A 56294-nucleotide genomic window follows, 5' to 3' on the forward strand; every position below is an offset into this window, starting at 1 on the left:
CCGTCAGCGCGCGCCAGAGGGATCCGACGGCAGGATCGGGATCGCGGGAGGACATCACGTCATCCTGCCGTGGACCGCCGACGTGCTGCTCAGGAGGCGCGGGCGATGCGCGCGAGGACGCCGTGGATGAACGCGCCGGACTCGTCTGTCGAGAATTCCTTGGCCAGCTCCACCGCTTCGTCGATCGCCACCCCTGTGGGGACCTCGTCGTTGTACAGGATCTCCCACGCGCCGATGCGCAGCAGGGCGCGATCCACGGCCGGCATGCGCGCGAGGGTCCAGTCCTTCGAGAACGTCGTGATCTGCTCGTCGATCTCGTCGCGGTTGTCGCTGATCCCGTCGACGATCTCGCGCGCGTAAAGCCATGACGCCTCGCGCGCGGGCTCACCGGCTGCACGTCGGGCCTCGGCGGCGATGATGGTCGTCAGCTCTTCACCGCGCACGTCGCTCTGGAAGAGGATGTCGAGGGCGCGCTTGCGCGCTTTCGTGCGTGCGCTCATCGATCAGTTGACGCGGCCGAGGTAGTCACCCGTGCGGGTGTCGACCTTGACCTTCGTGCCGGTCTCGAGGAACAGCGGCACCTGGATCTCGTAGCCGGTCTCGACGGTCGCCGCCTTGGTGCCCGCCGACGAGCGGTCGCCCTGGAGACCCGGCTCGGTGTACGTGATCTCGAGCACGACCGAAGCCGGCAGATCGATGTAGAGGGGGTTGCCGTTGTTGAGCGCGATGGTGACCTGCTGGTTCTCGAGCAGGAAGTTGGCCGCATCGCCGACGGTGGCAGCGGGCACGTTGATCTGGTCGTAGTCGGCGGTGTCCATGAAGACGAAGCTCTCGCCGTCGTTGTAGAGGTAGGTGAAGTCGCGGCGGTCGACGTTCTCGATCTCGATCTTCGCGCCCGCGTTGTACGTGCGGTCGACCACCTTGCCGCTGACCACGTTCTTCAGCTTCGTGCGGACGAAGGCACCGCCCTTGCCCGGCTTGACGTGCTGGAACTCGACCACGCTCCAGAGCTGCCCGTCGATGTTCAGGACGACGCCGTTCTTGATGTCTGCGGTGGATGCCATGTCGCGTGGGATTCCTTCGTAATGGGTTCTGGCTCGCGCGCGCGCACGGCCGACGGTCGATTCTACGGGATGTGCCCGGTGCGGCCCGGAATCAGCCCTCCGCCTGGCCGGTGACGACGTCCAGCAGCAGACGCGTGGCGGTGGCGTAGCCGGCGACGCCCTCGCCGATCACGTGCACGACGGCCACATCGGCCACGTACGAGTGATGACGGAACTCCTCGCGTCGGTACACATCCGAGATGTGCACTTCGGCCACCGGCAGGGCCACCCCCGCGAGGGCGTCGCGGAGCACCACGGAGGTGTGGGTCAGGCCGCCGGGATTGATCACGATCCCGGCGCAGTCCTCCCGCGCGGCGTGGATGGCGTCGATGAGGACGCCCTCGTGATTGCTCTGGACGGCGCGCACATCGAAACCGCGGAGGGCGGCGGTCCGCGCCACCAGCTGCTCGACGTCCCGCAGCGTGTCGGCGCCGTAGATCTCGGGCTCGCGGGTGCCGAGGAGGTTCAGGTTCGGCCCGTTGACCAGCAGCAGGCGGCGACGGCTCTCGTCGTCGCGGATCGGGTGGCCGCTCACGACCCGACCTCCTGGTAGGCGGCGAACAGCAGCGATTCGTCGGGAGCCTGCAGCACCGTGGGCTTGGCGATGTCGTCCAGCACGATGAAGCGCAGCATGCCGCCGCGGCTCTTCTTGTCCCGCTGCATGGTGGCCAGCAGCTGGGGCCACGCGCCCGGACGATACGAGGTCGGAAGTCCGAGCGACGTCAGGATGTCGCGGTGACGCTGCGCCGCGGCATCCGGCAGCCGGCCTGCAAGGCGCGACAGCTCGGCGGCGAACACCATGCCCACCGAGACCGCCGCGCCGTGCCGCCAGCGGTACCGCTCGGCGTGCTCGATCGCGTGCCCGAGGGTGTGCCCGTAGTTGAGGATCTCGCGAAGGCCGGCCTCGCGGAGGTCCTCGCTCACCACGCGCGCCTTCATCTCGATGGCCAGCTCGATCGTGCGCCGGAACGCGTCGGATGCCGGATCGGTGGCTGCGGCGGGGTCGGCCTCCACGAGGTCGAGGATCTCGGGAGCCCAGATGAACCCCGCTTTGACGACCTCGGCATACCCCGCGACCCGCTCGTTGTCCGAAAGGGAGTCGAGGAGGTCGAGATCGCACAGCACGGCGTGGGGAGGCCAGAACGCGCCGACCAGGTTCTTGCCTTCGGCCGTGTTGACCCCGGTCTTGCCCCCGACGGCGGCGTCGACCATGGCGAGCACGGTCGTGGGCACCTGGACCACGGCGACGCCTCGCAGCCATGTCGCGGCGACGAAGCCGGCGAGGTCGGTGACTGCTCCGCCCCCGAATCCGACCACGACGTCCGTGCGGGTGAAGTCGGCTTTGCCCATGACCTGCCAGCAGAACGCGGCGACCTCGATGCGCTTGCCCGCCTCGGCGTCGGGGATCTCGGCGAGCAGGACTTCGCGGTCGCCCACCAGGCGTGCTCGCAGCGCCTCGGCCTGCGCGGCGAGTGTCGGCGGGTGCACGATGAGCACCTTGCGCGCGGACGGCGGAAGCGCCTCGGCGAGGCCCGCCAGAAGGCCTCGGCCCACCGTGATCGCGTACGAGGCATCGCCCGACACCGTGATCGTCGTCGTCCCGCTCATCGTTCTCCCTCGTCGTCGTGCTGCGCCCACGCCAGGATGTCATCGACCACGCCCTGCAGGGGGCCCCGCGACGTGTCGAACGCGACGTGGGCGAGCTGCTCGTACAGCGGCCGACGTGCGGCGTAGATCTCCGCCCACCGCGCGAGCGGGTCCTCGTCCTGCAGGAGCGGTCTTGCGCTCTGCCGGATGCGGCCCGCGACGACAGCGGGTTCCACCGTCAGCAGCACCACGCGGTGCGCGGTCAGCGCGCGCCGCGTGGCCTCGTCCAGGACCGCCCCGCCGCCGAGCGACACGACGCCGCCCCGTTCGAGCGCCTCGCCCACCGCGTCCCGCTCCAGGGCGCGGAAGTGCGCCTCCCCCCGGGTCGTGAAGATGTCGGCGATCGGCCCGTGCTCCCGCACGATGCTCGCATCGGTGTCGGTGAACGGAACCCCGAGCCCTTTCGCGACGCGTCGGCCGATGCTCGTCTTGCCCGCCCCCATCGGACCGATCAGGACGATCGCGCGCTCCGCCGGCGTCATGCTCCGAGGGCGTCGTCGCTGGCCGCGGTGCTGCGGAGCGTGTCGGGGATGGCTTCGAGATATCCCTGCAGATTCCGACGGGTCTCGGCCACGCTGTCGCCGCCGAACTTCTCGAGCACCGCCTCGGCCAGCACCACCGCGGTCATAGCCTCGGCGACGACACCCGCGGCGGGCACCGCGCACACGTCCGATCGCTGGTGATGCGCAGCGGCGGTGTCGCCGGTGGCCACATCGACGGTGCGCAGCGCGTGCGGCACGGTGGCGATGGGCTTCATCCCCGCGCGCACACGCAGGACGGTGCCGGTCGACATCCCGCCCTCGGTGCCACCGGCGCGGTCGCTCGCGCGGGAGATGCCGGCGTCGGTGGCGAAGAGCTCGTCGTGGGCCTGGGATCCACGGCGCGTGGTGGTGAGGAACCCGTCGCCCACCTCGACGCCCTTGATGGCCTGGATGCTCATGAGCGCCTGGGCGAGCCGGCCGTCCAGTCTGCGATCCCAGTGCACATGCGACCCGAGGCCCGGAGGCAGTCCGTACGCGAGGACCTCGACGACGCCGCCCAGCGTGTCACCGTCCTTCTTCGCCGCATCCACCTCGGCGACCATCGCCCCGGAGGTCGCCGCGTGGAAGCACCGCAGCGGATCGGCGTCGAGGGAGTCGACGTCGTCGGGAGAGGGCAGGGGGGCATCCTCGGGCACGCGGACGGGACCGATCGACAGGGTGTGGCTCACCAGCCGGATGCCGAGCTCGGACAGGAAGCTGCGTGCCAGAGCACCCAGCGCGACCCGCGCCGCGGTCTCGCGCGCGCTGGCGCGTTCGAGGATCGGACGCGACTCGTCGAAGCCGTATTTCTGCATGCCCACCAGGTCGGCGTGTCCGGGGCGCGGTCGCGTGAGCGCTGCGCCGCGACCGCGCGAGCGCTCGGTGAGTTCGACCGGCTCGGGATTCATCACCTCGACCCACTTGGGCCATTCGGTGTTGCCGATGCGCAGGGCGATGGGGCTGCCGAGCGTGAGCCCGTGGCGCACGCCGCCCGAGATGCTCAGCTCGTCCTCTTCGAACTTCATGCGCGAGCCGCGGCCGTAGCCGAGCTTGCGGCGCGCGAGATCGGCCTGGATGGCGGCACGGGAGACGGGCACGCCCGCGGGCAGGCCCTCCATGATGGCGACGAGTTCGGGGCCGTGCGATTCACCGGCAGTCAGCACGCGGAGCATTCGTCTAGTCTTCCACGAGCGCGGAGCGCATCGCGGCGACGACGTCCGGCTCGTCACGCAGCGGAACATCCGGATCCCCGGCAGTGAAGATGCGCACCTGCCGGACGGCCTGGTGCAGCAGCATCCCCCGTCCCGATGACGCCGGAGCCCCCACCTCGCCCCACGCCGCCGACAGCGTCGTCGGCCAGTGGCCGTAGACGACGTCGAGAAGACGCCCGCCGGTGCGCGCGAGGCCGCGCGCGACCCGCGGGGCGAGGGAGGCGTCACCGGGGAGCGTCGCGATCGTCAGCGGCGCGGAGGTGACGGGGTCGTCCTCGAAGGGCGCGGCGATGACCGCCACGCCGAGGACGCCGCCCAGCCGCGCGAGTTCCGTGACGGCCTCAGCCCGTCGTGCGACGACCTCGACCCGCTGCGCGCCGAGTTCGGCCAGCGCCACCAGCGCCGAGGTGGCCGTGGCGCCGGCGCCGATGATGCGGGCGGTCGGCGCCGCCTGGACGCCGTCATCGGCCAGGGCGGCGACGATGCCGCCGACGTCGGTGTTGAAGCCGGCCGGGCCGTCCGGGCCGAGCAGGAGCGTGTTCACCGCACCCGTCAGCTCCGCGCGACGGTCCCGCCGGACCGCGGCGCGGTGCGCCGCGGTCTTCAGCGGCATCGTCAGCGAGAGCCCGCGCCAGGTGCGGTCGAGGCCCGCCAGCTCACCGGCGAAGGATGCCTCGTCCACCCGCCGCCGCCCGTATGTCCAGTCCAGCCCGAGGACGCGGTAGGCCGCGGCGTGGAGCGCAGGCGATCGGCTGTGGTCGATCGGATCGCCCCAGACCTCCAGTCGCCGTGCGCCCTCGGTCAGCACCCCGAATCCGGGTTGTCGGCGCACCAGGCCTGCCATTGCGCGACCCCGCGATTGTGGTCGGCGAGATTCGAGGTGAACAGCGTCTCGCCGGTGTCGAGGTTCACCGTGACGAAGTACAGCCAGTCGCCGTCGGCCGGGTTCATCGCCGCGTCGATCGCGGTGTCGCCCGGGTTGGAGATCGGACCGATGGGGAGCCCGGGGTGCACGTAGGTGTTCCACGGGTTGTCGTCGTACTGCGCTTCGGCAGACGTGCTCGTGCTCCCCGCGTTCATCTCGCCGTAGCCGTACTGCGCCGTGGAGTCCATCTGGAGCATCCCGAAGGTCTCCTGATTGTCCGGGTCCATCCGGTTCTCGATGACCCGGGCGACCTTGTAGAAGTCCTCTTCGAAACGCGCCTCGCGCTGGATGATCGAAGCGATCGTCAGCACGCGCTGGCGATCGGCCTCGGGCACGCCGGCGTCGTCGAGCGAGCGGGCGGTGCGGTCCACCATGCGCTGGATCACGTCCGAGGGCGTGAGACCCGGATCGAAGGTGTACATCGCGGGGAACAGCCAGCCTTCGAGGCTGTCGGCGTCCACCCCGTAGGCGGCGGGGTCCGCCGCGGCGGCCTCGAACTCCTCCAGCGGCATGCCCAGGCCCTCGGCGAGGATGGGAAGGGTCTGGGCGACGGTGAGTCCCTCACGCACCAGTGCCGAGTTCTCCAGCTTGCGGCTGGGATCCTGCAGCGCCTCGAGCGCCGCGGCGGCGGTCATCCGCTGCTGCAGCTGGTAGACGCCCGGATAGAACGTCGGGTTCTCGCCGGTGTCGATCAGCATCTCGTAGAAGGCTTCGGGTGTCTTGGTGACGCCGGCGTCGTACAGGGAGCGCGAGATCGTGGACGGCACGTCTCCCGAGCTGATCGTCAGCAGGGCCTCCCCGCTGGCGAGGCCCTCCTCGTAGTCCTTGGGCTCCTCCCAGCCCATGACCTCACGGATCTGGTTCTCGTAGGTGTTCCAGACCCACAGGCCGCCGGCGGCGATGCCGCCGACCATCAGCAGGACGATGGCCAGCGCGATCCACGCGCCGATCCGGCGACGTCCCCGGTCGGGCTCGGGGGGCAGCGCGCCCAGTTCGTCGGTGCTGCTCTCGCCCGCGAACAGGTCCTCCAGCGTCGAGGGCCGTGTGGCGGTGGCCGTACCGCCGCCCGCGCTCGCCGCGCGTCCATACGCTGCGGACGTCGAGGGCGCGGTGTCGGCATCGGCGAACGGCCACGCCTCGTCGGACCGTTCGGCACCGGCGCGGGGTGCGGCGGGGCGAGCGGGTGGGGCGGGGCGTGGGGGTGCGGCGGGTCGCTCACTCGCGGAGCGAGGCGCGGACTCCGCGGAACCGCCGGGTGCGGCATCCTCTGCCGGCGACGATGTCCCGCGTGATGCCGCGTCCCGGGCGGCGGCTTCGCGCGCAGCCCGCCGCGACACCGGCGCCGCGCCGGTGGGCGTGTCGTGTGGCTCTTCAGGAGCGGCGCGGTGCCCGTTGCCGCTCACGCGGGGGTCGGGCAGCTTGCCGTAGAGATCCGCGAACGGATCGTCGAACGAGTCATGGGGCATGTCAGGCGAACTCCTGGGGGACGGTCGTTCCGGCGGGGCGTCCCGTGCGCTTCTCGACATCGATGGCCTGCTGAAGGAGCACGACCGCCGCAACCTGGTCAACAATGCTACGAGATTTCCGCTGTGATCGGCCCGCATCCCGCAAAGCCGCGTGCGCGGAGACCGTGCTGAGCCGTTCGTCGACGAGTCGCACGGGTGCGGAACCGCCCGTGGACAGCGCGTCGGCGAACTCGCGGGCATCGACCGTCGATGCGGTGTCCTCGCCCCGCATGTTGAGCGGAAGACCCACGAGGATCTCCATCGCCCCCCACTCGGCGGCGAGCTCGAGCACACGCGCAACCGAGGCGTCGGTGCGAGGCACGGTCTCGACCGGCACGGCCAGCATGCCGTCGGGGTCGCAGCGGCTGACGCCGACGCGGGCTCGTCCCACGTCGACTCCGAGACGCACGCCCCGACGGAAGCCGCTCACGCCGCCAGCGCCTCGCCGACGGCAGCCAGCGCGCGCGGCAGCGCCGAGACGTCCGCACCGCCGCCCTGCGCGACGTCGTCGCGGCCTCCGCCGCCCCCGCCGAGCACCGCGGCGGCAGCCTTGGCGAGAGGCCCGGCCTTCGCCCCTGCGGCCCGCGCGGCTTCGTTGACCGCGACGATCACGACCGGCCTGCCGGCGACCTCGCCGCCGAGGGCCACCACCCCCGCGCCGGAACCCAGACGCTCGCGCACCTGGAGCGCCAGGGAGCGCACATCGTCGGCGGAGCCCGCGGCCCCGACGGACTCGGCGACCACACGGAAGCCGCCCACCGGCGACGCCGACGCCGCCAGTGCGGGCACCCGGTCGCCGAGCGCCTTGGCCTCGTACGCGGCGATCTTCTTCTCCGCGGCCTTCAGGCTCGCGGTCAGCTCCGCGATGCGCGAGGGAAGCTGTTCCCGGGGCGTCTTCAGCGTGGAGGTCAGCTGCGACACGAGCGCGCGTTCGGCCGCCAGCGAGCGGAAGGCATCCAGACCGACGAGCGCCTCCACGCGTCGGTTCGAGGCTCCGACGCTCGACTCCCCCACCAGGTTGATGAGGCCGATCTCGGCGCTCGTCGACACGTGGGTGCCCGCGCAGAGCTCGCGCGACCACGGACCCCCGATATCGACCATGCGCACGGTGTCGCCGTACTTCTCGCCGAACAGCGCCATGGCCCCGAGCGCCTTGGCCTCGTCCAGGGCGAGTACGCGCGTGGTCACCTCGAGGTTGTCGCGGACGGCGTTGTTGGCGATCTCTTCGATCTCGCTCCTGGTGGCTTCCGACAGTGCCTGGCTCCACGAGAAGTCGAAACGCATATAGCCGGCGCGGTTGAGGGAACCCGCCTGCGTGGCGGTGCGCCCGAGGGTGTCGCGCAGGGCCGCGTGCACCAGGTGGGTCGCGGAATGGGCCTGGCGCGCCGCACGCCGGTTGGCGGCATCCACCACCGTGGTGGCAGGCTGTCCGACGCCCACTTCGCCCGTCGTCACCTGCACCGTGTGGCTGATGAGACCCGCGACCGGCTTCTGGACGTCGAGGACTTCGAGCTCGAAGCCGGGCCCGACGATGACGCCCTTGTCGGCGACCTGGCCGCCCGACTCCGCGTAGAGCGCCGTCTCGGCGAGGATGACCTCGGCGATGTCGCCGACAACCGCCCGGTCGACCGAGACCCCGTCGACGAGGAGGCCCAGCACGGACGACTCGGTCTCGAGGTCGGTGTAGCCGGTGAAGACCGTCTCGCCCTTGGCCCGGAAGTCGCGGTACGCGCTCGTGTCGGCCAGTTGGCGCTTGCGCGCCTTGGCGTCCGCCTTCGCGCGGGAGCGCTGCTCCTGCATGAGGACGTCGAACGCGGCGCGATCGACGGTGAGTCCCGCCTCTTCCGCGATCTCCAGGGTCAGATCGATCGGGAAGCCGTACGTGTCGTGCAGCAGGAAGGCTTCGGCGCCGGCGAGGGCCGTGCCGCCCGATCGCTTGGTCTCGGCGACCGAATCGTCGAGGATGCTGGAGCCGGCGGCGAGCGTGCGCAGGAAGGTCTCCTCCTCGGCCAGCGCGTAGCGCGAGATGCGCGGGTAGTCCGCCTCGACCTCGGGGTAGGCCTCTTTCATCGCATCCCGGGATGCGGCGAAGAGCTCGGCGAACGTCGCCCCCTCGACGCCGAGCAGGCGCATCGAGCGGATGGCGCGGCGCATGAGGCGGCGGAGGATGTAGCCGCGGCCGTCGTTGGCGGGGGTGACGCCGTCGGCGAGCAGCATGAGCGACGAGCGGACGTGGTCGGCCACGACGCGGAACCGCACGTCATCCTCGGCGTTCGCGCCGTAGGTGCGACCCGAAAGCGCGACCGCGCGGTCGAGCACCGGGCGGACCTGGTCGGTTTCGTACATGTTGTCGACGCCCTGCTTGATGAAGGCGACGCGCTCGAGACCCATGCCCGTGTCGATGTTCTTCGCCGGCAGCTCGCCCACGATGTCGAAGTCGTACTTCGAGCGCACGTTCGTGATCTCGTACTGCATGAACACGAGGTTCCAGATCTCGACGTAGCGGTCGTCGTCGGTGGCGGGGCCGCCGTCGATGCCGTATTCGGGGCCGCGGTCGAAGAAGATCTCGGAGCACGGGCCGGCCGGTCCGGGGAGGCCGGTGCTCCAGTAGTTGGTGTCCTTGCCGAGCCGCTGGATGCGCTCCTCCGGCAGGTCGGTGAGCGAGCGCCACAAGCCGTGCGCCTCGTCATCCTCCTCGTAGACGGTGACCCACAGGTCCTTCGGGTCGAACCCGAGTCCGCCGGCGCTCTCGGGACTGGTCAGCAGCTCCCAGGCGAAGCGGATCGCGCCCTCTTTGAAGTAGTCGCCGAACGACCAGTTGCCGAGCATCTGGAAGAAGGTGCCGTGACGGGGGGTCTTACCGACCTCTTCGATGTCGTTCGTGCGGAGGCACTTCTGGACGTCCGCGGCACGGGCGTACGGCGCGGGGACATCACCGCTCAGGTACGGGATGAACGGGACCATCCCCGCCACTGTGAACAGCAGTGCGGGGTCGTCCGTGACCAGCGACGCCGAGGGGACGATGACGTGGTCGTTCTTCGCGAAATAGTCAAGATAGCGCTGGGCGATCTCCGCGGTCTTCATTCAGGTCCTCGCAGTAGGCGGTCTTCTCCCCCGTGACCGGGGGCGCGTCGGGTCAGTCGGTGGTCTTGCGCGCGGCGTCCGCGACGTCGTCGGCGGCGTCTGCGGCGGTGGCGCGCACCGGCTCGGCGGCGCCGGCAGCGGCATCCTTCACCTCGTCGACCAGTCCCGAGAACCGGGCCTCCTGCTCGCGATAGGCCTCGCCGATGCGATCGGTGAACTCGGTGATGCGGGCATCGACCTCTGCGAGGAGCTCGTGCCCCCGGGGGTCCTTGTTCATCATGTGGGCAACGACGAATCCCCCGGCGATACCCGCCAGGAACCACAGCACGTTCTTCATGTCACCACTCCTCGGCCGCCGGCACGGCATCGATCCATCGTAAGCGCAAACGCCGAAGGGCGCCGGGTTGCCCCGGCGCCCTTCGGTCGCGCGTGCGCGGGTTATCGCGCGGCGTAGTACTCGACGACGAGCTGGACGTCGCAGACGACGGGGACCTCGGCGCGCTTGGGGCGACGGACGAGGCGGGCCTGCAGCTTGTCGAGCTCGACCTCGAGGTAGCCCGGAACGGGGGGCAGCACGTCGGCGTGACCGCCGGCGGCGGCGACCTGGAACGGCTCGGTCCCCTCGCTCTTGGCCTTGACGTGGATGAGCTGACCCGGCTTCACGCGGAACGACGGGCGGTCGACCGTCTGGCCGTCGACCAGGATGTGACGGTGCACGACCAGCTGGCGCGCCTGCGCGGTGGTGCGAGCGAAGCCGGCACGCAGCACGAGGGCGTCCAGACGCATCTCGAGCAGCTCGACGAGGTTCTCACCCGTCAGGCCGTCCTTGCGGCGGGCCTCGTTGAACGTGTTGCGCATCTGCTTCTCGCGGATGCCGTACTGCTCGCGCAGACGCTGCTTCTCGCGCAGACGGACGGCGTAGTCGCTGTCCTGCTTGCGCTTGGTGCGGCCGTGCTCACCCGGAGCGTAGGGGCGCTTCTCGAGGTACTTCGCCGCCTTCGGGGTGAGGGCGACGCCGAGAGCGCGGGACAGGCGGACCTTGCGGCGGTCCTGGGACTTCGTAGGCACGAAGGATTCCTTCCATGACGTGGCCGCGGCTTTCGCGGCTCACGGACGTATCGCCCTACTCCGCCCGTCGATCCGCACGCCGGGGCGGCACCGAACGGTGGGTGAAGGAGAAGGGGGATGCCCGAAAACTCGGTTTCGAGCCGGTCAATCCTAACAGATCGCCCGATCGCGCCTGGAAATCCCTCCGTCCTGCCTGCGGTGGTCAGGATCCGGGGTCGAGGATGCGCCGGATCCGCTCGAGACGGGCGGAGATGTCGCGCTCGGCTCCGCGCTGCGTCGGCTGGTAGTAGCGGCGCTCGCGCAGCTCGTCGGGCAGGTACTGCTGGGCGACGACCCCGATCTCGCTGTCGTGCGGGTATCGGTAGCCCTTGCCGTGGCCCAGGCGTTTGGCACCCGGGTAGTGGGCGTCCCGCAGGTGGGGCGGCACGCGGCCGATCCCCCCCGCGCGGACATCCGCGATCGCCGCGTCGATGGCGACGTAGGCGGCGTTCGACTTCGCCGTGGTGGCCAGGTATGTGGTCGCCTCGGCGAGGGGGATGCGCCCCTCGGGCATCCCGATGAGCTGCACGGCGTCGGCGGCGGCCACCGCGATCGACAGCGCCTGCGGGTCGGCCAGGCCGATGTCCTCCGCGGCGGAGATGATCAGTCGCCGCGCGATGAAGCGCGGGTCCTCGCCGGCCTCGATCATCCGTGCCAGGTAGTGGATGGCGGCATCGGGATCGGATCCGCGGATGGACTTGATGAACGCGCTGATGACGTCGTAGTGCTCGTCGCCCTGGCGGTCGTAGCGCAGAAGCGCCCGGTCCACCGCCTGCGCGACGTGCTCGGAGTCGATCGCCCGCGTCCCACCAGCCTCGTCGGGCTCGGGCGCCAGCGATGCGGCCGCCTCCAGTGCCGTCAATGCGCGCCGCGCGTCGCCCGAGGCGAGCCGGATGAGCGCCTCGCGCGCCTCGGGCGTCAGGGAGACCGCCCCGGCGAGACCACGCGGGTCGGTGACCGCTCGGTCCACGAGCACACCGAGGTCGTCGTCGGTGAGCGGGCGGAGGGTGAGCAGGAGCGAGCGCGACAGCAGCGGCGCGATCACCGAGAACGACGGGTTCTCGGTGGTTGCGGCGATCAGCAGCACCCACCCGTTCTCGACACCCGGCAGCAGGGCGTCCTGCTGCGCTTTGGTGAACCGGTGGATCTCGTCGAGGAAGAGGATCGTCGACTGGCCGTAGAGATCGCGCTGGGTCAGGGCCTCCTGCATGACCTCGCGCACATCGCGGACTCCGGCGGTGATGGCCGACAGTTCGACGAATCGGCGTCCCGAGGACCGCGCGATCGCCTGGGCGAGGGTGGTCTTGCCGGTTCCGGGCGGACCCCACAGGATCACCGACGTCGCCGTGGTGCGCGCGTCCGCGTCCGCGAGCGCCACCAGCGGAGACCCGCGGCGGAGCAGATGCGATTGCCCTGCCACCTCGTCCAGTGACACCGGGCGCATCCGCACCGCAAGCGGCGTCTGCCCGGTGAACAGGGCGCTCGGTGTGGTCACCTCCCCAGGCTAATCGGCGGCGCGGACATCATCGCCGGGTTTGGCCGCGTCCGCCGCGCCGATCTAGGATCGAGCCGCTCGGCGAGGGGCCGGGCGGAGGAGGCTCCGTGGCCAAGCCAGGCAGAGACCGCGCGACGCGCGCGACACGCGATCGCGCGCGGCTGTATCAGGCGCGTCAGGATTTTCAGGCGTCGCTGGCCCGTCGGCGCACGCGCGACAACGTCCTCGCCGGGATCGCCGGCGGTGCGCTCGTCGTCGGCATCGTCGTCGTCCAGACCCTCTTCTTCACCGTCGGCCCCGGGGAGACCGAGCCGTCCCCCTCATCGACCCCGATCCCGACCGTCGCACCGGCTCCGAGCGGGACACCCACGCCCACTCCCGCCACCACACCTGAGCCCACGCCGACGCCCACCCCGTGACGGGCACGCCGTATCGCGAGCCCTTTCGGGCCGGTCGCCCGGCCGTACTAGGCTGGGCGCGTCCATCCCCCCACAGGCGGCCGTTGCCGCGATGAGGTGCAATCCGTGACTGCCGACGCAGAAACCACTCCCGACTCCCCCGCTGACGAGGCCTGGGGCCGCGTCGACGACGACGGCACCGTCTCGGTCCGAGAGACCGACGGCTGGCGCGTGGTCGGGCAGTTCCCCGACGGTTCCGCGGAAGAGGCTCTGGCGTACTTCGAGCGCAAGTTCGCCGATCTCGCAAGCGAAGTCACCCTCCTGGAGGTGCGCCACCGTCGTGGCGGCGCATCGGCGGCGGACGTCCGCAAGGCAGCCCGCACGGTGTCCGAGAAGCTCGACGGCGCCGCGGCGGTCGGTGACCTCGCGGGACTGCAGTCCCGCGTCGGCGCCCTGCTCGACACCCTCGAGCAGGCGACCGAGACCGAGGCCAAGGCGGCGAAGGAAGCCGTCGACGAGGCGGTGCGGGAGCGCACCGGGATCGTAGAGAGCGCCGAGGCGCTCGCCGCGCGCGACCCGAAGACCGTCCAGTGGAAGCAGGCGTCGGGCGAGATGACGGCGCTGTTCGAGCGGTGGCAGGACCACCAGCAGAACGGGCCCCGCCTTCCGCGGTCCACGGGCCAAGCGCTCTGGAAGCGCTTCCGCGACGCGCGCGCGACCGTCGATCGTCACCGACGGGAGTTCTACGCCGAACTGGACGAGGCGCACAAGTCGGTGCGCGACCGCAAGGCGCGGCTCGTCGAACGCGCGGAGGCCCTCGCCCCCCGCGGCGAGGACGGCATCGGCGCCTACCGCGATCTGCTCGATGAGTGGAAGTCCGCCGGTCGCGCGGGCAAGAAGGCCGACGATGCCCTGTGGGCTCGTTTCAAGGCCGCCGGCGACGCCCTCTACGAGGCGCGCGGCGTGCGCGAAGCGGCCGAGGCCGAATCCTCGCGCGAGAAGATCGCCGCGCGACGCGAGCTCCTCGAAGAGGCGCGTGCTGTCGCGGACGAGCGGGATCTGACCAAGGCCCGCGCTCTTCTCACCGGCATCCAGCGCCGTTGGGACGACCTCGGACGCGTGTTCCCCCGCGACGTCGAGCGCGCGTTGGACGACGACCTCCGCAAGATCGAGAACGCACTGCGCTCGCGCGAGGAGGCGGACTGGAAGCGCAACGATCCCGAGACGAAGGCCCGGGCCAACGACATGACCCGCCAGCTGACCGACGCGATCGACAAGCTTCAGCAGGAGCTCGACGACGCCCGCGCCTCCGGTGACGAGAAGGCGATCGCCGCGGCATCCGAAGCCCTCGAAGCGCGCAAGGTGTGGCTTCGGGCGCTCGGCGGCTGACCCTCCGCCGCGCATCCGACTCGGAGTTCTCCACAGCATCTGACGATGCGTCCCGGGCCGCGCACGGTCTGGGGCACACTGCCCGTATGCCGTCGCCGTTCCTGTACTACGCCGACCATCGGCTGTCGGTGGCCGAACTCACCGCCGCGCGCCTGGACGGGCACGTGGTCGAGCTCGGCGATGCGTACATCCCCGCCGACGCGGTGGAGACGGCCGCACTGCGTGCGGGTTCGCTGCGCGACATCCTCGGCACCGTCCTCGCGGCGACCCACCTCAGCGCTGCCTGGATACACGACGCGGTCGCCGATCCGCCCCCGCGTCACACCGTGCAGCGGGCGGTGCCGCGACGCCTGCATCACGTGCTCGGCAGGCGCTTCCGCTATCGGGATGCGATGATCCCGCCGCAGCATCTGACGGTCGTGGGCGGTGTCAACGTCACCGACCGGGTCCGCACGCTGGTCGACCTCGCCCGCGAAGGTGACGACGCCCACGGAGCTGCAGCGGCGGCGATGACGAACCGCTGGCCGGGCCTCGCCGAGGAGGCGCTGGCGCTCATAGCGGCCTCGGGCCCGTTCCCGGGCAAGCGTCCCGCGGCGGGGCTGATCGCGCGGCTGAGTGCTGAGCGAACCGTGGGGTCTCAGGACGAGGTGACGCGGTACACGTCGTAGACGGCGTCGATCCGTCGCACGGCGTTGAGCACGCGGTCGAGGTGCACGATGTCACCCATCTCGAAGACGAATCTGCTGATGGCGAGACGGTCGTTGGAGGTCGCGACGTTCGCCGACAGGATGTTCACGTGGTGTTCGCTCAGCACGCGGGTGACGTCGCTCAGCAGCCCGGATCGGTCGAGGGCCTCCACCTGGATCTGCACCAGGAAGACGCTCTTGCTGGTCGGCGCCCACTCGACGTCGATGATCCGCTGCGGGTCCTGCATGAGCGACGACACGTTGGTGCAGTCGGTGCGGTGCACAGACACGCCGCTGCCTCGCGTGACGAACCCGACGATCTCGTCCCCGGGAACGGGGGTGCAGCACTTGGCGAGCTTCACCAGGATGTCGGGTGCTCCCCGGACCAGCACGCCGGAATCCCCGCCCCGCGGTGCGCGGCTGCGGCCCACGGACGGGAGGTCTATGGGACCGGTGGAGGTGTCGCTCGCACTGACCAGCGACGTGACCTTCTCGATCACCGACTGGGTCGACACGTGCCCTTCGCCGACGGCCGCGTACAGCGCAGACACGTCCTCATAGCGCAGCTGCTGGGCGACCTCGGTGAAGGAGTCCTGGCTCATCAGGCGCTGGAGCGGGAGGTTCTGCCGGCGCATCGCGCGCGCGATGGCCTCCTTGCCCTGCTCGATCGCGTCCTCGCGGCGCTCCTTCGTGAACCACCCGCGGATCTTCGAGCGGGCGCGCGTGGACTTCACGAAGCCGAGCCAGTCCTGACTGGGGCCCGCATCCGGATTCTTCGAGGTGAAGACCTCGACGACGTCGCCGCTCTTGAGCTCGGACTCCAGCGGAACGAGTCGCCCGTTGACCTTGGCGCCCATCGTGCGGTGACCGACCTCGGTGTGCACGGCGTACGCGAAGTCCACCGGCGTCGCGCCGGCCGGAAGGCCGATGACCCGGCCCTTCGGCGTGAAGACGTAGACCTCTTTCGCGCCGATCTCGAACCTCAGGGAGTCGAGGAACTCCCCCGGATCGGCGGTCTCGGCCTGCCAGTCCGAGATGTGCGCGAGCCAGGCCATGTCGGCGTCGATCGCCTTGTCGTCCGGCTTGCCGCCGGCCATCCGCTCCTTGTACTTCCAGTGGGCGGCGACGCCGTACTCCGCCTGCTGGTGCATCTCGTTGGTGCGGATCTGGATCTCGACCGTCCGCCCGCCCGGTCCGATCACGGTCGTGTGCAGCGACTGGTAGAGATTGAACTTGGGTGTCGCGATGTAGTCCTTGAACCGGCCGGGCAGCGGCGTCCAGCGGGCGTGGATCGCGCCGAGGACGGCATAGCAGTCGCGCACGCTTCCGACGAGGATGCGGATCCCGATGAGGTCGTAGATGTCATCGAACTCGCGACCGCGCACGATCATCTTCTGATACACCGAGTAGAGCTGCTTCGGGCGCCCCATGACGCGCCCGCGGATGCGCAGATCCCGCAGATCCCCGTCGACGGCGTCGATCACATTCTGCACGTACTGCTCGCGCTGCGGGGTCCGCTGCTTGACCAGACTCTCGATCTCTGCGTAGAGCTTGGGATGCAGAACCGCGAAAGAGAGGTCCTCGAGCTCGGACTTGATGGCCTGGATGCCGAGCCGGTGAGCCAGCGGCGCGTAGATCTCGAGCGTCTCGGTCGCCTTCTTGGCCGCCTTCTCGGGGGGGACGAAGCCCCACGTCCGGGCATTGTGCAGTCGGTCGGCGAGCTTGATGAGCAGCACGCGGATGTCCTTGGACATCGCCACGATCATCTTGCGGACCGTCTCGGCCTGCGCGCTCTCGCCGTACTTGACCTTGTCGAGCTTCGTGACGCCGTCCACCAGCATCGCGACCTCGTCGCCGAAGTCGGCCGTCAGCTCATCCAGGCCGTACCCGGTGTCCTCGACCGTGTCGTGCAGCAGAGCGGCAGCGATGGCCTTGGGTCCCAGCCCCAGGTCGGCGAGGATCTGCGCGACGGCGAGCGGATGCGTGATGTACGGCTCGCCGCTCTGGCGGGCCTGCCCGGTGTGCGCTCGATCGGCCACGGCGTAGGCACGCTCGATGATCGACAGGTCGCCCTTGGGGTGATGCGTGCGCACCGTCCGCAGCAGCTTCTCGACGTCGTCCCGACGAGCGGCCCGGGAGAAGATCCTGGGGACGAGACGGCGCAGCGAGGACGGTGCAGGAGGAACCGTCTCCGCCATGCGCACTTCCCTCCCTGGATCAGACAATCCTACGCCCGCGCGCGGGCGCGTCCGTTCAGGCGGGTTGGCCTGCGAGCTCACGGGCGGCGAGCACCCGTGCGTCGCGGGACTTCATCGCCGGCTCGTTCTCACGCAGGAGCGAGTAGAGCGGAGCGGCGACGAAGATCGTCGAATACGCGGCGACGATCGTTCCCACGAAGATCGACAGCGAGATGTCGGTGAGCGTCTGCGCACCGAGCCAGAGAGCGCCGATGAAGAGGATCGCGCCGGTGGGGAGCACGGCCACGACGGTCGTGTTGATGGAGCGGACCAGTGTCTGGTTGACGCCGAGGTTCACCGATTCGCCGAACGTGCGTCCCGACACCTCGCCGTCCTCGCTGGTGTTCTCCCTGATCTTGTCGAAGACCACCGTGGTGTCGTACAGCGCGTACGAAAGGATCGTGAGGAACCCGATCACCGCCGCGGGCGAGATCTCGAAGCCGAACAGGGCGTAGATGCCGATGGTGATCACGAGCACGTCGACGAGGCCGATGATCGCGGCGATCGACATCTTCACGGTCCGGAAGTACAGGGCCAGGATCAAGAAGGTGAGGGCCAGGAAGATCGCCAGGCCCCACAGCGACTGCCGGGTGACGTCGGCTCCCCAGCTCGGACCGATGAAGGAATAGCTGACCTCGTCGGCGGAGACGCCGTACGAGTCCGCGAGGACGTTCGAGACCTCACGGCTCTCGGCGTCGGTCATCTGGTCCGTCTGCACGCGGACGGTGTCGTCGCCGACGGTCACCACCTTCGTGGTGGCACCCGGCACGACGGTGCGGACGGCATCGGTCGCGAGCGCCTGATCGGTGGTCGCCACCCCGCTGACAGTGAACTGCGAGCCGCCGGTGAACTCGATCGAGAACTGGATCGGGCGGAACAGGGGGACGAGGGCGGCACCGATCACGAGGACGGCCGCGATGATGAACCACAGCCGCCGGCGACCCACGAACGGGATCGAGGTCTTGCCGGTGTAGAGGTCGTTGCCGAACTGGCTCATGGAGCGCATCAGTCGTCTCCCTCCTTCGTGGCGGTGCGTGATCGACCGGTGTCGGCGGCAGCCATCTCCGCCTGCTTGCGTTCGGCGATCGTCTGGCGACGCACGGCCTCGCTTCGGGACTTGACCGCGCGACGACCCGCGCCGGTGTTCGCGGACGCGGCGACGGGGGCGCGGAACTGGGCCCGCCCGCGGTAGACCGCGCCGAGTGCGGCAGGGTCGAGTCCCGAGAGCGGGTGGCCGGATCCGAAGAAGCGGTTGCGGGCGAGCAGCTGCAGCACCGGATGGGTGAAGAGGATGAAGATCAGGACGTCGATGGCCGTGGTGAGGCCCAGGGTGAAGGCGAAGCCCTTCACCGTGGAATCGGCCAGGATGTAGAGCACGATGGCGGCCAGCACGTTGATCGACTTCGAGATGTAGATCGTGCGCTTGGCGCGGCCCCAGCCGTCCTCGACGGCGCTGGTGATCGACTTGCCGTCGCGCAGCTCGTCACGGATGCGTTCGAAGTAGACGATGAACGAGTCGGCGGTGAACCCGATCGTCACGATCAAGCCCGCGACGCCGGCCAGTGACAGGCGGAAGCCCATGCGCCACGCCAGGATGCACAGCGTGACGTACGTGAGCACGGCCATCACGCCGAGGGACGCGATGATGATCACGCCGAGGGCGCGGTAGACGGCGAGAGAGTAGATCGCGACGAGCGCGAGACCGATGAGGCCGGCGATCAGACCGATCTGAAGCTGCTGCGACCCGAGAGTGGCGGAGATCGAGTTCGAGCTCTCGACGGAGAAGCTCAGGGGAAGCGCGCCGTACTTCAGCTGATCGGCGAGGACTTTGGCCGTCTCCTGGGTGAAGCTGCCGGTGATGCTCGGCCGTCCGTCGAGGATCACGCCGTTCATCGACGGGGCGGAGAGCACGGAGCCGTCCAGCACGAAGGCGAACTGGTTCAGGGGCGACTCGGCGCCGTAGAGCCGCTGGCTGATCTGCCCGAAGGTCTCGGTCCCCTCACCGTCGAAGACGAGGTTCACCGCCCAGAGGCCGTTGGTCTGCTGAAGGCCGAACGTCGCATCGTCGATGGACGATCCGTCGAGCTCGACGGGCCCGAGGATGTACTTCACGGTGCCGTCGATGTCGCACGTGATGAGCGGCTGGTCGGTGGGCGCCGAGGCGGGGTCGTTCGCGGTGTCCGCGCAGTCGTAGGCGAGGAACTCCGCGTAGAGGCGATCGGTGATCCACGAGGGGTCGCTGCCGTTGGTCGGCTCGGCCGTCGGAGTGGCTGCCAGCGACGGATCCGGCGTCGGATACGGCGTGGCCGTCCCGTCTTCGCCCACGAAGGTGTTCGCCGGCTGACCGGCGAAGAGGACCGCCCGCAGCTGGAGCTGCGCGGACGCCTCGATGCGCTGCCGCGTCTGCTCGTCGGCCTGACCGGGGATCTGCACGACGATGTTCTGTCCGCCCTCGGTCGTGACGTCGGCTTCGCCGACGCCCGAGGCATCCACGCGCTGACGGATGATCGTCACCGCCTGGCTCATCTGCTCGGCGGAGGGGCTTGCGCCGTCCTCGGTCTGCGCCTGCAGGATGATCTGCGTTCCGCCCTGCAGGTCGAGGGCCAGCTCGGGCTGCCAGGAGCTCTCCTGGAAGACGTGCACGCCCAGCGCGTTGATGCCGAAGAGGACGGCGGTGATCGTCAGAAGTCCGGTGAGTGCACGCCAGGCGTGCCGGACGGGGGTGGATGTCGCCACGGATCAGCTCTCTCGGGGCCCCTTCGGGCGGTCAGACGTTGGGCTTGCGGTCCGCGTCGGTGTCGGGCTCGATCGGGCCGGCGTCATCTGCGGCGATCTCGTCGGCCGCCAGCGGCTCGGCGACGGTGTCGGCGTCGGTGCCGCTCACGATGCGCAGGATCGCCTGGCTGTGGACCTTGATGTCGACGCCCGGCGCGATCTCGACGATAGCGGGCTGGTCGAGGTTCTCGGGGTCGTAGGAGACGATCGTGCCGTACAGACCGCCCTGCAGCAGGACCTCGGCGCCGGGGACCGTCTGGCGCGCGCGCTCCTCCTGCTCGAGCTTCTGCTTCTGCATCCGCCGGCGCGAGCTCCAGAACATGAACACCAGGAGGACGACGAGAAGGAGGATGAGGCCGTAGTTGGCGAAGAATTCGGCGAAGCTCATGGAGGTGGGGGCACCTTTCGGTTCCGGCTCGCGCCAGAGCGGCACTGCCTGTGCAGGAGGGGGTCAGGCGAAAGCCTCCAGCGATTATAGGTCATCGATCTCCAGCACCGACTCCGCCGGGGCCGCGCCGAGGTGCTGGTAGGCCTCGCGTGTGGCCACGCGGCCCCGCGGCGTGCGGCCCATGAACCCGATCCGCACGAGGTAGGGCTCCACCACCGATTCGATGGTCTCGGCCTCTTCGCCCACCGTCACCGCGAGGGTGCTCAATCCCACCGGGCCGCCGCGGAAGCGCCGCACGAGGGCCTCCAGCACCGCCCGGTCTAGGCGGTCCAGGCCGATCGCGTCGACGTCGTACAGGTCGAGGGCGGCATCCACCGTCGCCGGGTCGGCGTCGCGCCCGTCTCCGTGGACGATGGTGTAGTCGCGGACGCGGCGGAGCAGACGGTTGGCGATGCGGGGCGTACCCCTGGAACGGCGGGCGATCTCGCTGCGGGCGATCGGAGGAAGGCCCACCCCCAGCATCATCGCCGATCTCTCGATGACGCGTTCCAGCTCCGCCGGTTCGTAGTACTCCAGATGCGCGGTGAAGCCGAAGCGGTCCCGCAACGGGTTCGGCAGCAGCCCGGAGCGCGTCGTGGCGCCGACCAGGGTGAACGGCGCGAGATCCAGCGGGATGCTGGTGGCACCGGCTCCCTTGCCCACCATGATGTCGATGCGGAAATCCTCCATCGCCAGGTACAGCATCTCTTCGGCCGAGCGGGCCATGCGATGCACCTCGTCGATGAAGAGGACCTCTCCGGGTGTCAGGCTCGACAGCAGCGCGGCCAGGTCGCCGGCGTGCTGGATCGCGGGCCCGCTGGAGAGCCGCAGTGGCCGTCCGCTCTCGTGAGCCACGATCATGGCCAAGGTGGTCTTGCCGAGTCCGGGGGGTCCGGACAGCAGGATGTGGTCGGCGGGACGCTGCTGGATGCGCGCGGCATCGAGCAGCAGCTGCAGCTGCCCGCGAACCTTCTGCTGCCCGACGAACTCCGACAGCGAGGCGGGGCGGAGCGCCCCCTCGATCGCGAGTTCCGTGTCGTCCACCGGCTCAGCGGTGTCGCGGAGCTCATCCACCGACCGGCTCCTTCCGCGCGGGGCCGAGCTCGGCGAGGGTCATCCGCAGGAGCACCGGCACGGAGCCGCGGTCCGCGGGGCCCGCGGTCTCGAGGACGCCGGCGACCGCCTCGACGGCCACACGCTCCGACCAGCCGAGGCCCGCCAGCGCGGCCACGACCTGAGCCGACACGTCGGGGGCCGTCACCGCGTCGACGGCACCGGAACGTGCGCGTGCCGCGAGCTTGCCTGCGAGCTGGACGACGATGAGCTTGGCTGTCTTCGGCCCGATGCCCGACACCCGGCGGAACGGCGCGTCGTCGTCGTTCGCCACGGCGTCGGCGATCTGGTCCACCGAGAGCGAGGCGAGCACGCCGAGCGCGGACTTGGGCCCGACACCGGTGACGCCCAGGAGCAGCGAGAACACCTCGAGCTCGTCACGGGTGTCGAAGCCGAAGAGCGAGAGAGAGTCCTCGCGGACGATGAGGGTCGTGTGCAGCATCGCCGTCTCGCCCGTCCGGAGGGCGCGCGAGACCTGGGGCGTCACGGCGACCGAGAGCCCCACGCCCCCGACGTCGATGACGACGGCGTCGGAGCCGATGTGGAGCACGGGGCCGCGGACGGACGAGATCATGCAGCGAGCCTAAACGCCGATTCGGAGCTATGTTCGAGCGACACGCTCAGCGTCGCGACACGCGCTCGGCGTCCGCCCACGCGCGCTGGGCGGGGGTGAGCGCACCCGTCGGGGCCGCCGACGGACCGGCCCCCCGCCATGCATGGCACAGCGCCAGCGCCAGCGCATCCGCGGCGTCGGCCGGGGTGGGCAGGGAATCCAGCCGGAGCACCCGCGCGACCATCTGCTGGACCTGGCGCTTGTCCGCAGCCCCGTAGCCGGTGATGGCGGCCTTGACCTCGGTGGGCGTGTGGGTCGCGGCCGGGATGCCGCGCTCGCCCGCCACGAGAAGGGCGACACCGCTGGCCTGGGCGGTGCCCATGACACTGTGGCGGTTGTGCTGCGAGAACACGCGCTCGACCGCGATCACGTGCGGGTCGTGCTCGTCGATGACGGCGCGGATGCCCGCCGCGATCGTCGCCAGACGCGCCTCGATCGCCGCGTCGGGCGACGAGCGCACCACGCCCACGTGGACGAGCACCGCCGACCGGTCGGGGGCGACATCCACCACGCCGACTCCGCACCGCGTGAGGCCCGGATCGATGCCGAGGACGCGCTGCACGCGTCGGAGGGATGTCATGGCCCCACCGTAGGCGGCGTGCCGACCGGATGCCGCCAGGCGCGCCCCGTCGGCCTACTCGTCGCTCTCCAGCTCGGACTGGACCTCGGCGGACAGGTCGAAGTTGGTGTAGACGTTCTGCACGTCGTCGCTGTCCTCGAGTGCGTCGATCAGGCGGAAAATCTTGCGCGCCGTGTCGGCGTCGATCTCGACCTTGAGGTTCGGGACGAACTCGACGTCGGCGGACTCGTAGTCGATTCCGGCCTCCTGCAGGGCCGATCGCACCGTCACCAGGTCGCCCGCCTCGGTGATCACCTCGAACCCCTGGGCGTGCGGCTCCACCTCCTCGGCGCCGGCCTCGAGGACGGTCATCATCACATCGTCCTCGGTCGTACCCTCGCCCGAGACGACGATGACGCCCTTCCGGGTGAAGTTGTACGCGACGCTCCCCGGATCGGCGAGGTTGCCGCCGTTGCGGCTGAGGGCCGTCCTCACCTCTGCTGCGGCGCGGTTCTTGTTGTCGGTCAGACACTCGATCATGAGGGCCACTCCGCCCGGACCGTAGCCCTCGTACATGATCGAGGTGTATTCCACCGCCTCGCCGCCGATGCCGGCGCCGCGCTTGATGGCGCGATCGATGTTGTCGTTGGGGACCGACGTCTTCTTCGCCTTCTGGACGGCGTCGTACAGCGTCGGGTTGCCCGCGAGGTCGGCGCCGCCGATCTTGGCGGCGACTTCGATGTTCTTGATGAGCTTGGCGAACGACTTGGCACGACGCGCGTCGATGACGGCCTTCTTGTGCTTGGTCGTCGCCCACTTGGAGTGGCCGGACATGATTTCCAGTCTATGCGGCGTCAGAGGGCGAACTCGAAGCCGAACCGCGACGACAGCAGCGCGACCAGATCGCGCGGGATCTTCGCGATGTACGCCGGTGCGGGTGCGAGCGTCGTGGGTCCGCCGATGAAGGGGAAGTAGACGGGCCCGTCGGTGTCCGCCTCGATCCGATCGCGAATGGCGACGATGTCGCCGCCGATGCGCCGCAGCGCCGCCAGCGTGATGGGCGAGGCGAGCCGGAGGGTGTCGCTCACCGGCATCCGCCAGTGCGCCATCGTCTCGCCGTGCCGCGCGCGCTCCTCTTCGCCGAGCGGACCGAGGATGCGGCCCCACGCCGCGATCCCAGGGCTCGCGAGCGTGCGGTCCCAGACGAAGAGGGTGTCGCCGGGGGCGGTGCATCCGACGAGCTCGTGCGACCACTCGAACCGGCGCACGGGCGCGGCCTTCGGGGCGACCAGGGCGTCCCCGACGATCCCGCGGGACGGCGCGATCATCCAGTAGCGCTCCTCGGGGTGGTCCCGCCACCACTCGTTGATCGTCATGTATGCAACCTAGCGGCACCGCGTCGCGAGCTCAGGATGCGCGCACGGTGTCGACGAAGAGCTGGTGGAATCGGCTCTCTCCGCTCACCTCCGGGTGGAACGATGTGGCGAGCAGCGCACCCTGCCGCACCGCCACCACTCCCCCGTCGTCCAGCCGCGCCAGCACCTCGACATCGTCGCCCGTCCGCGTGACCAGCGGCGCTCGGATGAAGGCGGCGTGCACCGGGATGTCGCCGAGCACGGGGACGTCGAGGTCGGTCTCGAACGAGTCCGACTGGCTGCCGAAGGCGTTGCGGCGCACCGTGATGTCCAGGCCCCCGAACGTCTCCTGCCCGACGATGCCGTCCGTGATGCGGTCGGCCAGGAGGATCATGCCCGCGCATGTGCCGTACATGGGCATCCCGGACGAGATCGCTTCCCGGATCGGATGCTGCATGCCGAAGGCCCGCGAGAGCTTGTCGATCACGCTGGACTCACCGCCCGGCAGCACGAGACCCCGCACGGACCTCAGCTCATCGGGACGACGCACCGCCACCGCCTCGGCCCCGAGGGCGGTCAGCACCCGCAGATGCTCGCGCACGTCGCCCTGGAGGGCCAGGACGCCGATCCTCATCGCACTTCGCGCCCCGAGGGACGTGGTCGCACGGGTCCTGTCACCAGCCGCGCTCGGCGAGGCGATGCGGGGCCGGGAGGTCGGCGACGTTGATGCCGACCATCGCCTCGCCGAGGCCTCGCGAGACCTCCGCGATCACCTTCGCATCGTCGTGGAACGTCGTCGCCTTCACGATCGCCGCGGCGCGCTGCGCGGGGTTCCCCGACTTGAAGATCCCCGAGCCGACGAAGACGCCGTCGGCGCCCATCTGCATCATCATCGCGGCGTCGGCGGGCGTGGCCACACCTCCCGCGACGAAGAGGACGACGGGCAGCGCGCCGGTCTCGGCGACCTCGGCGACCAGCTCGTACGGCGCCTGCAGCTCCTTGGCCGCGACGTAGAGCTCATCCTTGGTCATCGAGCGGAGCATGTTGATCTCGCCGGTGATCTTGCGGATGTGCTTGGTGGCCTCGGACACGTCGCCGGTGCCGGCCTCTCCCTTGGAGCGGATCATCGCCGCGCCCTCGTTGATCCGGCGCAACGCCTCTCCGAGGTTGGTCGCCCCGCAGACGAACGGCACCGTGAAGCCCCACTTGTCGATGTGGTTCACGTAGTCGGCGGGAGAGAGGACCTCGGACTCGTCGATGTAGTCGACGCCCAGTTCCTGCAGCACCTGGGCCTCGACGAAGTGTCCGATGCGAGCCTTGGCCATGACCGGGATCGAGACGGCCTCGATGATGCTGTCGATCATGTCCGGGTCGCTCATCCGCGACACGCCGCCCTGCGCCCGGATGTCGGCGGGCACCCGCTCGAGGGCCATGACGGCCACGGCGCCGGCGTCCTCGGCGATCTTGGCCTGGTCGGCGGTGACGACGTCCATGATGACGCCGCCTTTCAGCATCTCGGCGAGGCCGCGCTTGACGCGCGAAGAACCGGTGGCGGCAGTGGACATGCAATGCTCCTTGTTTGACCTAGGCCAAAAGATAGCATGTGGTGCACGTATGCTCGCGCACGGGAGGTGCCATGACGTCGCATGACGACATCGCCGGCTCATCGGCATCCGAGATCGCGGAGAGCATCCGCGAGCTGCGCGACCGCGGGATGCTGCGGCCCGGCGACGTGCTCCCGTCGGTGCGCGCGCTCGCCGAGCGATTGAGCGTGAACCGCAACACCGTCGTCGCCGCGTACCGCCACCTCGCCCAGGCGGGATTCGTCACGTCCCGCGGCCGGGGTGGGACCCGGATCGCCGATCCCGACCCGATAGCCCAGGAGGGGTACGCACCCGACACGGTCCTGCGCGACGTGGGCACCGGCAATCCCGATCCGGAACTGATCCCGGATCCGTCGCGCGCGCTCGCGAGCATGGCCGGCAGACCCGTGCTCTACGGCGAGCCGATCATCGATCGCGACCTGGAGCAGTGGGCCCACGCCTGGATGCGCGAAGCGGTGGATCACGCGCACGAGCTGCGCCTCACCGTCACCAGCGGGGCGTCCGACGCGATCGAACGGCTGCTGGCCCAGGCGCTCACCCGCGATGACGCGGTGGCGCTGGAGGACCCGTGCTTCCTGTCCAGCATGAACATCGTCCGGCAGGGCGGATACCGCCCCGTCGCGATCCCGGTGGATGCCGAGGGCATGACCGTCGCAGGCCTGCGTGCGGCGCTCGCGAGTGGTGTGCGCGCCGTCGTCTGCACGCCACGGGCGCAGAACCCGACGGGCGCGAGCCTGAGCGAGGAGCGCGCGCGGGACCTCCGCGCCGAACTGGCCGCGCACCCCTACGTCCTCGTCATCGAGGACGATCACTTCTCGATGCTGTCGTCTCAGCCCTACCGGTCCGTGATCGGCCCGGGTCACCGTCGGTGGGCCCTGGTCCGCTCGGTGTCGAAGTTCCTCGGTCCCGACATGTGCCTGGCTGTCACCGCGTCCGACCCCGTCACCGCGGAGCGGCTCGCCATGCGGCTGAGCCCCGGCACGACCTGGGTCAGTCACCTGCTGCAGCGGCTGGTGCACGCGCTCGCCACCGACGAGGACGTCGTTTCCGGCATCCGTCGCGCGGCGGCGCACTACGCGGACCGCAACGCACGGGTCGCCCGCTCCCTCACCGCGCTGGGCCTGCCCACGACGGCGGGCGACGGACTCAGTCTGTGGGTTCCGCTGCCGGTCGCGGGGAGCGCGGTCGTCCCCCACCTGATGCGGCGGGGATGGCTCGCTCGCGCGGGCGACGACTTCGTCCTCTCGGACGGCGCGGGCGCCCGGCATCTGCGCCTCACCGTGCACGACCTCGACGACGCGGACGGCGACCGGCTCGCCTCCGACGTGCTGGCTGCGGTCCGGTCCGCGCACGGCTCCCATGGGATGATCGATCGGTGAAGATCCTCTCGATCCAGTCCGCGGTCGCCTACGGCCACGTCGGCAACTCCGCGTCGGTGTTCCCGCTGCAGCGAATCGGGGTCGAGGTGCTGCCGGTCTACACCGTGAACTTCTCCAATCACACCGGATACGGGGCCTGGCGCGGACCGCTCATCGATCCGGAGGACGTCCATCAGGTCATCCTCGGAATCGAGGAGCGCGGTGTCCTGCCGCACATCGACGCCGTGCTGTCGGGCTACCAGGGCGGCGAGGGCATCGCCGACGTCATCCTCGACGCGGTCCGCCGGGTCAAGTCGGCCAATCCCACCGCCGTCTACGCGTGCGACCCGGTCATGGGCAACGCGACCTCAGGCTGCTTCGTCGCACCGGCCATCCCCGACCTTCTCCGCGATCGCGTCGTGCCTGCCGCCGACATCATCACGCCGAACCAGTTCGAGCTCGGCTATCTCACCGGGTCGGCACCCGACACGCTCGAATCGACCCTGCGCGCCGTGGACGCGGTCCGCGCCACGGGACCCCGCACGGTGCTGGTGACCAGTGTCGCGCGTCCGGACGCTCCCGAGAACACGATCGAGATGCTGGTCGTCGACGACGCCGGATCATGGATCGTCGCGACGCCCCGCCTGCCGCTGAAGGCGAACGGGTCCGGGGACGTCACCGCGGCGCTGTTCACCGCGCACTACCGGCGTACCGGGGACGCTGGGCTCGCACTCGCGCGGACCACCTCGAGCGTGTTCGATCTGCTGCAGACGACGCTGGATTCCGGCGAACGCGAACTCCAGCTCGTGGAGTCACAGCAGCACTACGCCGAGCCGCGTATGCAGTTCGAGGTCCGTCGAATCGGCTGATCACGCCGGCCACGCGGCTGCGACGGCTTCGCGCACGTCGCCGAGCAGCTGCGGGAGCGCCTTGGTCTTGGCGATGATGGGGAAGAAGTTCGCGTCCGCCGACCATCGTGGCACCACGTGCTGGTGCAGATGCTCGTCGACGCCCGCACCGGCCACGGCGCCCTGATTCATCCCGATGTTGAACCCGTCGCACCGCGACACCTGCCGCAGCACGCGCATGCCGACCTGCGTGAGGATGCCGATCTCGGCGGCCTCCTCCTCTGTCGCCTGATCGTATGTGGCGATGTGCCGGTACGGGCACACCAGCAGGTGGCCCGAGTTGTACGGGAAGAGGTTGAGCAGGACGTAGGCGGTCCGGCCGCGGGCGACGATGAGCCCGTCCTCGTCCGTCTTGTCGGGCGCGGCGCAGAAGGGGCACGACTCGCGCAGGACTTCGGGACCCGCCGCGATGTAGGCCATGCGGTGGGGTGTCCACAGGCGCTGGAAGCCGTCGGGAACGCCGGCGAGCTCCGACGCGGATTCCAGGGATCCCTCGCTCACGGCAGGTCTTCCGCCGAGTCGACCAGCGTGCGCGCGGCGATCGCCGAGCGGATGCGCTCCACCGCGTCCGCGACGGGCACGCCGTTGAGCTGCGTGCCGTCACGGAAGCGGAACGACACCGTTCCCGCTGCTCGATCCTGCTCCCCCGCGATGAGCATCAGCGGAACCTTCTGAGTGGTGTGGGTGCGGATCTTCTTCTGCATGCGGTCGGCGCTGTGATCCATCTCGGCGCGCACGTCCGCGCTCTTCAGACGGGCGATGACGCCGCCGAGGTAGTCGGCGTACTCGTCGGCGACCGGGATGCCCATCACCTGCACCGGCGACAGCCACACGGGGAACGCACCGGCGTAATGCTCGAGCAGGATCGCGAAGAAGCGCTCGATCGATCCGAAGAGCGCACGGTGGATCATCACCGGCCGGTGCTTCTCGCCGTCCGGGCCGGTGTATTCGAGTTCGAATCGCTCGGGCTGATTGAAGTCGAGCTGGATGGTCGACATCTGCCAGGTGCGGCCGATGGCGTCCCGTGCCTGCACGGAGATCTTGGGGCCGTAGAAGGCGGCGCCGCCCGGATCGGGCACGAGCTCGAGGCCCGAGGCCACCGCCACTTCCCGCAGCGTCTCTGTCGCCCGGTCCCAGAGCTCGTCGGGCCCGAGGAACTTGGGGTTCCCGTCCTCCTTCGTCGACAGCTCCAGGTAGAAGTCGTTCAGACCGTAGTCGCGCAGCGTCTGCAGCACGAACTCCAGGCTGTGCGTCAGCTCGTCCTTCACCTGCTCGGCTGTGACGTAGATGTGCGTGTCGTCCTGCGTCATCCCCCGCACGCGAGTGAGCCCCGCCAGCGTGCCGCTCTTCTCGTAGCGGTACACCGAACCGAACTCGCTCAGCCGGAGGGGCAGCTCGCGATAGCTGCGCCCGCGGGAGCGGAAGATGAGGTTGTGGAACGGGCAGTTCATGGGCTTCAGGTAGTACTCCTGGCCCTCGCGTGCGACATGCCCGTCGTCGCCGACGAGTTCGTCGAGCACCATCGGGGGGTACATGCCGTCGGCGTACCACTGCAGGTGCCCGCTCGTCATGAACAGGTCGCCCTTGGTGATGTGCGGGGTGTTGACGACGTCATAGCCGTTGCGCAGCAGCTGCTCGCGCATGTAGCGCTCGATCTCGTAGCGGATGATCCCGCCCTTGGGGTGGAACACCGACAGCCCCGGGCCGATCTCGTCGGGGAACGAGAACAGGTCCAGCTCCCTGCCGAGCTTCCGGTGGTCCCGCTTGGCAGCCTCTTCGAGTCGGTGCTGATAGGCCCGCAGCTCGTCCTTCGTCGGCCAGGCGGTGCCGTAGATCCGCTGCAGCTGCGGGTTCTTCTCGCTTCCGCGCCAGTACGCTCCGGCCACGCGCGTCAGATCCCAGCCGTTGCCGACCATGCGGGTGCTGGGCACGTGCGGCCCGCGGCACAGGTCCTTCCAGGCGGTCTCGCCATCCCGCGTGACGTTGTCGTAGATCGTCAGCTCGCCGGCGCCGACTTCGACCGAGGCGCCCTCCGTCGCCGCCGCACCGCCCTTCAGGCCGATCAACTCGAGCTTGAAGGGCTCGTCCACCAGCTCGGCCCGAGCCTCCTCGTCCGTGACGACGCGGCGGACGAACCGCTGGCCCTCGCGGACGATGCGCTCCATCTCCTTCTTGATCGCCTTGAGGTCCTCCGGAGTGAAGGGCTCGGCGATCCCGAAGTCGTAGTAGAAGCCGTTCTCCACCGGCGGGCCGATGCCGAGATTCGCCTGGGGCTTGATGCGCTGCACGGCCTGGGCGAGGACGTGCGCGGTGGAATGGCGGAGGATGTCGAGTCCGTCACGGCTGTCCACGGTCACCGGCTCCACGACGTCGGCCGCGTCGACGACGGTGGCGAGGTCGCGCAGGTCGCCGTTGACGCGCAGCGCCACGACCGATCGATCGGGGAAGAGTGCGAAACCGTCGGCGGGGAACGTCACGTCCGACGGGATGGCGGGGTTGGTCAAGGGACTCTCCATCCTGAGGCTCCGTCAAGGCTATCCGGTGCCGCGGCGGGCTTCGCGCACGCGCCGCGCGGGCGGGCGGGAGCGGTGAAAGCGAAAACCCCCGGCGAGCCGGGGGTTTCAGGTGGTGGGCGATACTGGGATCGAACCAGTGACCTCTTCCGTGTCAGGGAAGCGCGCTACCGCTGCGCCAATCGCCCGAGTCATGCTCCGGTCGGGACCGGGAGTGGAGGTGGCGACGGGATTCGAACCCGTGTAAACGGCTTTGCAGGCCGGTGCCTAGCCGCTCGGCCACGCCACCGTGTGTGGTTCGACCCACGTGTTGGTGATTCCGAAGAATCCCCGCACTCGAGCGGATGACGAGACTCGAACTCGCGACCCTCACCTTGGCAAGGTGATGCGCTACCAACTGCGCTACATCCGCATTTCGTTCCCGGGGCTTTCGCGCCGGGCACTTGTATGACTTTAGCCGATGACCCGCGTCACGCAAAACCGACGACGCCCCGCGCGTGTCCGCCGGAATGGTCCTCTTCCCGTCGCGCCATCCGGTAGGATCGAAACTCGTTCCCCCCGGGAGCACGGGCGATTGGCGCAGTTGGTAGCGCGCTTCCTTCACACGGAAGAGGTCATCAGTTCGAGTCTGGTATCGCCCACCGTTTCATCCTCAGACCCTCCCCTGCGGCATCCAGCCGTAGCGACGACGCAGCGCGTCCGCGACCCGCCCGAACCTCGGAAGGTCCAAGGCGGCGGCTTCGCGGCGGAGCCCGCGTTCATGGACGCTGTACACCCGATCGATGTCGACCCACGAAGGGCGTCCCTGCGCGTCCCACGACCCCGACCCGATGGACAGGAAGTCGCGGTCTCCCTCGCGCGATCTGCTCGTGAGCCGGACGGCGTACACACGCGCCTCGGTATGGCGGCCGATGACCAGGACGGGGCGGTCCTTTCCTCGCCCGTCGTTCTCGGCGTAGGGAACCCACGTCCAGACGATCTCGCCCGCATCCGGGGCGCCGTCCGCGTCGGGGGCGTACGCGAGCCGCAGCTCCGAGGGAGCGGGCGGCTCCACCTCGACGGTGACCTCCCCGCTGGTGCGACCCGAGGCGGGCGGAGCCTCGGCGACAGGCCGGCCGGGACGGACGATGCGCTGCAGCAGCGTCGAGATCAGGGTGCGTGCTCTCACGTTGGCCACCCTAGCCCGCAGACGGCGATGGGCGCCCCGGCCGAAGCCGGAGCGCCCATCGGTCGAGTGCGGGATCAGACGCGCTCGGCGAGGAGGTAGCCCTCTTCGCCGTGCACGACCGTGTCGACTCCGGCGAGCTCGTCCTCGTTCTTGATGCGGAATCCGAGCGTCTTCTGGATCGCGAACCCGATGAGGAGGGCGACCACGAAGGAGTAGATCAGGACGCCGAGCGCGGCGACGAGCTGCGAGAGCAGCTGGCCGATGCCGCCACCGAGGAACAGGCCGGTCTCGGTGGCGAAGAAGCCGAGGTACAGCGTGCCGAGCAGGCCGCCGACGAGGTGGATGCCGACCACGTCGAGCGAGTCGTCGTAGCCGAGCTTCCACTTCAGCTCGATCGCCAGGGCGCACAGGGCGCCCGAGAGCACACCGAGCAGCAGTGCCCATCCGGGGGACAGGTTCGCGCAGGCCGGGGTGATCGCGACGAGGCCGGCGACGGCACCCGAAGCGGCGCCGACCGACGTGGCCTTGCCGTCCTTGAGCTTCTCGACGATGAGCCAGCCGAGGATCGCCGCAGCCGTGGCGCCGAGGGTGTTGACCACGATCAGACCCGCGCCGGTGTTCTCCTCGCCGAGGAGGCCGAACGTGCCCTCGGCACCGGCGTTGAACCCGAACCATCCGAACCAGAGGATGGACGCGCCCAGCAGCGTCAGCGGGACGTTGTGGGGCTTCTGGATGCCCTTCTGGAAGCCGATGCGCTTTCCGAGGACGAGAGCGAGGGCGAGCGCTGCCGCCCCGGCGTTGATGTGCACCGCGGTGCCGCCGGCGTAGTCGATGACGCCCGGAAGACCGGTGTTGTCACCCCAGTTGAAGATCCAGCCGTCGCCCCACACCCACGCCGCGACGGGGAAGTAGACGATCGTGGCCCAGAGGCCGGCGAACAGCATCCACGATCCGAACTTGGCCCGGTCCGCGATCGAGCCCGAGATGAGCGCGACGGTGATGATGGCGAAGGTGGCGCCGAAGGTCGCGCCGACGAGTGTGGCGCTGTCAGCCCCGGCGAGACCGAAGTCCGAGAAGGGGTTGCCGGAGAAGGCGAACGTGCCGCCTCCCAGGCTCATGTTGAAGCCGTACAGGATCCACAGCACGCTGATCAGACCCAGGGCCCCGAAGCTCATCATCATCATGCTGACGACGCTCTTCGCCTTCACCAGGCCTCCGTAGAAGAAGGCCACGCCCGGGGTCATGAACAGCACCAACGCGGTTGCTGTGATCGACCACGCGAAATTTCCGCTATCCATGAGATTCCTCATCCATGTGTCGTGTTACTCGAGGCGCCGAAGCAGCAGCTGTGTCGGGTTGCGGCTGTCCGGGCGATGCCCAGTGTGGCGAGCCGCGGTTTCGAGCGGGGGGCGAGTCGTGTTTCGCGGTCGTTACGTCACCGGGCGTCGGGTAAACATCACGTTTCGCGCAAGCGGGAACGCGCCGCGAGATCGACGCCGTCGGGCGGGCCGGGGCGGCGAGGACGATAGAGACAGCTGCGTGCGTCAGGCCAGGGTGGATGCGACGAGGCGCGACACGGCACGGAGATACTTCTTGCGATAGCCGCCGGCGAGCATCTCTTCGGGGAAGACGGTGTCGAGCGTGGCGCCGGTCGCCCGGATCGGCAGCTGCGCGTCGTACACGCGGTCGATGAACGCGACGAAGCGCAGCGCGGACGATTGGTCGCTGAGAACCGTGACGTCCCGGAGCCCCACCGTGTCCACTCCCTCGATCAGGCGGATGTAGCGCGACGGATGGACGCGGGCGAGGTGGGTGATCAGGTCACCGAAGGCGTCGTCGCTCACGACGCCCGCGCGCGACGCCTCTGCGACGGCGTCCTCGTACTCGGACGGCGTCAAGGTCACGGCGTGTCCGTCCACCGCCCGGTGGCGATAGTCGGTGCCGTCGATGCGGATGGTCTGGAAGCTCTCCGCCATCGCGTGGATCTCGCGCAGGAAGTCCTGCGCGGCGAAACGACCCTCGCCGAGCGCGTTCGGCGGGGTGTTCGAGGTGGCCGCCAGCTTGGTGCCGGTGGCGACGAGCTCCCCGAGCAGACGGGTCATGACCATCGTGTCGCCCGGGTCGTCGAGTTCGAACTCGTCGATGCACAGCAGGTCGGCACCCTTGAACAGCTCCACGGTGTTCTTGTAGCCGAGCGCACCAACCAGCGCCGTGTACTCGATGAAGGATCCGAAGTACTTCCGCCGCGCAGCCGTGGCGTGGTAGACGGCGGCGAGGAGGTGGGTCTTGCCGACTCCGAATCCGCCGTCGAGGTAGACACCGGGCTTCTGCGGCTCCCGCTTGGCGCGACGGAAGAAGCCGCCGCGCGCCGACGCCGGACCGCCCCCCGCGAACGCGACGAGCACATCCTTTGCCTGCTGCTGCGACGGGTACTCGGGATCGGCTCGATAGGACTCGAACGTCGCGTCCTCGAACTGCGGGGGCGGAGTGAGGGCGGCGACCATGTCGGCCCCGGCGAGATCGGGCGACCGCTCGGCGAGGTGGACGATCCCGGTGCGGGCGGCGGCGTGGGTCATGGCGTTCCTGGAAGGCATGGCGCGGGCGACAGCAGACCCGCCGACACTCCGGCCGGAGCGACGCGACCAGCCTATGTCGTCCTGCGCGGATGCACGCGCCGCGGTCGCGGCCTCATGATGGACCGGTGACCGCATCCCAGACCCCTCCCCCGGCGCTCGCCGAGATCCGCGACGACTTCCTCGCCCTGCCCGAGCCCGAGCGCCTGCAGCTGCTCGCGGAGTTCGCACGGGAGCTGCCCCCGGTGCCCACCGTGTACGACGCGCATCCGGACATGTTCGAACGGGTCTCGGAGTGCCAGTCCCCCGTGTACGTCCTCGTCGACGTCGACCCGGAGGGCACGGTCGCCGTGTATGCGACGGCGCCGCCCGAGGCACCCACGACGCGTGGCTTCGCCAGCATCCTCTGCCAAGGGGTCACCGGGCTCAGCGTCGAGGCGGTCCTGGCCATCCCCGACGACTTCCCGCAGTCGATCGGGCTCTCCCGCGCGGTCTCGCCGCTGCGACTTGCCGGCATGTCCGGCATGCTCCGGCGGGTCAAGCGGCGGGTGCGCGAGCGTCGCTGACGGCGCGGAGCTCGTCAGGGCGTGGGGGACGTGCGACCGGCCTCGTCGCCGAGACCGCGCTCCAGCAGCCAGCCGGTGATGCTCCGCGTCCACCGGTCCTGGTCGTAGTTCCAGAGCTTGGTGTGTCGCGCGACGTCGAAGACGCGCATCTCGACGAGATCGGGGCGCGCCACGACCAGGTCATGGGAGGCGTCCGAGGGCACGAATCCGTCATCGTCGCTGTGCAGGATGAGAATCGGATGCCGCAGCTCAGCCGCGCGCGACACGATGTCGAGCCGCTCGAACGGAATGGGCGCTCCGGCTCTGATCAGCGGGGTCGCCCACCGCGACCGAAGCGCGCGCACGGCCAGGCGGGCCACGGCCGGCGATACGCCGCGCAGGCCCGCCTGGTAGTCCAGCACGATGCGCCAGTCGATGACGGGGCTGTCGAGGATGACACCGGCGATCATGGCGCGGTGCGCCGAGTGCAGTGACAGCTGCAGGGCGATGGCGCCCCCCATCGACCAGCCCATCAGGATGATCCGCCGGGCACCACGCCGACGTGCGAAGCCGACAGCGGCGTCGACGTCGCGCCATTCGGTCGCCCCGAGCGTGTACGTGCCTTCGCGGCTGCGCGGCGCTTCGCCGTCGTTGCGATACGACACCAGGAGCGACGTGATCCCGAGACCGTGGAAGACGGGCACGGCACGCAGGCACTCGGCGCGGGTCGTGCCCCGGCCGTGGACCTGGATCACCCACACGTCGCCGTCGCCGGCGGGGAAGAGCCACGCGGGACACGGGCCGACCGCGGACCCGACGAGCTCCGGCGAGTACGGCAGGTGCAGCTGCTCGGGATGGTCGAAGTACCAGCCGCTGAAGGCCGCCTCGGCCGCCAGACGCGCCGCAGGGGGCACGTGGGTCAGCAGTTTGCGGGTGACTCCTTCTTCATCCTCCGCCAGCACGGAGCCGAGCTTGAGATAGTCCATCGTGCCGTCGGTGAACAGGCCGTAGCGTCCCGGCAGCGCGGTGTCGGGCGTCCGCGACAGCGTGATCGTCTGCGCGGCGGTGTCCAGCGCCAGGATGCGGACGTCGGCGAGACGCCTCGCCGGCGTCACCACCGTCCGCGCCATCCTGAGGGACGCGAGGCCGAGAAGGGCCAGGGTGGTCGTCAGCGCCGCGGTCAGCACGGTGATCGCGGCTCGGAGGCCCGCGATCAATGCGAGGGATGCACCGGTTCCCGCGGCGCGCCTGGAGTCGACCATCGAGGCCCCACTCTAGTCTGTCCGGGTGGCTGACCAGCGTCCTCCCGAGACGTCGTCCCCGTTCGCGACTGCGGCAGACGACGTCCGTGCCATGCGGTTCCGGGACGACCTGAGCGTCCGCGAGATCGCCGCTCCCGGCGGGCTGGCGCCCGACGCCCTCGCCCTGGCTGCAGATGTGCGCCCGGACGACGACGGCGAGTCGGCCTACGGCACCGGTCGATTCATCCTCCTGCACGACGCCTCCGAACCGAGCCCGTGGGACGGCCCGTGGCGGATCGTCTGCTTCGCCCAGGCCCCGCTCGAGCCGGACCTCGGCATCGACCCGCTCGTCGCCGATGTCGCCTGGTCCTGGCTGACCGACGCCCTCCGCTCACGCGGGGCAGCGCACCATTCGTCTTCGGGCACGGCCACCAAGACCCTGTCGAAGGGATTCGGGACGCTGGCCGGGGAAGGCGAAGGCGCTCAGATCGAACTTCGCGCGTCGTGGTCTCCGGAGGGCCCCTTGGAACCGCATGTGGAAGCATGGGCCGAATTGGTGTGCATGCTCGCGGGGCTGCCGCCCGGATCGGAAGGGATTGCGATGTTCGGTTCGCGCAGGTCGCCTCGTGGCTGATTACACGGTGATCACCGATGCGCACGGGCTCGGCGTCGCGGCTGCGCTGCTCGCGGGCGGTGAGGGGCCGGTGGCCGTGGACGTGGAGCGGGCGTCGGGTTTCCGCTACTCGCAGCGGGCCTACCTCATCCAGGTCTTCCGCCGCGGCGCGGGCGTGTTTCTCTTCGATCCCCCGCCCATCGGCGACTTCGGGCCGCTTCAGACGGCGATCGGCGGGGAGGAGTGGGTTCTCCACGCGGCGAGCCAGGACCTTCCGTCCTTGCGGGAACTCGGGCTCGAGCCCCGCGTGATGTTCGACACCGAGCTGGCTGCCCGCCTGCTGGGGCACGCGCGCGTGGGTCTGGGTGCGGTCGTCGAGGACACCCTGGGCATCGCGCTCGCGAAGGCGCATTCGGCAGCCGACTGGTCGACCCGGCCGCTCCCGCAGTCGTGGTTGGAGTACGCCGCGCTCGACGTTCTGCACCTCGTCGACGTGCGCGACGTCCTGCACGGCGAGCTCGAGGAGCAGGGCAAGACCGAGTTCGCCGCGCAGGAGTTCTCCGCGGTGCTCGAACGGCGCCCGAAGGCCCCGCGCGAGGAGCCGTGGCGACGACTGAGCGGGCTGCACACGGTCCGCGGCCGCAGATCGCTCGCGGTCGCACGCGAATTGTGGACCGCGCGCGAGGAGTACGCGCAGGAGCAGGACGTCGCGCCGGGGCGCCTCGTGCCCGATCGCGCACTGGTGGCGGCCATCATGGCCGATCCGCAGACCAAGCAGGCACTGGCGGGCTTGAAGGAGTTCACCGGAAGAGCCAGCCGCAGCCAGATCGACCGCTGGTGGAGCGCGATCCAGGCTGGCCGGGCGGCGACGGAGCTGCCCACGGATCGCGCGCGCGGCGGCGACACCCTGCCCCCACCGCGGGCGTGGGCCGATCGCAATCCCGAGGCCGACGCTCGGCTCAAAGCGGCCCGTCCGATGGTCGAGGCGCGCGCGGACGCTCTGGGCATGCCCACCGAGAACCTTCTCACCCCGGAGCTGCTGCGGCGCGTGGCCTGGTCGCCGCCGGAGGATGTGTCCCCCGAGACCATCGGCGAGGCTCTCCGCGACCTCGGCGCGCGCGAGTGGCAGATTGAACAGACCGCACAGGGTATCGCCGATGCCTTTGTCACTTCCGTGCAAGAGCCCGGGAGCGTCGCGGAAGTGGATTCGTAGGTTCGCACCAACCGATTCCCCGCCGCCGAGGGCGCCTCCATAGTCTTGCGACATCCCAACCATTGGAGGCAGAGTGGCCGAGATTTCGGACGTCTTCTTCGTCGACGGAATGCGCACCCCGTTCGGGCGCGCCGGCGAAAAGGGCATGTACTGGAACACCCGATCCGACGACCTCGCGGTCAAGGCGACGATCGGTCTGATGGAGCGCAATGCCGCCGTTCCGAAGGACCGCATCGATGACGTCGCCATTGCGGCGACCTCGCAGACCGGCGATCAGGGCCTCACGCTCGGGCGCAGCGTCGCCATCCTCGCCGGGCTGCCGCAGACCGTCCCCGGCTTCGCGATCGACCGCATGTGCGCCGGCGCCATGACGAGCGTCACCACGATGGCCGGTTCGATCGGCATGGGGATGTACGACATCGCCCTCGCCGGTGGCGTCGAGCACATGGGACACCACCCCATCGGCGGCAATGCCGACCCCAACCCGCGGTTCGTCGCAGAGAAGATGGTCGATCCCGGTGCCCTCAACATGGGCGTCACGGCCGAGCGGATCTTCGACCGCTTTCCGCATCTGACGAAGGAGCGCTCCGATCGATTCGGAATGCTCAGTCAGCATCGCGCCCAGGCGGCCTACGAGGCCGGGAAGTTCCAGCCGGATCTGGTTCCGGTCGCGGTCAAGGACGCCGAGGGCGCATGGGGCCTGGCCACGGAGGACGAAGGTCGACGTCCTCAGACGACCATGGCCGACCTCGCCGCGCTGAAGACGCCCTTCCGTCCCCACGGCCGCGTGACCGCGGGGACGTCCTCGCCACTCACGGACGGCGCCACGATGAGCCTGCTCGCGGGCGGCGGAGCGGTGAAGGAGCTCGGGCTCGCGCCCAAGATGCGCCTGGTCTCGTTCGCTTTCGCCGGAGTCCAGCCCGAGATCATGGGCATCGGTCCCATTCCCTCGACCGAGAAGGCGCTGCGGCGCGCGAACCTCACGATCGACGACATCGGCTTGTTCGAACTCAATGAGGCCTTCGCGATCCAGGTCATCTCGCTGCTCGACCACTTCGGAATCGCCGACGACGACCCTCGGGTCAACCAGTGGGGCGGGGCGATCGCCCTCGGACATCCGCTCGCCGCATCCGGTGTGCGCCTGATGATCCAGCTCGCCGCCCAGTTCGCCGAGCGACCCGACGTGAGGTACGGCCTCACGGCGATGTGCGTCGGGCTCGGACAGGGCGGTTCCGTCATCTGGGAGAACCCGCACTACGACGGCAAGAAGAAGAAGTGAGCCAGACGACCATGACGAAGACGCACTCCTCCCCCTACGCCGACATCGACTTCTCCCCCCTTCGCGCGCTAACGGAGGGAGAGGTCGTCACGCATTCGCGCGTGCGCGACATCACCCTTCCGTCAGGGAAGGTCCTGGCGCTGATCACGCTCGACAACGGTCGCGACCACACGCGGCCGAACACGCTGGGTCCGGCGACCCTGTTCGAGCTCGGCGACACCCTCGACGCTCTCGCCGGACGGGCGGCCGCGGGGCAGATCCACGCCGTGGCGGTGACCGGCAAGCAGTACATCCTGGCCGCCGGCGCCGATCTGTCGGACATCTCGCGCGTCGGATCCCGAGACAACGCGAAGCTGATCGCCCAGCTCGGTCACCACGTGCTGGGCAAGCTCTCCGAACTCGGCGTGCCCTCGTTCACATTCGTCAACGGTCTCGCCCTTGGCGGGGGGCTCGAGATCGCACTCAACTCGACGTACCGCACCCTCGACGCCTCGGCGGCCGCGATCGCCCTTCCCGAAGTCTTCCTGGGCATCATCCCCGGGTGGGGCGGTGCCTACCTGCTGCCCAATCTGATCGGCATCGAGAACGCCCTGGACGTCGTCATCTCCAACCCGCTCAAGCAGAACCGCATGCTCAAGCCCCCGCAGGCCCTCGAGCTCGGGGTCGTGGACGCGATGTTCCCGGCCGCCACCTTCCTCGAGGACTCGCTGCGCTGGGCGGACGGCGTCCTCGACGGCCGCACCAAGGTGGATCGCCGGAACGAGCCCGGGCGCATCGAGCGCCTCACCAAGTGGCCGATCGCCATCAAGATGGCCCGCGCGATGCTCGAATCCAAGATCGGCACGGTCCCGAGGTCGCCCTACGTCGCGCTCGAGCTGCTCGACAAGGCGCGGGGCGGCAGCAAGGCTGAGGGTTTCGCCCGCGAGGACGACGCGCTGGCCGACCTGGTCACGGGCGATCAGTTCGCCGCATCGATGTACGCCTTCGACCTCGTGCAGAAGCGCGCCAAGCGACCCGTGGGTGCCCCTGACAAGGAGCTGGCGAGGAAGGTGACCAAGGTCGGCATCGTCGGCGCCGGTCTCATGGCCAGCCAGCTCGCGCTCCTGTTCGTCCGCAAGCTCCAGGTGCCGGTGCTGATCGCCGACCTCGACCAGGCGCGCGTCGACAAGGGCGTGGCGCACATCCGCGACGAGATCGGAGCGCTCGAGGCCAAGGGCCGCGTGGACCCGGACACCGCCAACCGACTGCGGGCTCTGGTGACGGGCACCACGGACAAGAGCCTCTACGCCGACTGCGACTTCGTGATCGAGGCCGTCTTCGAAGAGGTCGGCGTGAAGCAGGCCGTGTTCGGCGAGATCGAGCAGATCGTGGCCGAGGACGCCATCCTCGCCACGAACACCTCGTCGCTCTCGGTCGAGGAGATCGGGGCGCGGCTGGCACACCCCGAGCGCCTGGTCGGCTTCCACTTCTTCAACCCCGTCGCCGTCATGCCGCTGATCGAGATCGTCAAGACCGGTCACACCTCGGACGCCGCGCTGTCGACAGCCTTCGTGGTCGCGAAGAACCTGGGGAAGAACGCGGTACTGACCGCCGATGCACCCGGCTTCGTCGTCAACCGGCTGCTGGCGAAGGTCATGGGGGAAGCCGCGCGGGCGGTCTACGAGGGCGCCGACATCGTCGACGTCGAGAAGGCCTTCGCTCCGGTGGGCCTGCCGATGGGCCCTTTCCAGCTCATCGATCTCGTGGGGTGGAAGGTCGCCGCGCACGTGCAGGACACCATGGCGACCGCATTCCCGGACCGCTTCTACGCCAACGACAACTTCCACCGGCTGGCCGAGCTGGACCAGGTCGTGGAGAAGGACAAGGGCGGGCGCGTCACCGGGTGGACGAAGGCCGCCGAGAAGGTGCTCAAGTCCCAAGTCGGCCGCTCCCCCGCCTCCGCCGAAGAGATCCTTCGCCGTGTGCAGGACGGGCTCGCGCACGAGATCCGCATCATGCTCGACGAGGGCGTCGTCCCCGAGGTCGAGGACGTGGATCTGTGCCTGATCCTCGGCGCGGGCTGGCCGTTCATCGACGGCGGCGCGTCCCCGTACCTCGATCGGGAAGGCGCGTCCGAGCGCGTCTTCGGCGCCACGTTCCACCAGCCGCCCATCACGGGTACCGGCAGCTGACACCCCTCCCCTCGTCGGGGGAACGCTCGCGGTCCGGTCGGTGAAATCTCACCGATCGGACCGCGGCAGGTGCGGCGGGGACGTCGGGGCGCGGCATCCTGGATTCGTCGGATCGACGGATCGGAGTCGCGGTGCTGGAAGCGATCACGGGGATGTTCAGCGGCAGTGCGCTGAGCGTCCTCATCAAGTCGAGCGGTGCGGCGCTGACCCTCCTGGTGGTCGTGCCTGCGCTGATGAAGCTCTTCCTCGTGACCGTGGACGAGGGTTCCGCGGCGATCCGGACGCGCAACGGCAAGCCCATCATCCGGCGGGCCTCACGCTCCCGCGGGGACGGACGCGGCGAGGTGGTGGTGCTCAGGCCGGGCACCCATGGGGCGTTCCCCATCTTCCTCTGGTACCGCATGGTGGACGTCCGCGCCCGGTCCACCGATCTGCCCGCCCGCACCCTCACCGGCGCCGACGGTCACCAGCACGTGGTGCACGCCTCCTTCGACTGGCGGCCCCTCGTGACCGGGCACGACCTGCGTGTTCTGGAACTGGACGTCGTCGACGTACGCGAGCGCGCGGGAAACATCGTCGGCGCAGCGCTGCGCGACCGGGTCCACCGCCTCGCGGGCCCCGTCCTCCCCGCCAACCGTGAGCTGTCGCCCGAACTGGTGTCGGCGTGCGCGGCCGAGGTCCGGGAGCAGTGCGGCGTCGAGCTTCTCGCGGTCCTGGTCACGGGGGACGCGCTCACGGACGGCTTCCTTCTCTCGCAGGCGCTGCGCGGTCCCGACCCGACCGCACACGATCGATGGGATGCCGCGTCCGCGGTCTATGCCGATCGGCTCACCTCGGTCGGCTGACCCTCACTGCGGCCGTGACGCGGACCACTCCCGTAAAGACGACAGCTCCTGGTCAGCGGCGCGTGCGACGGGGATCCTCGTGCCGAGCACCTGCGAGACGACGTCCTGAGCGATCTTGGCGGGCGTGAGGCCCGCATCGTCGAGGATCTGCTCCCGGCTCGCGTGATCGATGAAGGCGTCGGGGACGCCCAGTTCGTCCACCGCGGTGTCGACGCCGGCCTCGCGAAGCACCTGCCGCACGCGCGTGCCGATGCCCCCGACGCGGATGCCGTCCTCGATCGTGATCACGAGGCGGTGGGCGGCGGCCAGCTCGACGATCGAGGGCTGCACCGGGATCACCCAGCGCGGGTCGACGACGGTGGCGCCGATGCCCTGAGCCCGGAGGCGCTCCGCGACGTCGACCGCGGTGTGGGCCATCGGGCCGATCCCGACGATGAGCACGTCCTGGGCGTCGGAGCGCACGAGCACGTCCACGCCGTCCTCCAGGCGCTCCAGGGCGGGCAGCGTCGGGCTCACCGCGCCCTTGGGGAAGCGCAGCACAGTGGGGGCGTCCGACACCTCGACCGCCTCGGCCAGCTCCTCCCGGAGCCGCTCGGCGTCGCGGGGAACCGCGATGCGGATGTGGGGGACGATCTGCAGCATCGCGAGGTCCCAGATGCCGTGATGGCTCGGACCGTCGGGGCCCGTCACCCCCGCGCGATCGAGGACGAACGTCACACCGGCACGGTGCAGCGCCACATCCATCAGGACCTGGTCGAAGGCCCGATTCATGAACGTCGCATAGATCGCCACGACCGGATGAAGCCCGCCGAACGCCAGGCCGGCGGCCGAGGTCACCGCGTGCTGCTCGGCGATGCCGACGTCGTACACCCGGTCCGGGAACCGCTGCGCGAACGGAAGGAGTCCGGTGGGCCGGAGCATGGCGGCCGTCATGGCGATGACGTCGCGGCGTTCCTCTCCGACGGTCACGAGCTGCTCGGCGAAGACCTCGGTCCACGCGGGGCCCGAGGCCGAACCCGAGATGGTCTGTCCGGTCGCGGGATCGATCCGCCCGACGGCGTGGAACTGGTCGGCCTCGTCGTCGCGCGCCGGCTGGTAGCCCCTGCCCTTCTCGGTGATGGCATGGACGATCACGGGAGCCCCATAGGACTTGGCCAGCTCGAGCGTTTCGATCAGCACGCCGAGGTCGTGGCCGTCGACCGGGCCGAGGTACTTGATGTCGAGGTTCGAGTACAGGTCCGCGTTGTTGGTGAAGCGGGACAGGAAGCCATGCGTTCCGCCGCGGACCCCGCGGTAGACCGCCCGGCCGACCGGACCGAGCTTGCGGAAGAAGGTGTCCGAGCCCCGGCGGAGGTTCCGGTAGGTGTCGGCGGTGCGCACCCGGTTGAGGTACCTGGCCATGCCGCCGATCGTCGGTGCGTAGGAGCGCCCGTTGTCGTTGACGACGATGACCAGGTTGCGGTCGTTGTCGTCGCTGATGTTGTTGAGCGCCTCCCAGGTCATGCCCCCCGTCAGGGAGCCGTCGCCCACCACGGCCACGACATGGCGGTCGCGTCGACCGGTGAGGGTCAGGGCCCGGGAGACACCGTCGGCCCAACTGAGCGAGCTCGACGCGTGGGATGACTCCACGACGTCGTGCTCGCTCTCCGCGCGCTGCGGGTACCCCGCGAGCCCACCTCGGCTGCGGAGCCCGGAGAAGTCCTGCCGGCCGGTCAGAAGCTTGTGGACGTAGGACTGGTGCCCGGTGTCGAAGATGAGGGGGTCGTGAGGCGAGTCGAAGACCCGGTGCAGGGCGATGGTGAGTTCGACGACGCCCAGATTGGGTCCGAGATGTCCCCCGGTCTGCGAGACGTTGTCGACGAGGAACGAGCGGATCTCCGACGCGAGCTCCCCGAGCTGCTCGGTGCTGAGCGCGTCGAGGTCGCGAGGTCCTGAGATGCGGGCGAGAAGCGACATCCGCTCTCCTTTCCGGGCCGGCGGGCCGCCACCAGTCTATCCGCGGAGAACGGCAGAGGCCGGGCGGAGCCCGCCCGGCCTCTGTGAGATCCGCGTCAGACGAGCGACCGCAGCACGTACTGGAGGATGCCGCCGTTGCGGTAGTAGTCCGCCTCGCCGGGCGTGTCGATGCGCACGACCGCGTCGAACTCGACGGTGTCCTTGCCGGGTGCCGAGAACTCGCTGGGCGCGGCTGTGACGCGCACCGTCTTGGGCGTCACACCCTCGTTCAGCTGCTCCAGCCCCGTGATCGACACGATCTCGGTGCCGTCGAGCCCCAGCGACTCCCAGCTCTGACCGGCGGGGAACTGCAGGGGTACGACGCCCATTCCGATGAGGTTCGAGCGGTGGATGCGCTCGAAGCTCTCGGTGATGACGGCCTTCACTCCCAGCAGGCTCGTGCCCTTCGCCGCCCAGTCGCGCGACGAGCCCGAGCCGTACTCCTTGCCGCCGAAGATCACCAGCGGCGTGCCGGCGGCCTGGTAGTTCTGGCTCGCGTCGTAGATGAACGACTGCGGACCACCCTGCTGGGTGAAGTCGCGCGTGTACCCGCCCTCGACCACGGCGCCGCCGTTCACCGCGCTCACCAGCAGGTTCTTCAGCCGGATGTTCGCGAAGGTGCCGCGGATCATCACTTCGTGGTTTCCGCGGCGCGAGCCGTAGGAATTGAAGTCCTTCCGGTCCACGCCGTGCTCGGCGAGGTAGTGACCGGCGGGGCTGTCGACCTTGATGTTGCCGGCGGGGCTGATGTGGTCTGTCGTGACCGAGTCCCCGAGCGTCGCGAGCACGCGCGCGCCCGCGATGTCCGACACCGGGGTCAGCTCCATCGTCATCCCGTCGAAGTACGGGGGCTTGCGGACGTACGTCGACGCCTCGTCCCACTCGAACACATCGCCGGTGGGGGTGGGGAGGTTCTTCCAGCGCTCATCCCCCTCGAAGACGGTGGCGTACTGGCGGGTGAACATCTCCTCGCTGATCGAGGAGTCGATCGTCGCCTGGACCTCTGCCGCATCCGGCCAGATGTCCTTCAGGAAGACGTCGTTGCCGTCGCGGTCCTTGCCGAGCGGGTCCGTCTCGAAGTCGAAGTTCATCGATCCGGCGAGCGAGTACGCGATCACCAGCGGCGGGCTGGCGAGGTAGTTCATCTTGACGTCGGGGTTGATGCGTCCTTCGAAGTTGCGGTTGCCCGACAGCACGGCGGTCACCGCGAGATCGCTCTCGTTGACGGCGGCCGAGACCTCTTCGATCAGCGGTCCCGAGTTGCCGATGCACGTCGTGCAGCCGTACCCGACCGTGAAGAAGCCGAGGTCCTCCAGGTCCTTCGTCAGACCCGCCTTCTCGTAGTAGTCGGTGACGACCTTGGATCCGGGCGCGAGGGTGGTCTTCACCCACGGCTTGGCCTTGAGGCCCTTCTTCACCGCGTTGCGGGCGAGCAGGCCCGCGGCCAGCATCACCGACGGGTTGGACGTGTTCGTGCACGAGGTGATCGCGGCGATGGTCACGGCACCGTGATCCAGCACGAACGACTCGCCGCCGGCCAGGGTCACCGGGGTCGGCTTGCTGACCGAAGCGGGAGCGTGCGAGTGGTGGTGGTGTGCGTGGTGGCTCGACTCGTCCTCGGGGGTCATCCCCGGCGGGTCCGATGCCGGGAAGGACTCCGAGATCGTGAGGTCCACGAGGTCGTGATCCACATCGGCGTAGTTGACGAGGTCGGACTCGAACTGCTGCTTCGATCGCGACAGCTCGATGCGATCCTGCGGGCGCTTCGGGCCGGCGATGGAGGGGACGACCGTCGAGAGGTCGAGTTCCATGTACTCGCTGAAGACCGGCTCGCGGGACGCGTCGTGCCACAGGTGCTGCGCCTTCGCGTACGCCTCGACCAGGGCGAGGTTCTGCTCGCTGCGGCCCGTGAGGCGCAGGTAGTCGATCGTGACGCCGTCGATCGGGAACATCGCCGCGGTGGAGCCGAACTCCGGGCTCATGTTGCCGATGGTGGCGCGGTTGGCCAGGGGCACCGAGGCGACGCCCTCGCCGTAGAACTCGACGAACTTGCCGACGACGCCGTGCTTGCGCAGCATGTCGGTGATCGTCAGCACCACATCGGTGGCGGTGACGCCGGTGGGGATCGAGCCGGTCAGCTTGAAGCCGACGACGCGCGGGATGAGCATCGACACCGGCTGCCCGAGCATGGCGGCCTCGGCCTCGATGCCTCCCACGCCCCATCCGAGCACGCCGAGTCCGTTGACCATGGTCGTGTGCGAGTCGGTGCCCACGCACGTGTCGGGGTAGGCGCGCAGGACGGATTCGCCGGTGGTCGAGTTCGTCGAGACCCGGTCGTACACGACCTTGGCGAGGTGCTCGATGTTGACCTGGTGCACGATGCCGGTGCCCGGGGGGACGACCTTGAAGTCGTCGAACGCCGTCTGACCCCAGCGCAGGAACTGGTAGCGCTCGCCGTTGCGCTCGTACTCGATCTCGACGTTGCGCTCGAGTGCGTTCTCGGTGCCGAACAGATCGGCGATCACCGAGTGGTCGATGACCATCTCCGCCGGCGAGAGCGGGTTGATGCGGCTCGGGTCGCCGCCGAGCGCCGCCATCGCCTCGCGCATCGTGGCGAGGTCGACGATGCAGGGGACGCCGGTGAAGTCCTGCATCACGACGCGTGCGGGCGTGAACTGGATCTCGGTGTCGGGCTCGGCCGCGGCATCCCACGATCCGAGCGCCTGGATCTGCTCCTTGGTGACGTTCGCGCCGTCCTCGGTGCGAAGCAGGTTCTCCAGGAGCACCTTCAGGCTGAAGGGCAGCTTGTCGTAGCCCTCGACCTTGTCGATGCGGAAGATCTCGTAGTCGGTGCTGCCGACCGTCAGGGTGCTCTTGGCACCGAAGCTGTCAACCGTGGACACGCGTGTCTCCTTCGTCGGCGGCGGATGGACCGAGGCCCGTCCGCCCATCTTCCCCCGGTGCGCGCGGCGCTGCCAAGTGAGGCAGGCCTTACCGAGAACCGGCAGATTTATCTTGATGTCGAGATAAATGTATCAGCTTGCGGGCTTGGGGTAGAGGGCGCGGACGGTCAGCCACGTCACCGCGACCATGGGCGCGAAGAGGGGGATGCCCATGACCAGCTTCAGCGTCCCGAGGAGCGCCACGGCGCTGTCGCGCTGCGCCGGCTCGAGCGAGGTCAGATAGACCGGGAACTGGACGATGAGGCGCGCGGCGAACAGAGCCGCCCATGCGATCGTCAGCCAGAAGAACGCGCGCCGCTTCCGCTTGGACGCACGCCACGCGGTTCCTTCCCCCATGAGGAACCCGACGGCCAGCCCGATCAGCGGCCAGCCGACGAACGCCGAGATCAGCAGTGCAGAGCCGTAGACGGCGTTCGTGATGAATCCCGGTACGAAGTTGTCCGACGGGTTGCCGGTGATCAACGCCAGCGCGGCCGCAACGCCGGCGGCGACGAGGCCGCCGATGGCCGCGGATGGGGGCGATTTCTGCGCGAGCCGGACCAGGGTGAACACGGCCGCGATCCCGACCGAGATCGCGAGCGCGGGAACGAGCTTGTCGCCGGTCTCGCCGGGGATCAGGGTGTACGCGACGATGAACGCCAGGCTCGGGAGGACCGATTCCAGGATGCCGCGCCAGCCGCCCATCGCCTGCCAGACGACGTGCCCGGTGGACGTGCCGGCAGCGGGGTCGAGCCCGGCGCGTCGGGCGGCGCCCCCGAGAGCCGCCCCGAGCACCTCGGATGCCGAGGGCGAGGTCGCCGCGGCCTCGTCGTCGCCGCTGCTCGCCGGAGGCGGGTCGGGCCGGCTCACGCGGTGCCCGGCGTGGCGGGCATGCGCAGTGGGATCAGGTCGCGCGGGGGCATCGGCGACGCACCGCGCACGACCACGATCGAACGGAAGAGGTCCTCGACCTTGGCTGCGGCTTCCACATCGCTCGCCGCCGCACCCCCGATCACACCTCTGAGGAACCAGCGGGGACCGTCGACGCCGATGAACCGTGCCAGGCGCATCCCGGCGGAGCCGTCGGCGCCCGTCGCCGGCACCTCGGCGAGGAGCTCGGGCCCGAGCGGGCCTTCGCGCTCCTCGACGCGTCCCCCCTGCTGGCGGATCTGACCGCGGATCTGCTCGCGGGTCTCCTCCCACAGTCCGGTCGAGCGGGGTGCCGCGAAGGGCTGCACCTGGAGCGTGGAGCCGGCGTAGTCCAGGCCCACCGCGACGATGCGCTTGGTCTGCTCCTCGACCTCCAGCCGCAGATTGAGTCCCTCACGAGGCAGGACCTTGATGCCGCCGAGGTCGATGTAGGGACGGACCGGGTTGGCCTCGGCCTCGTCGAACGGGCCCGATTCGGACCGGTCCTGGGGGGCCACCTTGCCCGAGGAGTCGACGGGGGTGGGGTCGGTCATGCGATGACTTCTTCCTTCTGGTAGCCGGTGGAGCCGAAGCCGCCCTCGCCGCGGGCGCTGTCGGGCAGTTCCTCCACGGGGACGAATCGCGCCCGCGGCACCGGCATCACGATGAGCTGTGCGATGCGGTCGCCCACCGAGACCTCGAACGGCTCGGCGGGGTCCGTGTTGAGCAGGGCGACCTTGATCTCGCCGCGGTAGCCGGCGTCGACGGTCCCCGGAGCGTTCACGACGGTGATGCCGTGTTTGGCGGCCAGGCCGCTGCGCGGGACGACGAAGCCGACGAACCCGTCGGGCAGCGCGATCCTCACGCCGGTTCCGACGAGGGCCCGCTCTCCGGGCCGAAGTGTGAGCTTCTCGGCCGAGGTCAGATCGGCGCCGGCGTCACCGGGGTGGGCGTACACCGGCGCGGCGGACGCGATAATGGGGACGTCCACGGTTTCAGTCACTCAACGAGGGTAATGCAGAACACAGCGCGCGATGTCGACGTCGAGACGACCTACCGGGAGCGGCTCAGCCCCTCGTTGTGGGTGCTGGCCTCCGCGGCCGTCGCGGGGCCCATGGCGGCGCTCGTGCTGGCTCCCGTCGACCGCACCCTCGCGCTGATCGGCGGTGCGGGGGTCGGTGTCGCGCTCATCGCGATCCTGGTGCTCAGCTCCCCCGTGATCGAGATCACGGGCGGAAGGCTGCGTGCGGGCAGGGCCCGGATCGAGGTGGAGTGGCTCGGTGCTCCCCGGGTCCTGTTCGGCGACGAAGCGCGGGATGCTCGCGGGGTGGCGCTGGATCCGCGGTCGTGGCACGTCATCCGCGGGGGGATCGACCCGATCGCGGTGATCCCGATCCTCGACCCCGACGACCCGGCGCCGTCATGGGTGCTGTCCTCGCGGACGCCGGACCGTCTCGCCGCCGCTGTGCGGCGGGCTCAGGCTGCTACGCGGAGCACTCCGCGCAGATAGGACCGTCGGCCCCGTCGTGGTCGAGCTGCGAACGGTGCTTCACGAGGAAGCAGTTCATGCAGGTGAACTCGTCCTCCTGAGGAGGCAGCACCACGACGTCGAGCTCGAGGTCCGACAGGTCCGCGCCGGGAAGTTCGAAGCCCGAGGGGTTGTCGGCGTCCTCGACGTCGACCGTCCCGGACATCTTGTCGGGGACGCGCTCCTTGAGGGCCTCGATCGACTCGCTGTCGTCGTCGGTCTTGCGCGGTGCGTCGTAGTCGGTGGCCATACGTGAAGGTCTCTACTTCCAGGGAGTCGCGGGGAGAGCCCGCCGGTTCGGGCGGCGATAGTTTGCATGACCGCCACCGGTTTCGCAAATGCACGCGGCGGCGGTGAGGCTGCGTCGGGTCCAAACCCGCGGCACGCCCGCGATATTCCCGGCGCATCGCCCGCGCTGTGACAGCATGAAGGCGCATACGGCTGGATCGGAGAGGCGTTCGCATGGAACAGCTCAAGGTCATCGGAACCGAGGACGATCGGCTCGTCCTGGCTACCGAGGGGGGCGACAGGTTCGCCCTCGCCGTGGACGAGGTGCTGCGCGCCGAATTGCGCAGGTCGCGCCGCGATCAGGACGCCGATTCCCACGTTCCGCGTCCGAGCCCCCGGGAGATCCAGGCCCACATCCGCGCGGGCATGTCGGCTCGCGAGGTGGCGGAGCTGCTGGGAGCGCGCATCGAGGACGTGCAGCGTTTCGAAGGTCCGGTGCTGGCCGAGCGCGAGCACGTGGTGGGACAGGCGCTGGCGGTTCCGGTGCTTCTGGGCGGCGAGTTCGAGGCGGACGCGCACCACACGTTCGGTGCTGCCGTCCGCGCCAAGCTCAGCGAGGCGGGCGCCGTCGGCGAACGCTGGACGAGCTGGAAGGAGCAGTCGGGCTGGGTGGTGAAGCTGGAATTCACCGCCGGTGACATCGATCACGATGCACGGTGGGGCTTCGAGCCCCGGCGCACCACACTGACTCCCCAGAACGCCGATGCCGTGCAGCTGTCCCGTCAGGGCTCGCTCCCGGACGGCCTCATACCGCGACTGCGCGCCCTTGACGTGACGCCGCTCAAGGACGAATCCCGCTTCGACAGCGGCGCCTTCGGGCCTCGCCGTCACACCGAAGCCGAGATCGAGCAGCCCGATCCCCCGGTGTCCGGGTCGCCGGCTCAGGAGGCGGCCATCAAGCGTCGCAGCGAGCCGGTGGTGACGTCAGCCGAGACGGCCGATCTCCTGGAGGCACTGCGACGCCGTCGTGGTCAGCGGGAGCCGTTGCCGGGCATGGAGGAACCGGACGCTCCGTCGTCGTCGCCGGTGGCCCTGTTCGATGCGCTGGACGTCCGCGAGGACGAGACCGACGGGGATGCCGCGCCTGAGCAGACGAGCTCGCCCGCCGTGGCCGAAGCCGGACGCCGGAAGGGTCGGACGTCCATGCCCTCGTGGGACGAAATCGTCTTCGGAGCGCGCACCGACGACTGACCCGGAGAGCGGGTCTCTCGAGCGGCGCCGCGCGTCCGCGTCTCAGGACCGTGCGAAGGCCCCGAGCCCCAGCAGCGGCACGACGCGCTCCTCATCGGTGAGCGACCCGTGCTGCCCGATCATCCGCTGCGCGCCCTTGTCCGCCTCGCGATCGTCGTAATAGGCGATGCCGGCGCGCGCGGCCACCAGCACGTCGCCGATGCGCGCGCGCACGTCGTCCGCGACGTCGCCGAACAACCCGGCCTCGATCGCCTCGTCTCGCGACAGCACCCAGGATCGATGGGCCTCGGCGTGGCGCCAGCGGGTGAGCACGGCGTCGGCCTCGGTGTCCGAGGCGTACAGGTGCAGCATCCGCGGTTCGCCGCCGATGTGTCGCACGCCGTCGGTGAGACCGCCCTCGGTCAGCAGGACGTGCCGATGCCGCGGCACGTCCACCATGCCGTGGTCGGCTGTGACGACGATGCCGACGCCGCGGGTCGCCGCCGCCTCCAGGTCCCGGGCGGCGGCATCGACCCGCTCCAGGGCCGCCACCCACTCGTCGGACTCCCAGCCTCTGCGGTGCCCGATCGCGTCGAGCTCGGGCGCATAGAGGTAGGTGAGGGAGCCCGGCACCCGCGAGGCCAGCGCTGCGGCGGCCCGGACGCGCTGGGTGAGATCGTCCTCTCCGTGGAACTCCGCTCCCCCGAGGGTCGCCGCGGTGAAGCCCGTCCCGGCGTACTCGCTCTTCGAGACGGCGAAGAAGGGCCGCTCGCCCGCAGACGACGGCGTCGCACGCTGCCAGCCCGGCGGCAGATGGCCGGCGTCCCACCCGCGCAGCTGGTTCACGACGTCGTCGGTGGCGGGGACGCGAGCACGGTACCCCACGATGCCGTGAGTCCCGACGGACGCACCGGTCAGCAGACTCGTCAACGCGCTCGCCGTCGTCGAGGGGAAGACCGTGCGGCAGACCGCGCGGCGTCCCCCCGCCTGTGCGAGGAAACGGGCGTGACCGCTTCGCGCGGCGAGGTTGCGTGCGCCGAGTCCGTCGATGACGAAGACCACGGCGCTGGTGGCCGGAGGGAACCACGTCGATCGACCGTCCAGGGCCGCCGTCATCTCTCCGACGACGTCGGTGAGGCTCCGGGCCCCTGGCGGGTCCGCGGGTAGGCTGAGGGACATCCGGGCCAGTCTCGCACACGACAGATTGCCCCCCGCCGACCGCTGTCTCCCGAGGCCTCATCGTCATGCCCGCATCCCGCACCGAATCCGCTCCCGCCGACCACGGCCGCATCGAGGACGTCGACGTCTCGACCGAGATGCAGGGGTCGTTCCTCGAGTACGCGTACTCCGTGATCTACTCCCGCGCCCTGCCCGACGCTCGGGACGGACTCAAGCCCGTGCAGCGCCGCATCCTCTTCCAGATGGCGGACATGGGACTGAGGCCCGACCGGGGGCATGTGAAGTCCGCGCGCGTGGTGGGCGAGGTCATGGGGAAGCTCCACCCGCACGGCGACGCGGCGATCTACGATGCCCTCGTCCGTCTCGCACAGTCGTTCTCGCTGCGCGTGCCCCTCGTCGACGGCCACGGCAACTTCGGCTCGCTCGACGACGGACCGGCCGCCGCCCGCTACACCGAGGCGCGCCTGGCGCCACCGGCGCTGGCGCTCACCGAGAACCTCGACGAGGACGTCGTCGACTTCATCCCGAACTACGACGGGCAGTTCCAGCAGCCCGAGGTCCTTCCCGCCGCCTTCCCCAACCTCCTCGTCAACGGCGCGACCGGCATCGCGGTCGGCATGGCCACCAACATGGCCCCGCACAACCTCATCGAGGTCGTCGCCGCAGCGATCCACCTTCTCGACAATCCCGACGCCACGGTCGAGGAGCTCATGGAGTTCGTCCCCGGGCCCGATCTCCCCTCGGGGGGGATCATCGTGGGACTCGACGGGATCAAGGACGCCTACGCCACGGGGCGCGGGACGTTCCGCACGAGGGCCAAGGTGTCCATCGAATCGCTGGGGCCGCGCCGAACCGGTCTGGTTGTGACCGAGCTCCCCTATCTCGTCGGCCCCGAGCGGATCATCGAGAAGATCAAGGATGCCGTCAACGCGAAGAAGCTGCAGGGCATCGCCGATGTCGTCGATCTGACCGACCGTCACAAGGGCCTGCGTCTGGTCATCGGCATCAAGACCGGATTCGATCCGCAGGCCGTGCTCGAGCAGCTCTACCGGCTCACACCGCTGGAGGATTCGTTCGGCATCAACAATGTCGCGCTGGTGGGCGGTCAACCGCAGGCGCTCGGCCTGCGGGAGATGCTGCGGGTGTACCTCGAGCATCGCATCGAGGTCGTGACGCGGCGCAGTCGCTATCGTCTCGCGCGACGGCAGGAGCGACTGCACCTGGTCGAGGGTCTGCTCATCGCGATCCTGGACATCGACGAGGTCATCCAGGTGATCCGCGCCTCCGACGACGGCGAGCAGGCGCGCGGCCGGCTGATGGAGGTCTTCGACCTTTCGCAGCCTCAGGCCGAATACATCCTCGAGCTGCGGCTCCGCCGCCTCACCCGCTTCTCGCGCATCGAGCTCGAGGCCGAGCGCGACGAGCTCAAGACCGAGATCGCGCACCTCGAGGAGCTCCTCGCCAGCGACGTCCTGCTGCGCGCCCAGGTCGCGCGCGAGCTGGACGCCGCAGCCGAGACATTCGGCACGCCGCGGCGGACGCTCCTCCTCAACGGCGGAGTCGCGACGTCCCGGGCGAGCCGGTCGCGGCAGCCGGCCGACCTGCAGATCGCCGATGCGCCGTGCCGGGTGTTCCTGTCGGCCACGGGTCGGATGGCCCGCGCGGATCTCGCGGCCGAGGACGGTACCGGGGGTATCGTGCCCCCCACCCGTCGGTCCAAGCACGACGCCGTGCGTTCGGCGGTCGACACCACCACGCGCGGGGACGCCGGGGCCATCACGAGCACGGGTCGCCTGGTGCGCTTCTCGCCGGTCGATCTGCCGTCGGTTCCCGGCAACTCGGTGCAGTTGGCCGCGGGGACGCGTGCCGAGCACTACCTGACTCTGGGCGCGGATGAGCACGTCGTCGCTCTCGTGCCGCTGGAAGAGAAGCCGGTGCTCGCGGTCGGCACGGCGCAGGGTGTCGTCAAGCGCGTCGCGGCCACCGAGATCTCGACCAAGCCGGACGTCGAGATCATCGCGCTGAAGCCGGGCGACCGGGTCGTCGGCGCCGCGCCTGCACCGGACGGTGCCGAGCTGATCTTCGTGACCACCGACGCCCAGCTGCTCCGGTTCGACGCCGCGTCCGTGCGGCCGCAGGGACGCACCGCTGCCGGTATGGCCGGCGTGCGCGTCGCCGCGGGCCAGCACGCGGTCTACTTCGGCTCGGTCCCTGCGGACGCGCACGAGGCCGTCGTGGTCACCATCGCAGCGTCGTCCACGGCGATCGCGGGAACGGATGCCGGATCGGCGAAGGTGTCGGACCTGGCGGAGTTCCCCCCCAAGGGCCGGGCAACCGGCGGCGTCCGCGCCCAGCGCTTCCTGCGGGGCGAGGACGTGATCGCGCTCGCGTGGGTCGGGGTGGAGCCGCGCGCGACCGGCGCCGACGGCTCGCCCCGAACGCTGCCCTCGGTCAAGGGCAGGCGCGACGCCAGCGGCACCCCGCTGGATGCCGTCGTCGGTGCCCTGGGCACGGTCGTCCGCTGACGGGAGGACGGCGCCTCGCCGCTGCGCCCGCCGATGTCAGACGTCGATGCGCTCGCGTGCGAGACGGTCGGACGCGTCGATGATGAACTCGCGCCGCGGAGCGACGTCGTTCCCCATCAGCAGTTCGAAGACACCGGTTGCGGCTTCGGCGTCGGCGACCCGGACCCGGCGGAGGGTACGGCCGGCGCGGTCCATCGTCGTGGTCGCCAGCTGCTCGGCATCCATCTCGCCCAGGCCCTTGTAGCGCTGGATGGGCTCGTGCCAGCGCCGGCCGGACTTGGTCAGCTTGGCCAGGAGCGTGTGGAGCTGGGCCTCGTTGTACGTGTACACCGTCTCGTTCGGCTTCGAACCGGGGTTCTGGATGATGACCCGGTGCAGCGGCGGCACGGCGGCGAAGACGCGGCCGTCTTCGATGAGCGGACGCATGTACCGGAAGAAGAGGGTGAGCAGCAGCGTGCGGATGTGGGCGCCGTCGACGTCGGCGTCGCTCATCAGGATGACCTTGCCATAGCGGGCCGCGCCGAGGTCGAACGAGCGACCCGATCCGGCGCCGATCACCTGGATGATCGAGGCGCACTCGGCGTTGGAGAGCATGTCGCTCACCGAGGCCTTCTGCACGTTGAGGATCTTCCCCCGGATGGGCAGCAGCGCCTGGTACTCGCTGTTGCGCGCGAGCTTGGCGGTGCCGAGTGCCGAGTCACCCTCGACGATGAACAGCTCGGATTCCCCCACGTCGTTCGAGCGGCAGTCCACGAGCTTGGCGGGCAGGGAGGAGGACTCCAGCGCGTTCTTGCGACGCTGTGTCTCTTTGTGAGCGCGTGCCGAGATGCGCGACTTCATCTCCGCGACGACCTTGTCCAGGAGCTGGGCGGCCTGGGATTTGTCGTCCCGCTTGGTCGAGGTCAGCCGCGCAGTCAGCTCCCGGGTGACGACGTTGGCGACGATCTGGCGCACCGCGGGGGTGCCGAGCACCTCCTTCGTCTGGCCCTCGAACTGAGGTTCGGGGACCCGCACCGTCAGCACCACCGTCAGTCCGGCGAGGATGTCGTCCTTCTCGAGCTTGTCGTTGCCCACCTTGAGTCGTCGCGAGTTCTGCTCCACCTGGGATCGGAGCACCTTCATCAGAGCCTGTTCGAACCCCTGCTGATGCGTGCCGCCCTTGGGCGTGGCGATGATGTTGACGAAGGAGCGGCTGACGGTGTCGTATCCCGTCCCCCACCGCACGGCGATGTCGACGTGGCACTCGCGCTCCAGGTCGGTCGGCACCATGGCGCCGGTCGGCTGGAGCACGGGAACGGTCTCGGTGAAGGTGCCCGAGCCGCTGAGCCGCCAGGTGTCCGTCACGGGTGCGTCGGGGGCGAGGAACTCCGCGAACTCCGAGATTCCGCCCTCGTACCGGTAGCTCGTCTCGACGGGCTCGTCGGTCCGCTCGTCCCGGATGACGATCTCGAGCCCGGGGACGAGGAAAGCGGTCTGGCGGGCACGCTGCTCGAGCTCCTGCAGATGGAACGCGGCATCCTTGGTGAAGATCTGGCGGTCCGCCCAGTACCGGATGCGCGTCCCGGTCGCGCCCCGCG

The 56294-nt window shown here is 69.8% G+C and carries 53 protein-coding genes and 4 tRNA genes (2 of these 57 cut by a window edge); 15 read left to right on the forward strand and 42 right to left on the reverse strand.

Annotated elements, in window-relative coordinates:
* From Q9S36_RS14105 to Q9S36_RS14170, 14 genes are all read right to left on the reverse strand, one after another.
* Positions 1 to 55, reverse strand: the beginning of a protein-coding gene (locus Q9S36_RS14105; protein WP_311285657.1) for a DEAD/DEAH box helicase. 2906 nt of this gene lie to the left of the window's left edge; 55 of the gene's 2961 nt are visible here — the first part of the coding sequence; its start codon is at positions 53 to 55; its stop codon lies beyond the left edge, outside the window.
* A gap of 34 nt (positions 56 to 89) precedes the next feature.
* Positions 90 to 500, reverse strand: a complete 411-nt coding sequence (gene nusB, locus Q9S36_RS14110) for a transcription antitermination factor NusB (protein ID WP_251449649.1) — start codon at positions 498 to 500, stop codon at positions 90 to 92.
* 3 nt (positions 501 to 503) lie between these two features.
* Positions 504 to 1064, reverse strand: coding sequence for an elongation factor P (efp, locus tag Q9S36_RS14115; RefSeq protein ID WP_251449650.1), 561 nt, complete (start codon positions 1062 to 1064; stop codon positions 504 to 506).
* A 91-nt stretch (positions 1065 to 1155) separates the two neighbouring features.
* The gene (gene aroQ / locus Q9S36_RS14120) at positions 1156 to 1638 is read right to left on the reverse strand and encodes a type II 3-dehydroquinate dehydratase (protein ID WP_311285658.1); all 483 of its coding nucleotides are present in this window, start codon (positions 1636 to 1638) and stop codon (positions 1156 to 1158) included.
* The gene (aroB, locus tag Q9S36_RS14125; protein WP_311285659.1) at positions 1635 to 2711 is read right to left on the reverse strand and encodes a 3-dehydroquinate synthase; all 1077 of its coding nucleotides are present in this window, start codon (positions 2709 to 2711) and stop codon (positions 1635 to 1637) included. Before aroB ends, aroQ begins: the two co-directional genes overlap by 4 nt.
* Complete coding sequence (locus Q9S36_RS14130) at positions 2708 to 3232, reverse strand: shikimate kinase (RefSeq protein ID WP_311285660.1); 525 nt, start codon at positions 3230 to 3232, stop codon at positions 2708 to 2710. The genes aroB and Q9S36_RS14130 overlap by 4 nt, the downstream gene beginning before the upstream one ends.
* Entirely contained in the window at positions 3229 to 4443 is a 1215-nt protein-coding gene (gene aroC / locus Q9S36_RS14135) for a chorismate synthase (RefSeq protein ID WP_311285661.1), read from the reverse strand. The genes Q9S36_RS14130 and aroC overlap by 4 nt, the downstream gene beginning before the upstream one ends.
* A 4-nt stretch (positions 4444 to 4447) precedes the next feature.
* Complete coding sequence (locus tag Q9S36_RS14140; RefSeq protein ID WP_311285662.1) at positions 4448 to 5326, reverse strand: shikimate dehydrogenase; 879 nt, start codon at positions 5324 to 5326, stop codon at positions 4448 to 4450.
* Positions 5284 to 6873: an endolytic transglycosylase MltG gene (mltG, locus tag Q9S36_RS14145; protein WP_311285663.1), complete on the reverse strand. Its 1590-nt coding sequence runs from the start codon at positions 6871 to 6873 to the stop codon at positions 5284 to 5286. Before mltG ends, Q9S36_RS14140 begins: the two co-directional genes overlap by 43 nt.
* Before the next feature lies 1 nt (position 6874).
* Positions 6875 to 7342, reverse strand: a complete 468-nt coding sequence (gene ruvX, locus Q9S36_RS14150) for a Holliday junction resolvase RuvX (protein ID WP_311285664.1) — start codon at positions 7340 to 7342, stop codon at positions 6875 to 6877.
* Positions 7339 to 9996: an alanine--tRNA ligase gene (gene alaS / locus Q9S36_RS14155; protein WP_311285665.1), complete on the reverse strand. Its 2658-nt coding sequence runs from the start codon at positions 9994 to 9996 to the stop codon at positions 7339 to 7341. The genes ruvX and alaS overlap by 4 nt, the downstream gene beginning before the upstream one ends.
* 52 nt (positions 9997 to 10048) lie before the next feature.
* On the reverse strand, positions 10049 to 10333 hold the full coding sequence (locus tag Q9S36_RS14160; RefSeq protein ID WP_311285666.1) for an ATPase: 285 nt from the start codon (positions 10331 to 10333) through the stop codon (positions 10049 to 10051).
* Between the two features lie 101 nt (positions 10334 to 10434).
* The gene (gene rpsD / locus Q9S36_RS14165; RefSeq protein ID WP_251449660.1) at positions 10435 to 11064 is read right to left on the reverse strand and encodes a 30S ribosomal protein S4; all 630 of its coding nucleotides are present in this window, start codon (positions 11062 to 11064) and stop codon (positions 10435 to 10437) included.
* A gap of 202 nt (positions 11065 to 11266) precedes the next feature.
* Positions 11267 to 12598: a replication-associated recombination protein A gene (locus tag Q9S36_RS14170; RefSeq protein ID WP_311285667.1), complete on the reverse strand. Its 1332-nt coding sequence runs from the start codon at positions 12596 to 12598 to the stop codon at positions 11267 to 11269.
* Positions 12599 to 12705: 107 nt separating this feature from the next.
* On the opposite strand from Q9S36_RS14170, the gene Q9S36_RS14175 reads away from it, so the two are divergent.
* The 3 genes from Q9S36_RS14175 (at position 12706) to Q9S36_RS14185 (ending at position 15053) form a co-directional block, all read left to right on the forward strand.
* Positions 12706 to 13017: a dioxygenase gene (locus tag Q9S36_RS14175; protein WP_311285668.1), complete on the forward strand. Its 312-nt coding sequence runs from the start codon at positions 12706 to 12708 to the stop codon at positions 13015 to 13017.
* A gap of 105 nt (positions 13018 to 13122) precedes the next feature.
* Positions 13123 to 14385, forward strand: a complete 1263-nt coding sequence (locus Q9S36_RS14180; protein ID WP_311285669.1) for a DUF349 domain-containing protein — start codon at positions 13123 to 13125, stop codon at positions 14383 to 14385.
* Between the two features lie 86 nt (positions 14386 to 14471).
* Positions 14472 to 15053, forward strand: a complete 582-nt coding sequence (locus tag Q9S36_RS14185; RefSeq protein ID WP_311285670.1) for a hypothetical protein — start codon at positions 14472 to 14474, stop codon at positions 15051 to 15053.
* Here the strand turns inward: Q9S36_RS14185 and Q9S36_RS14190 are convergent.
* The 11 genes from Q9S36_RS14190 to pdxS form a co-directional block, all read right to left on the reverse strand.
* Complete coding sequence (locus Q9S36_RS14190) at positions 15023 to 17269, reverse strand: bifunctional (p)ppGpp synthetase/guanosine-3',5'-bis(diphosphate) 3'-pyrophosphohydrolase (protein ID WP_251449664.1); 2247 nt, start codon at positions 17267 to 17269, stop codon at positions 15023 to 15025. The two genes, Q9S36_RS14185 and Q9S36_RS14190, sit on opposite strands and share 31 nt — an antisense overlap.
* A gap of 55 nt (positions 17270 to 17324) precedes the next feature.
* On the reverse strand, positions 17325 to 18314 hold the full coding sequence (gene secF / locus Q9S36_RS14195; RefSeq protein WP_311285671.1) for a protein translocase subunit SecF: 990 nt from the start codon (positions 18312 to 18314) through the stop codon (positions 17325 to 17327).
* Positions 18314 to 20044 carry a protein translocase subunit SecD gene (gene secD / locus Q9S36_RS14200; protein ID WP_251449666.1) on the reverse strand — a complete coding sequence of 577 codons (1731 nt, stop codon included), beginning with the start codon at positions 20042 to 20044 and terminating at the stop codon, positions 18314 to 18316. Before secD ends, secF begins: the two co-directional genes overlap by 1 nt.
* A 31-nt stretch (positions 20045 to 20075) precedes the next feature.
* Positions 20076 to 20471 carry a preprotein translocase subunit YajC gene (gene yajC, locus Q9S36_RS14205; RefSeq protein WP_311285672.1) on the reverse strand — a complete coding sequence of 132 codons (396 nt, stop codon included), beginning with the start codon at positions 20469 to 20471 and terminating at the stop codon, positions 20076 to 20078.
* Between the two features lie 84 nt (positions 20472 to 20555).
* The gene (gene ruvB, locus Q9S36_RS14210; protein WP_251449668.1) at positions 20556 to 21584 is read right to left on the reverse strand and encodes a Holliday junction branch migration DNA helicase RuvB; all 1029 of its coding nucleotides are present in this window, start codon (positions 21582 to 21584) and stop codon (positions 20556 to 20558) included.
* Entirely contained in the window at positions 21577 to 22197 is a 621-nt protein-coding gene (gene ruvA / locus Q9S36_RS14215) for a Holliday junction branch migration protein RuvA (RefSeq protein ID WP_311285673.1), read from the reverse strand. Before ruvA ends, ruvB begins: the two co-directional genes overlap by 8 nt.
* Before the next feature lie 46 nt (positions 22198 to 22243).
* A complete protein-coding gene (gene ruvC / locus Q9S36_RS14220; RefSeq protein ID WP_311285674.1) occupies positions 22244 to 22816 on the reverse strand; it encodes a crossover junction endodeoxyribonuclease RuvC in 573 nt (190 codons plus the stop codon).
* A 54-nt stretch (positions 22817 to 22870) separates the two neighbouring features.
* The gene (locus Q9S36_RS14225) at positions 22871 to 23629 is read right to left on the reverse strand and encodes a YebC/PmpR family DNA-binding transcriptional regulator (RefSeq protein ID WP_311285675.1); all 759 of its coding nucleotides are present in this window, start codon (positions 23627 to 23629) and stop codon (positions 22871 to 22873) included.
* A gap of 20 nt (positions 23630 to 23649) precedes the next feature.
* Positions 23650 to 24171, reverse strand: coding sequence for a hypothetical protein (locus Q9S36_RS14230; protein WP_251449672.1), 522 nt, complete (start codon positions 24169 to 24171; stop codon positions 23650 to 23652).
* 31 nt (positions 24172 to 24202) lie between these two features.
* Positions 24203 to 24784 carry a pyridoxal 5'-phosphate synthase glutaminase subunit PdxT gene (gene pdxT / locus Q9S36_RS14235; protein ID WP_311285676.1) on the reverse strand — a complete coding sequence of 194 codons (582 nt, stop codon included), beginning with the start codon at positions 24782 to 24784 and terminating at the stop codon, positions 24203 to 24205.
* Positions 24785 to 24824: 40 nt separating this feature from the next.
* A complete protein-coding gene (gene pdxS, locus Q9S36_RS14240) occupies positions 24825 to 25715 on the reverse strand; it encodes a pyridoxal 5'-phosphate synthase lyase subunit PdxS (protein WP_311285677.1) in 891 nt (296 codons plus the stop codon).
* Positions 25716 to 25786: 71 nt separating this feature from the next.
* On the opposite strand from pdxS, the gene Q9S36_RS14245 reads away from it, so the two are divergent.
* Together Q9S36_RS14245 and pdxY are read left to right on the forward strand one after the other, a co-directional pair.
* Positions 25787 to 27133 (forward strand): aminotransferase class I/II-fold pyridoxal phosphate-dependent enzyme, encoded by a 1347-nt coding sequence (locus tag Q9S36_RS14245; RefSeq protein WP_311285678.1) that lies wholly within the window; start codon positions 25787 to 25789, stop codon positions 27131 to 27133.
* Positions 27130 to 27981, forward strand: a complete 852-nt coding sequence (gene pdxY, locus Q9S36_RS14250) for a pyridoxal kinase PdxY (protein WP_311285679.1) — start codon at positions 27130 to 27132, stop codon at positions 27979 to 27981. Before Q9S36_RS14245 ends, pdxY begins: the two co-directional genes overlap by 4 nt.
* Here the strand turns inward: pdxY and Q9S36_RS14255 are convergent, their stop codons facing one another.
* From Q9S36_RS14255 to Q9S36_RS14275, 5 genes are all read right to left on the reverse strand, one after another.
* Positions 27982 to 28521 carry an HIT domain-containing protein gene (locus Q9S36_RS14255; protein ID WP_311285680.1) on the reverse strand — a complete coding sequence of 180 codons (540 nt, stop codon included), beginning with the start codon at positions 28519 to 28521 and terminating at the stop codon, positions 27982 to 27984.
* Positions 28518 to 30536, reverse strand: a complete 2019-nt coding sequence (gene thrS, locus Q9S36_RS14260) for a threonine--tRNA ligase (RefSeq protein ID WP_311285681.1) — start codon at positions 30534 to 30536, stop codon at positions 28518 to 28520. Before thrS ends, Q9S36_RS14255 begins: the two co-directional genes overlap by 4 nt.
* A gap of 110 nt (positions 30537 to 30646) precedes the next feature.
* Positions 30647 to 30721: transfer RNA gene (locus Q9S36_RS14265), tRNA-Val, on the reverse strand.
* Positions 30722 to 30748: 27 nt separating this feature from the next.
* Positions 30749 to 30822: transfer RNA gene (locus tag Q9S36_RS14270), tRNA-Cys, on the reverse strand.
* A gap of 50 nt (positions 30823 to 30872) precedes the next feature.
* A tRNA-Gly gene (locus Q9S36_RS14275) sits at positions 30873 to 30945 on the reverse strand.
* Positions 30946 to 31101: 156 nt separating this feature from the next.
* Between Q9S36_RS14275 and Q9S36_RS14280 the strand changes: the two genes are divergently transcribed.
* Positions 31102 to 31174, forward strand: a tRNA-Val gene (locus Q9S36_RS14280).
* A gap of 11 nt (positions 31175 to 31185) precedes the next feature.
* Here Q9S36_RS14280 and Q9S36_RS14285 read toward each other — a convergent pair.
* The 3 genes from Q9S36_RS14285 to zapE all read right to left on the reverse strand — a co-directional run bounded on the left by Q9S36_RS14285 (position 31186) and on the right by zapE (position 34277).
* Positions 31186 to 31701 carry a type II toxin-antitoxin system PemK/MazF family toxin gene (locus Q9S36_RS14285; RefSeq protein ID WP_311285682.1) on the reverse strand — a complete coding sequence of 172 codons (516 nt, stop codon included), beginning with the start codon at positions 31699 to 31701 and terminating at the stop codon, positions 31186 to 31188.
* A gap of 74 nt (positions 31702 to 31775) precedes the next feature.
* Positions 31776 to 32999 carry an ammonium transporter gene (locus Q9S36_RS14290; protein WP_311285683.1) on the reverse strand — a complete coding sequence of 408 codons (1224 nt, stop codon included), beginning with the start codon at positions 32997 to 32999 and terminating at the stop codon, positions 31776 to 31778.
* Between the two features lie 246 nt (positions 33000 to 33245).
* Positions 33246 to 34277, reverse strand: coding sequence for a cell division protein ZapE (gene zapE, locus Q9S36_RS14295; protein WP_311285684.1), 1032 nt, complete (start codon positions 34275 to 34277; stop codon positions 33246 to 33248).
* Between the two features lie 125 nt (positions 34278 to 34402).
* Here zapE and Q9S36_RS14300 point away from each other — a divergent pair, with 125 nt between their 5' ends.
* Entirely contained in the window at positions 34403 to 34840 is a 438-nt protein-coding gene (locus Q9S36_RS14300; protein WP_311285685.1) for a SufE family protein, read from the forward strand.
* 14 nt (positions 34841 to 34854) lie between these two features.
* On the opposite strand, the gene Q9S36_RS14305 is transcribed toward Q9S36_RS14300, so the two are convergent.
* Entirely contained in the window at positions 34855 to 36081 is a 1227-nt protein-coding gene (locus tag Q9S36_RS14305; RefSeq protein ID WP_311285686.1) for an alpha/beta fold hydrolase, read from the reverse strand.
* Between the two features lie 25 nt (positions 36082 to 36106).
* Between Q9S36_RS14305 and Q9S36_RS14310 the strand changes: the two genes are divergently transcribed.
* The 5 genes from Q9S36_RS14310 to Q9S36_RS14330 all read left to right on the forward strand — a co-directional run bounded on the left by Q9S36_RS14310 (position 36107) and on the right by Q9S36_RS14330 (position 42181).
* On the forward strand, positions 36107 to 36694 hold the full coding sequence (locus Q9S36_RS14310) for a DUF3000 family protein (RefSeq protein WP_311285687.1): 588 nt from the start codon (positions 36107 to 36109) through the stop codon (positions 36692 to 36694).
* Complete coding sequence (locus Q9S36_RS14315; protein WP_396653764.1) at positions 36687 to 37886, forward strand: ribonuclease D; 1200 nt, start codon at positions 36687 to 36689, stop codon at positions 37884 to 37886. The genes Q9S36_RS14310 and Q9S36_RS14315 overlap by 8 nt, the downstream gene beginning before the upstream one ends.
* Before the next feature lie 73 nt (positions 37887 to 37959).
* Positions 37960 to 39165: a thiolase family protein gene (locus Q9S36_RS14320; RefSeq protein ID WP_311285689.1), complete on the forward strand. Its 1206-nt coding sequence runs from the start codon at positions 37960 to 37962 to the stop codon at positions 39163 to 39165.
* An 11-nt stretch (positions 39166 to 39176) separates the two neighbouring features.
* Positions 39177 to 41336: a 3-hydroxyacyl-CoA dehydrogenase NAD-binding domain-containing protein gene (locus Q9S36_RS14325; RefSeq protein ID WP_311285887.1), complete on the forward strand. Its 2160-nt coding sequence runs from the start codon at positions 39177 to 39179 to the stop codon at positions 41334 to 41336.
* A gap of 131 nt (positions 41337 to 41467) precedes the next feature.
* On the forward strand, positions 41468 to 42181 hold the full coding sequence (locus Q9S36_RS14330; protein WP_311285690.1) for an SPFH domain-containing protein: 714 nt from the start codon (positions 41468 to 41470) through the stop codon (positions 42179 to 42181).
* A 3-nt stretch (positions 42182 to 42184) separates the two neighbouring features.
* Here the strand turns inward: Q9S36_RS14330 and dxs are convergent, their stop codons facing one another.
* The 5 genes from dxs to dut form a co-directional block, all read right to left on the reverse strand.
* Positions 42185 to 44137: a 1-deoxy-D-xylulose-5-phosphate synthase gene (gene dxs / locus Q9S36_RS14335; RefSeq protein ID WP_311285691.1), complete on the reverse strand. Its 1953-nt coding sequence runs from the start codon at positions 44135 to 44137 to the stop codon at positions 42185 to 42187.
* A gap of 95 nt (positions 44138 to 44232) precedes the next feature.
* Entirely contained in the window at positions 44233 to 47079 is a 2847-nt protein-coding gene (gene acnA / locus Q9S36_RS14340) for an aconitate hydratase AcnA (protein ID WP_311285692.1), read from the reverse strand.
* Positions 47080 to 47211: 132 nt separating this feature from the next.
* Entirely contained in the window at positions 47212 to 47988 is a 777-nt protein-coding gene (locus tag Q9S36_RS14345) for a DUF3159 domain-containing protein (protein ID WP_311285693.1), read from the reverse strand.
* Positions 47985 to 48581: a DUF3710 domain-containing protein gene (locus Q9S36_RS14350; RefSeq protein WP_311285694.1), complete on the reverse strand. Its 597-nt coding sequence runs from the start codon at positions 48579 to 48581 to the stop codon at positions 47985 to 47987. The genes Q9S36_RS14345 and Q9S36_RS14350 overlap by 4 nt, the downstream gene beginning before the upstream one ends.
* Positions 48578 to 49030, reverse strand: a complete 453-nt coding sequence (dut, locus tag Q9S36_RS14355) for a dUTP diphosphatase (protein ID WP_311285695.1) — start codon at positions 49028 to 49030, stop codon at positions 48578 to 48580. The genes Q9S36_RS14350 and dut overlap by 4 nt, the downstream gene beginning before the upstream one ends.
* 12 nt (positions 49031 to 49042) lie before the next feature.
* Here dut and Q9S36_RS14360 point away from each other — a divergent pair, with 12 nt between their 5' ends.
* Positions 49043 to 49537 carry a DUF3093 domain-containing protein gene (locus Q9S36_RS14360; protein ID WP_311285696.1) on the forward strand — a complete coding sequence of 165 codons (495 nt, stop codon included), beginning with the start codon at positions 49043 to 49045 and terminating at the stop codon, positions 49535 to 49537.
* Here the strand turns inward: Q9S36_RS14360 and Q9S36_RS14365 are convergent.
* Positions 49512 to 49805, reverse strand: a complete 294-nt coding sequence (locus Q9S36_RS14365) for a DUF4193 domain-containing protein (RefSeq protein ID WP_251449693.1) — start codon at positions 49803 to 49805, stop codon at positions 49512 to 49514. The two genes, Q9S36_RS14360 and Q9S36_RS14365, sit on opposite strands and share 26 nt — an antisense overlap.
* 212 nt (positions 49806 to 50017) lie before the next feature.
* Between Q9S36_RS14365 and sepH the strand changes: the two genes are divergently transcribed.
* Entirely contained in the window at positions 50018 to 51034 is a 1017-nt protein-coding gene (gene sepH, locus Q9S36_RS14370) for a septation protein SepH (protein ID WP_311285697.1), read from the forward strand.
* Between the two features lie 42 nt (positions 51035 to 51076).
* Here the strand turns inward: sepH and Q9S36_RS14375 are convergent, their stop codons facing one another.
* Positions 51077 to 52192 carry an alkaline phosphatase family protein gene (locus Q9S36_RS14375; protein WP_311285698.1) on the reverse strand — a complete coding sequence of 372 codons (1116 nt, stop codon included), beginning with the start codon at positions 52190 to 52192 and terminating at the stop codon, positions 51077 to 51079.
* Between the two features lie 65 nt (positions 52193 to 52257).
* Between Q9S36_RS14375 and Q9S36_RS14380 the strand changes: the two genes are divergently transcribed.
* Positions 52258 to 54717 (forward strand): DNA topoisomerase (ATP-hydrolyzing), encoded by a 2460-nt coding sequence (locus Q9S36_RS14380; protein ID WP_311285699.1) that lies wholly within the window; start codon positions 52258 to 52260, stop codon positions 54715 to 54717.
* 36 nt (positions 54718 to 54753) lie between these two features.
* Here the strand turns inward: Q9S36_RS14380 and Q9S36_RS14385 are convergent, their stop codons facing one another.
* Positions 54754 to 56294 carry the 3' portion of a type IIA DNA topoisomerase subunit B gene (locus tag Q9S36_RS14385; protein ID WP_396653765.1) on the reverse strand. It continues 529 nt past the right edge of the window, so the window shows 1541 of its 2070 coding nt (coding positions 530-2070); its start codon lies beyond the right edge, outside the window; the stop codon is at positions 54754 to 54756.

Source organism: Microbacterium sp. ARD31, from assembly GCF_031844425.1.

What these genes read in the sequence shown, in the direction of transcription:
- nusB (WP_251449649.1), bottom strand. Translation starts at nt 500, where the DNA reads ATGAGCGCACGCACGAAAGCGCGCAAGCGCGCCCTCGACATCCTCTTC.
- efp (WP_251449650.1), bottom strand. Translation starts at nt 1,064, where the DNA reads ATGGCATCCACCGCAGACATCAAGAACGGCGTCGTCCTGAACATCGAC.
- aroB (WP_311285659.1), bottom strand. Translation starts at nt 2,711, where the DNA reads ATGAGCGGGACGACGACGATCACGGTGTCGGGCGATGCCTCGTACGCG.
- Q9S36_RS14130 (WP_311285660.1), bottom strand. Translation starts at nt 3,232, where the DNA reads ATGACGCCGGCGGAGCGCGCGATCGTCCTGATCGGTCCGATGGGGGCG.
- aroC (WP_311285661.1), bottom strand. Translation starts at nt 4,443, where the DNA reads ATGCTCCGCGTGCTGACTGCCGGTGAATCGCACGGCCCCGAACTCGTC.
- Q9S36_RS14140 (WP_311285662.1), bottom strand. Translation starts at nt 5,326, where the DNA reads ATGGCAGGCCTGGTGCGCCGACAACCCGGATTCGGGGTGCTGACCGAG.
- mltG (WP_311285663.1), bottom strand. Translation starts at nt 6,873, where the DNA reads ATGCCCCATGACTCGTTCGACGATCCGTTCGCGGATCTCTACGGCAAG.
- alaS (WP_311285665.1), bottom strand. Translation starts at nt 9,996, where the DNA reads ATGAAGACCGCGGAGATCGCCCAGCGCTATCTTGACTATTTCGCGAAG.
- Q9S36_RS14160 (WP_311285666.1), bottom strand. Translation starts at nt 10,333, where the DNA reads ATGAAGAACGTGCTGTGGTTCCTGGCGGGTATCGCCGGGGGATTCGTC.
- Q9S36_RS14185 (WP_311285670.1), top strand. Translation starts at nt 14,472, where the DNA reads ATGCCGTCGCCGTTCCTGTACTACGCCGACCATCGGCTGTCGGTGGCC.
- Q9S36_RS14190 (WP_251449664.1), bottom strand. Translation starts at nt 17,269, where the DNA reads ATGGCGGAGACGGTTCCTCCTGCACCGTCCTCGCTGCGCCGTCTCGTC.
- secF (WP_311285671.1), bottom strand. Translation starts at nt 18,314, where the DNA reads ATGCGCTCCATGAGCCAGTTCGGCAACGACCTCTACACCGGCAAGACC.
- yajC (WP_311285672.1), bottom strand. Translation starts at nt 20,471, where the DNA reads ATGAGCTTCGCCGAATTCTTCGCCAACTACGGCCTCATCCTCCTTCTC.
- ruvA (WP_311285673.1), bottom strand. Translation starts at nt 22,197, where the DNA reads ATGATCTCGTCCGTCCGCGGCCCCGTGCTCCACATCGGCTCCGACGCC.
- ruvC (WP_311285674.1), bottom strand. Translation starts at nt 22,816, where the DNA reads ATGACATCCCTCCGACGCGTGCAGCGCGTCCTCGGCATCGATCCGGGC.
- Q9S36_RS14225 (WP_311285675.1), bottom strand. Translation starts at nt 23,629, where the DNA reads ATGTCCGGCCACTCCAAGTGGGCGACGACCAAGCACAAGAAGGCCGTC.
- Q9S36_RS14230 (WP_251449672.1), bottom strand. Translation starts at nt 24,171, where the DNA reads ATGACGATCAACGAGTGGTGGCGGGACCACCCCGAGGAGCGCTACTGG.
- pdxT (WP_311285676.1), bottom strand. Translation starts at nt 24,784, where the DNA reads ATGAGGATCGGCGTCCTGGCCCTCCAGGGCGACGTGCGCGAGCATCTG.
- pdxS (WP_311285677.1), bottom strand. Translation starts at nt 25,715, where the DNA reads ATGTCCACTGCCGCCACCGGTTCTTCGCGCGTCAAGCGCGGCCTCGCC.
- Q9S36_RS14245 (WP_311285678.1), top strand. Translation starts at nt 25,787, where the DNA reads ATGACGTCGCATGACGACATCGCCGGCTCATCGGCATCCGAGATCGCG.
- thrS (WP_311285681.1), bottom strand. Translation starts at nt 30,536, where the DNA reads ATGGAGAGTCCCTTGACCAACCCCGCCATCCCGTCGGACGTGACGTTC.
- Q9S36_RS14290 (WP_311285683.1), bottom strand. Translation starts at nt 32,999, where the DNA reads ATGGATAGCGGAAATTTCGCGTGGTCGATCACAGCAACCGCGTTGGTG.
- zapE (WP_311285684.1), bottom strand. Translation starts at nt 34,277, where the DNA reads ATGACCCACGCCGCCGCCCGCACCGGGATCGTCCACCTCGCCGAGCGG.
- Q9S36_RS14305 (WP_311285686.1), bottom strand. Translation starts at nt 36,081, where the DNA reads ATGGTCGACTCCAGGCGCGCCGCGGGAACCGGTGCATCCCTCGCATTG.
- Q9S36_RS14325 (WP_311285887.1), top strand. Translation starts at nt 39,177, where the DNA reads ATGACGAAGACGCACTCCTCCCCCTACGCCGACATCGACTTCTCCCCC.
- dxs (WP_311285691.1), bottom strand. Translation starts at nt 44,137, where the DNA reads ATGTCGCTTCTCGCCCGCATCTCAGGACCTCGCGACCTCGACGCGCTC.
- Q9S36_RS14350 (WP_311285694.1), bottom strand. Translation starts at nt 48,581, where the DNA reads ATGACCGACCCCACCCCCGTCGACTCCTCGGGCAAGGTGGCCCCCCAG.
- Q9S36_RS14360 (WP_311285696.1), top strand. Translation starts at nt 49,043, where the DNA reads ATGCAGAACACAGCGCGCGATGTCGACGTCGAGACGACCTACCGGGAG.
- Q9S36_RS14365 (WP_251449693.1), bottom strand. Translation starts at nt 49,805, where the DNA reads ATGGCCACCGACTACGACGCACCGCGCAAGACCGACGACGACAGCGAG.
- sepH (WP_311285697.1), top strand. Translation starts at nt 50,018, where the DNA reads ATGGAACAGCTCAAGGTCATCGGAACCGAGGACGATCGGCTCGTCCTG.
- Q9S36_RS14375 (WP_311285698.1), bottom strand. Translation starts at nt 52,192, where the DNA reads ATGTCCCTCAGCCTACCCGCGGACCCGCCAGGGGCCCGGAGCCTCACC.
- Q9S36_RS14380 (WP_311285699.1), top strand. Translation starts at nt 52,258, where the DNA reads ATGCCCGCATCCCGCACCGAATCCGCTCCCGCCGACCACGGCCGCATC.